General features: G+C 63.2%; 56 protein-coding genes (1 of these 56 only partly in view). 30 read left to right on the forward strand and 26 right to left on the reverse strand.

The window, feature by feature from the left end; genetic code table 11:
* Positions 1–571 precede the first annotated feature (571 nt).
* Both Q0X62_RS05055 and Q0X62_RS05060 read left to right on the forward strand, forming a co-directional pair.
* A complete protein-coding gene (locus Q0X62_RS05055; protein WP_297732377.1) occupies positions 572–1351 on the forward strand; it encodes an SDR family oxidoreductase in 780 nt (259 codons plus the stop codon).
* A gap of 196 nt (positions 1352–1547) precedes the next feature.
* A complete protein-coding gene (locus tag Q0X62_RS05060) occupies positions 1548–1865 on the forward strand; it encodes a hypothetical protein (protein ID WP_297732379.1) in 318 nt (105 codons plus the stop codon).
* A gap of 135 nt (positions 1866–2000) precedes the next feature.
* Here Q0X62_RS05060 and Q0X62_RS05065 read toward each other — a convergent pair whose 3' ends face one another.
* The 5 genes from Q0X62_RS05065 to Q0X62_RS05085 form a co-directional block, all read right to left on the reverse strand.
* Complete coding sequence (locus tag Q0X62_RS05065; RefSeq protein WP_297732381.1) at positions 2001–4733, reverse strand: pitrilysin family protein; 2733 nt, start codon at positions 4731–4733, stop codon at positions 2001–2003.
* An 88-nt stretch (positions 4734–4821) separates the two neighbouring features.
* Entirely contained in the window at positions 4822–5169 is a 348-nt protein-coding gene (locus tag Q0X62_RS05070; RefSeq protein WP_297732383.1) for a zinc ribbon domain-containing protein YjdM, read from the reverse strand.
* A gap of 86 nt (positions 5170–5255) precedes the next feature.
* Positions 5256–5789, reverse strand: a complete 534-nt coding sequence (locus Q0X62_RS05075; protein WP_297732385.1) for a hypothetical protein — start codon at positions 5787–5789, stop codon at positions 5256–5258.
* 106 nt (positions 5790–5895) lie between these two features.
* Positions 5896–6951, reverse strand: a complete 1056-nt coding sequence (locus Q0X62_RS05080) for an AraC family transcriptional regulator (RefSeq protein ID WP_297732387.1) — start codon at positions 6949–6951, stop codon at positions 5896–5898.
* A 4-nt stretch (positions 6952–6955) separates the two neighbouring features.
* Complete coding sequence (locus tag Q0X62_RS05085) at positions 6956–7273, reverse strand: hypothetical protein (protein WP_297732389.1); 318 nt, start codon at positions 7271–7273, stop codon at positions 6956–6958.
* A 180-nt stretch (positions 7274–7453) separates the two neighbouring features.
* Between Q0X62_RS05085 and Q0X62_RS05090 the strand changes: the two genes are divergently transcribed.
* From Q0X62_RS05090 to Q0X62_RS05100, 3 genes are read left to right on the forward strand one after another with little or no spacing between them, the layout of a single operon-like run.
* Positions 7454–8923, forward strand: coding sequence for an efflux RND transporter periplasmic adaptor subunit (locus tag Q0X62_RS05090; protein WP_297732391.1), 1470 nt, complete (start codon positions 7454–7456; stop codon positions 8921–8923).
* Entirely contained in the window at positions 8923–9603 is a 681-nt protein-coding gene (locus Q0X62_RS05095) for an ABC transporter ATP-binding protein (protein ID WP_297732393.1), read from the forward strand. Before Q0X62_RS05090 ends, Q0X62_RS05095 begins: the two co-directional genes overlap by 1 nt.
* Positions 9600–10835, forward strand: coding sequence for an ABC transporter permease (locus Q0X62_RS05100; protein WP_297732395.1), 1236 nt, complete (start codon positions 9600–9602; stop codon positions 10833–10835). Before Q0X62_RS05095 ends, Q0X62_RS05100 begins: the two co-directional genes overlap by 4 nt.
* Before the next feature lie 3 nt (positions 10836–10838).
* Here Q0X62_RS05100 and Q0X62_RS05105 read toward each other — a convergent pair whose 3' ends face one another.
* Complete coding sequence (locus Q0X62_RS05105; RefSeq protein WP_297732396.1) at positions 10839–14273, reverse strand: PAS domain-containing protein; 3435 nt, start codon at positions 14271–14273, stop codon at positions 10839–10841.
* Between the two features lie 239 nt (positions 14274–14512).
* Here Q0X62_RS05105 and Q0X62_RS05110 point away from each other — a divergent pair, with 239 nt between their 5' ends.
* The 3 genes from Q0X62_RS05110 (at position 14513) to Q0X62_RS05120 (ending at position 20049) form a co-directional block, all read left to right on the forward strand.
* Positions 14513–16372, forward strand: coding sequence for a dipeptide ABC transporter ATP-binding protein (locus Q0X62_RS05110; protein WP_297732399.1), 1860 nt, complete (start codon positions 14513–14515; stop codon positions 16370–16372).
* Between the two features lie 83 nt (positions 16373–16455).
* Positions 16456–19323 (forward strand): pitrilysin family protein, encoded by a 2868-nt coding sequence (locus Q0X62_RS05115; protein WP_297732401.1) that lies wholly within the window; start codon positions 16456–16458, stop codon positions 19321–19323.
* A gap of 21 nt (positions 19324–19344) precedes the next feature.
* A complete protein-coding gene (locus tag Q0X62_RS05120) occupies positions 19345–20049 on the forward strand; it encodes an FKBP-type peptidyl-prolyl cis-trans isomerase (RefSeq protein WP_297732402.1) in 705 nt (234 codons plus the stop codon).
* 45 nt (positions 20050–20094) lie between these two features.
* Here the strand turns inward: Q0X62_RS05120 and Q0X62_RS05125 are convergent, their stop codons facing one another.
* On the reverse strand, positions 20095–21651 hold the full coding sequence (locus tag Q0X62_RS05125; RefSeq protein ID WP_297732404.1) for a pilus assembly protein TadG-related protein: 1557 nt from the start codon (positions 21649–21651) through the stop codon (positions 20095–20097).
* 93 nt (positions 21652–21744) lie between these two features.
* Positions 21745–23247 (reverse strand): pilus assembly protein TadG-related protein, encoded by a 1503-nt coding sequence (locus tag Q0X62_RS05130; RefSeq protein WP_297732406.1) that lies wholly within the window; start codon positions 23245–23247, stop codon positions 21745–21747.
* 187 nt (positions 23248–23434) lie between these two features.
* Here Q0X62_RS05130 and argE point away from each other — a divergent pair, with 187 nt between their 5' ends.
* Both argE and Q0X62_RS05140 read left to right on the forward strand, forming a co-directional pair.
* Complete coding sequence (gene argE / locus Q0X62_RS05135) at positions 23435–24595, forward strand: acetylornithine deacetylase (RefSeq protein WP_297732408.1); 1161 nt, start codon at positions 23435–23437, stop codon at positions 24593–24595.
* A 20-nt stretch (positions 24596–24615) separates the two neighbouring features.
* Positions 24616–25020, forward strand: a complete 405-nt coding sequence (locus Q0X62_RS05140; RefSeq protein ID WP_297732410.1) for a hypothetical protein — start codon at positions 24616–24618, stop codon at positions 25018–25020.
* A gap of 80 nt (positions 25021–25100) precedes the next feature.
* Here Q0X62_RS05140 and Q0X62_RS05145 read toward each other — a convergent pair whose 3' ends face one another.
* Positions 25101–25259: a hypothetical protein gene (locus tag Q0X62_RS05145; protein WP_297732412.1), complete on the reverse strand. Its 159-nt coding sequence runs from the start codon at positions 25257–25259 to the stop codon at positions 25101–25103.
* Positions 25260–25393: 134 nt separating this feature from the next.
* Positions 25394–26602, reverse strand: coding sequence for an NAD-dependent epimerase/dehydratase family protein (locus Q0X62_RS05150; RefSeq protein WP_297732414.1), 1209 nt, complete (start codon positions 26600–26602; stop codon positions 25394–25396).
* Positions 26603–26990: 388 nt separating this feature from the next.
* Between Q0X62_RS05150 and gap the strand changes: the two genes are divergently transcribed.
* The 3 genes from gap to Q0X62_RS05165 all read left to right on the forward strand — a co-directional run bounded on the left by gap (position 26991) and on the right by Q0X62_RS05165 (position 30452).
* Positions 26991–28001, forward strand: coding sequence for a type I glyceraldehyde-3-phosphate dehydrogenase (gene gap, locus Q0X62_RS05155; RefSeq protein ID WP_297732416.1), 1011 nt, complete (start codon positions 26991–26993; stop codon positions 27999–28001).
* A gap of 24 nt (positions 28002–28025) precedes the next feature.
* Positions 28026–29237: a phosphoglycerate kinase gene (locus Q0X62_RS05160; RefSeq protein ID WP_297732418.1), complete on the forward strand. Its 1212-nt coding sequence runs from the start codon at positions 28026–28028 to the stop codon at positions 29235–29237.
* Between the two features lie 177 nt (positions 29238–29414).
* Positions 29415–30452, forward strand: coding sequence for a class I fructose-bisphosphate aldolase (locus tag Q0X62_RS05165; RefSeq protein WP_297732420.1), 1038 nt, complete (start codon positions 29415–29417; stop codon positions 30450–30452).
* Between the two features lie 80 nt (positions 30453–30532).
* On the opposite strand, the gene Q0X62_RS05170 is transcribed toward Q0X62_RS05165, so the two are convergent.
* Positions 30533–30997 carry a peptidase S1 gene (locus Q0X62_RS05170; RefSeq protein WP_297732422.1) on the reverse strand — a complete coding sequence of 155 codons (465 nt, stop codon included), beginning with the start codon at positions 30995–30997 and terminating at the stop codon, positions 30533–30535.
* 167 nt (positions 30998–31164) lie between these two features.
* On the opposite strand from Q0X62_RS05170, the gene thiE reads away from it, so the two are divergent.
* The 5 genes from thiE (at position 31165) to mddA (ending at position 35507) form a co-directional block, all read left to right on the forward strand.
* The gene (gene thiE, locus Q0X62_RS05175) at positions 31165–31776 is read left to right on the forward strand and encodes a thiamine phosphate synthase (protein WP_297732424.1); all 612 of its coding nucleotides are present in this window, start codon (positions 31165–31167) and stop codon (positions 31774–31776) included.
* Between the two features lie 103 nt (positions 31777–31879).
* Positions 31880–33067 (forward strand): SEL1-like repeat protein, encoded by a 1188-nt coding sequence (locus tag Q0X62_RS05180; protein ID WP_297732426.1) that lies wholly within the window; start codon positions 31880–31882, stop codon positions 33065–33067.
* A 117-nt stretch (positions 33068–33184) separates the two neighbouring features.
* The gene (gene efp / locus Q0X62_RS05185; RefSeq protein WP_297732428.1) at positions 33185–33751 is read left to right on the forward strand and encodes an elongation factor P; all 567 of its coding nucleotides are present in this window, start codon (positions 33185–33187) and stop codon (positions 33749–33751) included.
* A gap of 4 nt (positions 33752–33755) precedes the next feature.
* The gene (locus Q0X62_RS05190) at positions 33756–34553 is read left to right on the forward strand and encodes an inositol monophosphatase family protein (protein WP_297732430.1); all 798 of its coding nucleotides are present in this window, start codon (positions 33756–33758) and stop codon (positions 34551–34553) included.
* 195 nt (positions 34554–34748) lie between these two features.
* Entirely contained in the window at positions 34749–35507 is a 759-nt protein-coding gene (gene mddA / locus Q0X62_RS05195; protein WP_297732432.1) for a methanethiol S-methyltransferase, read from the forward strand.
* A 40-nt stretch (positions 35508–35547) separates the two neighbouring features.
* Here the strand turns inward: mddA and Q0X62_RS05200 are convergent, their stop codons facing one another.
* The gene (locus Q0X62_RS05200; protein WP_297732434.1) at positions 35548–36156 is read right to left on the reverse strand and encodes an FMN-dependent NADH-azoreductase; all 609 of its coding nucleotides are present in this window, start codon (positions 36154–36156) and stop codon (positions 35548–35550) included.
* Between the two features lie 248 nt (positions 36157–36404).
* Here Q0X62_RS05200 and Q0X62_RS05205 point away from each other — a divergent pair, with 248 nt between their 5' ends.
* Genes Q0X62_RS05205 through Q0X62_RS05215 form a run of 3 tightly spaced genes read left to right on the forward strand, consistent with a single transcriptional unit; the run spans position 36405 to position 38863 of the window.
* Positions 36405–37397: a hypothetical protein gene (locus Q0X62_RS05205; RefSeq protein ID WP_297732436.1), complete on the forward strand. Its 993-nt coding sequence runs from the start codon at positions 36405–36407 to the stop codon at positions 37395–37397.
* Positions 37398–37400: 3 nt separating this feature from the next.
* Positions 37401–38390, forward strand: coding sequence for a peptidoglycan -binding protein (locus tag Q0X62_RS05210; RefSeq protein ID WP_297732438.1), 990 nt, complete (start codon positions 37401–37403; stop codon positions 38388–38390).
* 14 nt (positions 38391–38404) lie between these two features.
* On the forward strand, positions 38405–38863 hold the full coding sequence (locus Q0X62_RS05215; protein ID WP_297732440.1) for a hypothetical protein: 459 nt from the start codon (positions 38405–38407) through the stop codon (positions 38861–38863).
* A gap of 219 nt (positions 38864–39082) precedes the next feature.
* Here the strand turns inward: Q0X62_RS05215 and Q0X62_RS05220 are convergent, their stop codons facing one another.
* Together Q0X62_RS05220 and Q0X62_RS05225 are read right to left on the reverse strand one after the other, a co-directional pair.
* Positions 39083–39391, reverse strand: a complete 309-nt coding sequence (locus tag Q0X62_RS05220) for a CcdB family protein (RefSeq protein WP_297732442.1) — start codon at positions 39389–39391, stop codon at positions 39083–39085.
* Entirely contained in the window at positions 39392–39664 is a 273-nt protein-coding gene (locus Q0X62_RS05225; protein ID WP_297732444.1) for a type II toxin-antitoxin system CcdA family antitoxin, read from the reverse strand.
* Between the two features lie 199 nt (positions 39665–39863).
* Here Q0X62_RS05225 and rpmE point away from each other — a divergent pair, with 199 nt between their 5' ends.
* A complete protein-coding gene (gene rpmE, locus Q0X62_RS05230; RefSeq protein WP_297732446.1) occupies positions 39864–40082 on the forward strand; it encodes a 50S ribosomal protein L31 in 219 nt (72 codons plus the stop codon).
* A gap of 86 nt (positions 40083–40168) precedes the next feature.
* Here the strand turns inward: rpmE and Q0X62_RS05235 are convergent, their stop codons facing one another.
* Together Q0X62_RS05235 and Q0X62_RS05240 are read right to left on the reverse strand one after the other, a co-directional pair.
* Positions 40169–40696 carry a DUF1465 family protein gene (locus Q0X62_RS05235; RefSeq protein WP_297732448.1) on the reverse strand — a complete coding sequence of 176 codons (528 nt, stop codon included), beginning with the start codon at positions 40694–40696 and terminating at the stop codon, positions 40169–40171.
* A gap of 79 nt (positions 40697–40775) precedes the next feature.
* Positions 40776–40973: a DUF1192 domain-containing protein gene (locus Q0X62_RS05240; RefSeq protein ID WP_297732449.1), complete on the reverse strand. Its 198-nt coding sequence runs from the start codon at positions 40971–40973 to the stop codon at positions 40776–40778.
* A gap of 61 nt (positions 40974–41034) precedes the next feature.
* Between Q0X62_RS05240 and Q0X62_RS05245 the strand changes: the two genes are divergently transcribed.
* Together Q0X62_RS05245 and Q0X62_RS05250 are read left to right on the forward strand one after the other, a co-directional pair.
* Positions 41035–42021, forward strand: a complete 987-nt coding sequence (locus Q0X62_RS05245) for an NAD(P)H-quinone oxidoreductase (protein ID WP_297732451.1) — start codon at positions 41035–41037, stop codon at positions 42019–42021.
* 168 nt (positions 42022–42189) lie between these two features.
* Entirely contained in the window at positions 42190–42858 is a 669-nt protein-coding gene (locus Q0X62_RS05250; RefSeq protein WP_297732453.1) for a cell cycle transcriptional regulator TrcR, read from the forward strand.
* Positions 42859–42937: 79 nt separating this feature from the next.
* On the opposite strand, the gene Q0X62_RS05255 is transcribed toward Q0X62_RS05250, so the two are convergent.
* The 3 genes from Q0X62_RS05255 to Q0X62_RS05265 all read right to left on the reverse strand — a co-directional run bounded on the left by Q0X62_RS05255 (position 42938) and on the right by Q0X62_RS05265 (position 44993).
* Entirely contained in the window at positions 42938–43744 is an 807-nt protein-coding gene (locus tag Q0X62_RS05255; protein WP_366946109.1) for an SDR family NAD(P)-dependent oxidoreductase, read from the reverse strand.
* Positions 43745–43846: 102 nt separating this feature from the next.
* A complete protein-coding gene (locus tag Q0X62_RS05260) occupies positions 43847–44713 on the reverse strand; it encodes a tetratricopeptide repeat protein (RefSeq protein ID WP_297732456.1) in 867 nt (288 codons plus the stop codon).
* 91 nt (positions 44714–44804) lie between these two features.
* Positions 44805–44993 (reverse strand): DUF465 domain-containing protein, encoded by a 189-nt coding sequence (locus Q0X62_RS05265; protein WP_297732458.1) that lies wholly within the window; start codon positions 44991–44993, stop codon positions 44805–44807.
* A gap of 87 nt (positions 44994–45080) precedes the next feature.
* Between Q0X62_RS05265 and Q0X62_RS05270 the strand changes: the two genes are divergently transcribed.
* Positions 45081–45668 carry a UbiX family flavin prenyltransferase gene (locus Q0X62_RS05270; RefSeq protein WP_297732460.1) on the forward strand — a complete coding sequence of 196 codons (588 nt, stop codon included), beginning with the start codon at positions 45081–45083 and terminating at the stop codon, positions 45666–45668.
* An 8-nt stretch (positions 45669–45676) separates the two neighbouring features.
* Here the strand turns inward: Q0X62_RS05270 and Q0X62_RS05275 are convergent, their stop codons facing one another.
* The 4 genes from Q0X62_RS05275 to Q0X62_RS05290 are packed head-to-tail and all read right to left on the reverse strand — an operon-like array spanning position 45677 to position 49429.
* On the reverse strand, positions 45677–47557 hold the full coding sequence (locus Q0X62_RS05275; protein ID WP_297732462.1) for a VWA domain-containing protein: 1881 nt from the start codon (positions 47555–47557) through the stop codon (positions 45677–45679).
* Between the two features lie 9 nt (positions 47558–47566).
* Positions 47567–48556 carry a hypothetical protein gene (locus tag Q0X62_RS05280; RefSeq protein ID WP_297732464.1) on the reverse strand — a complete coding sequence of 330 codons (990 nt, stop codon included), beginning with the start codon at positions 48554–48556 and terminating at the stop codon, positions 47567–47569.
* 1 nt (position 48557) lies between these two features.
* Positions 48558–48944 carry a hypothetical protein gene (locus Q0X62_RS05285; RefSeq protein ID WP_297732465.1) on the reverse strand — a complete coding sequence of 129 codons (387 nt, stop codon included), beginning with the start codon at positions 48942–48944 and terminating at the stop codon, positions 48558–48560.
* An 8-nt stretch (positions 48945–48952) separates the two neighbouring features.
* Complete coding sequence (locus Q0X62_RS05290; protein ID WP_297732468.1) at positions 48953–49429, reverse strand: hypothetical protein; 477 nt, start codon at positions 49427–49429, stop codon at positions 48953–48955.
* Positions 49430–49736: 307 nt separating this feature from the next.
* Here Q0X62_RS05290 and Q0X62_RS05295 point away from each other — a divergent pair, with 307 nt between their 5' ends.
* Positions 49737–49949, forward strand: a complete 213-nt coding sequence (locus tag Q0X62_RS05295) for a DUF465 domain-containing protein (RefSeq protein ID WP_297732470.1) — start codon at positions 49737–49739, stop codon at positions 49947–49949.
* A gap of 16 nt (positions 49950–49965) precedes the next feature.
* Here Q0X62_RS05295 and Q0X62_RS05300 read toward each other — a convergent pair whose 3' ends face one another.
* The gene (locus Q0X62_RS05300; protein WP_297732472.1) at positions 49966–50709 is read right to left on the reverse strand and encodes a GGDEF domain-containing protein; all 744 of its coding nucleotides are present in this window, start codon (positions 50707–50709) and stop codon (positions 49966–49968) included.
* A gap of 160 nt (positions 50710–50869) precedes the next feature.
* Here Q0X62_RS05300 and purE point away from each other — a divergent pair, with 160 nt between their 5' ends.
* Genes purE through Q0X62_RS05315 form a run of 3 tightly spaced genes read left to right on the forward strand, consistent with a single transcriptional unit; the run spans position 50870 to position 53295 of the window.
* On the forward strand, positions 50870–51391 hold the full coding sequence (gene purE, locus Q0X62_RS05305; protein ID WP_297732474.1) for a 5-(carboxyamino)imidazole ribonucleotide mutase: 522 nt from the start codon (positions 50870–50872) through the stop codon (positions 51389–51391).
* Between the two features lie 4 nt (positions 51392–51395).
* The gene (locus Q0X62_RS05310) at positions 51396–52475 is read left to right on the forward strand and encodes a 5-(carboxyamino)imidazole ribonucleotide synthase (RefSeq protein WP_297732476.1); all 1080 of its coding nucleotides are present in this window, start codon (positions 51396–51398) and stop codon (positions 52473–52475) included.
* 40 nt (positions 52476–52515) lie between these two features.
* On the forward strand, positions 52516–53295 hold the full coding sequence (locus Q0X62_RS05315) for a metallophosphoesterase (protein WP_297732478.1): 780 nt from the start codon (positions 52516–52518) through the stop codon (positions 53293–53295).
* Here Q0X62_RS05315 and Q0X62_RS05320 read toward each other — a convergent pair.
* Together Q0X62_RS05320 and Q0X62_RS05325 are read right to left on the reverse strand one after the other, a co-directional pair.
* Positions 53292–53936 (reverse strand): alternative oxidase, encoded by a 645-nt coding sequence (locus tag Q0X62_RS05320; protein ID WP_297732480.1) that lies wholly within the window; start codon positions 53934–53936, stop codon positions 53292–53294. The two genes, Q0X62_RS05315 and Q0X62_RS05320, sit on opposite strands and share 4 nt — an antisense overlap.
* Positions 53937–54094: 158 nt before the next feature.
* A complete protein-coding gene (locus Q0X62_RS05325; protein ID WP_297732481.1) occupies positions 54095–54838 on the reverse strand; it encodes a COQ9 family protein in 744 nt (247 codons plus the stop codon).
* A gap of 87 nt (positions 54839–54925) precedes the next feature.
* Between Q0X62_RS05325 and rpsU the strand changes: the two genes are divergently transcribed.
* Positions 54926–55059: the 5' portion of a 30S ribosomal protein S21 gene (gene rpsU / locus Q0X62_RS05330; RefSeq protein WP_075188542.1), read on the forward strand. The gene runs 103 nt beyond the window's last position; only the first 134 of its 237 coding nucleotides appear in the window; it begins with the start codon at positions 54926–54928; the stop codon falls past the right edge of the window.

The raw sequence follows: 55059 nt of genomic DNA on the forward strand, positions 1-55059 counted from the left end.
ACATCGCCGACATCCCGTCCGCGGAGTTTTCCCGGGCTGTCTCCACCCCGATTCCAACACGCCAGGTAGATGGGGTCGGTCGTTTAGTGCCCCGCGACCTGATCGCACGCCCTGCCGGAGCTTCGGATTGTCACATCCAAAGCGCGGACAGGCTCCGCTCGCTTCCGGGCACAAGTGACTGAGCTCGCGCCTCCCGTCCCGAAAACCGAAGCCATTATCGCTTGGGGTGGAGAGGGTGCGGATAAGTTTTCTTCAAAACCCGCCCCACACACCGTCATCCCGGCGCAGGCCGGGACCCAGTCTGCGACGCAAGCTGTTGCCAAGATTGGCAAAATCGCGCCTGCAAGACTGGGTCCTGACTTTCGTCAGGATGGCGGTGATTGTGGCGTAGGGCGGGGATACGCGCGGACAGTTTCGTGCCCGGTCGAAGGAAGGTGGACCGGTGCGCGTACCATCTGGCCCCTTTCATCGATGAATGCCGCTCATCCCATACCGAACCCTCGACAGTGGCGCGTATCCCCGCTACGCCTCTGGCCAGAAAATCAAGAGATACAAGCGGGAGGTCTCCGACATGTTTGACAATCTTTTCAGCCTTGAGGGCCGGGTGGCCCTGATTACCGGTGGGTCGCGCGGCATAGGCGAGATGATCGCCGAGGGTTATGTGCGTGCGGGTGCCAAGGTCTACATCACGGCGCGCAAGGCGCCGGAATGTCTGGCCACGGCCGAGCGCCTGTCCGAGTTCGGCACCTGTATCGCCCTGCCGGGTGACGCCTCCGGCGCGGATGGCGCCCAGGCGTTGGCGGCGAAATATCTCGAGCATGAGAGCAAACTCGATATTCTGGTCAATAATGCCGGGGCCGCCTGGGGGGCGCCGCTTGACGAGTTTCCCGAGAGCGGCTGGGACAAGGTCATGGACCTCAATGTCAAAACGCCTTTCTTCCTCATCCAGGCCCTGCATGACGCCCTCAAGGCGGCGGCCTCCCCGCAACAACCGGCCAAGGTGATCAATATCGCCTCCATCGACGGGCTCTCGGTCAACATGATGGAGACCTATTCCTACGCCGCGTCCAAGTCCGGCATCATCCATCTGACCAAGCGTCTGGGCATGGAGATGGCCAAGGAGAACATCAATGTCACCGCGATCGCGCCGGGCGCTTTCGCCTCCAGCATGAACAAGGTGGCGCGCGACCATGCCGACATGGTCTCGAAGGGCGTGCCATCCGGCCGGGTTGGCGAGCCGTCGGACATGGCCGGTGCCGCGATCTTCCTGGCCTCGCGGGCCGGGGATTATGTGGTTGGGTCCACCGTGGTTGTTGACGGCGGCGTGGCTCAGGCGCGCGGGGCGTTCTAGGCTGATCGAATTGAGTTTATGGGGGCGGGTCTCGCGTGGCGGGTCCGCCCTCTTTTGTCTATCCGCGCGCCTGCTCCCGGGCTGAAAATGCCGCTGAGGCTTTCTCCCGGCATGATCGCCTCTCCCCCGAACCGGGTATTCCCTTTTTGCGCCCAATCGGCTGAAATCTGCCCTGTCTTCAACAGGGGAGAGAGCGATGCAGTGGTTGCGGGCAGTCATGGTGGTGGCGTGTGTCAGTCTGGTTTCGGCCTGCAGCACGATTACCGGGGGACCTCTGGTGCGGCCGGGTGAGCCGACCGGGGCGATCGATATCGTCAACCAGTCGCGGCACACGCTGACCGCGGTGCTGATCTCGGATTGTTCGGCGATGAGCTATGGACTCAATCGCCTGCCCTCAGGCGTGACCATTCCGCCGGGTCGGTCCTATCGTTTCACCGTGTCGGCCGGGTGCTGGGATGTCGATGCCGGTCTGGCCTATGGCACGACCCTGCATGAAGCGCGCTTTCGCACCTAGGTCAGAGCCGGTCGTGTGACACGGCATAATATTCACGGCTGATCGCGATTACAGTTCGGCCCAAAGAAATCGGGCGCCGGAGAGATCTCCGGCGCCCGTCTTTCTGTCGGGATCAGGTGCGATCCGTCGTGTAGGCTATTGACCCATGAGGCGGACTTCCACCTCACCCATGTCCAGCTCGCGGATGCCGGCTTCGATCTCGGCGGCGTCGCCGATGATCAGCCAGACCAGCTGTTCCGGGTGCACGACTTCCTGGGCGGCAGCCCGGACTTCGTCGAGATCAAGCGCGCGATAGCGCTCGGTCAGGGTGGCCGGATAATTCCAGTCACGACCCAGATTATGGCTGGAGACGAGCGAGTTGCGGACGGACGAGGCCGTCTCGAACTGGCCCGGCAGCGAGCGGGTGTTGTTGTTCACCGAGCGCTCCAGCTCCTCCGGCGTGGCCGGATTGGTGGAGGTGAACTCGTTGAACTCGCGCAGCAGCTCGGCCAGGGAGTCCGAGGTCCGGTCGGTCTGGACCGGCGCATAGACCATCCAGGGCCGCTGTCCGCGGGCACCCCAGAGCAGGGTCTGGGCACCGTAGGACCAACCCTTGTCTTCGCGCAGATTCATGTTGACCCGGGCCGAGAAGGAACCGCCGATGGCGTCATTCATGGCCGCATAGACTTCCGGATTATCGACCGAGCCGGACGGGCCGATCAGGCCGGCCAGGATCAGCGATTGCGGCGAGTTCGGACGATCAACGATGATCACCCGGGCGCTGTCGGCATTGGACGCTTCGGCCAGATTCTTGGCCGGAAGCGGGGTCGACGGTGCGCGCCAGTTGCGGAAGGCCCGCTCCAGGATCGGCGTCACCTCGTCCAGCGTCGTATCGCCGACGATGAACAGGGTGGCATTGTCCGGACGCAACCAGGTGGCCTGGTGGGCCAGCAGGTCGTCCCGCGTGAAACCGGCAACGGCTTCCGGTGTACCCGAACCGGTGAAGGGCACCGAATAGGCATGGCCATCACCATACATTTCCGGCGGCAGCAGGCGCAGCGCGATCGAGATCGGGTTGGCCATTTCCTGCTGGATGCCATTCAGCGTCTGCGAGCGGACACGTTCAATGTCCTCGTCGCGGAAGCTCGGATCGGTGATGACCGTGGCCATCAGCTCCACCGAGGGGCGCAGATTGGTGCGCAAGGCCGAGAGGCTGACGGCGGCGGTGTCGAGACCGGCACCCGTGGACAGGTTGGCGCCCAGGCTTTCAGCCCGCGCGGCAATGTCCGTGGCGTCCATCCGGCCAGCGCCTTCATCCAGCATGTTCATGGTGAAGCTGGTCAGACCCAGCTGGCCACCCTCGACGCTGTCAGCGGCATAACCGCTGTCGAAGACCATCTGCATCTCGACCACCGGTACGGCGTCGCGGCGCACGAAGACGACATCGACACCATTGGACAATTCGGCGGTCTCCACCGTCGGCCAGACCAGTTCCGGCGTCGAGGCGACGACGGGCAGGGCCGAGCGGTCGGCATCGGTTTCGACGCTGGCATAATCACCAAAGGGCAGCACGGTGATTTCGTGCGAACCCGTGGTCAGCCACTCATTGGCCGTCTCGGTGATGCTGTCCGGTGTGGCGTTGTTGAGACGCTCCAGATGGGTGCGCCAGAAGGCCGGATCATTGGCATAAAGCGCGCCTTCGGCGAGCGTGACGGCCTTGCCACCAAAGCCACCGATTTGTTCCAGACCCCGCACGACACCGGCATTGATCCGGGTCTGGGCGGTTTCCACTTCCTCATCGGTCGGGCCTTCGGCCAGAAGCTCGGCAACGATCTCGTCGATGCGCGCCGAAGCGGCTTCGACATCCTCGCCCGGATTCAGGGTGACCTGGATATGGAACTGGCTGGCCAGCTGGTGCGCTTCGACATAGGCGAAGGCGCTGGTTGCGACCTGGCGTCCGAAGACAAAGTCCTGATAGAGGCGCGAGGTGCGGCCACCACCGAGAACGGTGGCGAAGAGCTGCAGGTCCGCGCGCTCGGCCGTGATGCGGCCCGGGACAACCCAGGTCCGGTAGATGCGTGATTGCGGCACGTCATCATAGAGCACCTCGGTGGTGTCGTAGCGGCGTTCCGGGATCCACTCATTGATCCGGTTCAGCGGCGGGCCGACCGGGGCGTCGCCGAAATAGCGCTCGACCAGCGGACGGGCTTCCTCGGCATTGATGTCGCCGGCCAGGACCAGGACAGCATTGGAGGCACCGTAATACTGGCGGAACCAGTCCTGCACATCTTCCAGCGAGGCGGCATCGAGGTCGTCCATCGAGCCGATCGTGGAGTGGGCATAGGGATGACCTTCCGGGAAGAGGGCGCGCAGCTGGGAGTATTCCACCATGCCGTAAGGCTGGTTGTCACCCTGGCGCTTTTCATTCTGGACCACGCCGCGCTGTTCATCGAGGCGCTCCTGGTCCACCGCGCCCAGAAGGTGGGTCATGCGGTCGGATTCCATCCACAATGCCATTTCCAGGGCCGGCGTCGGCACGGTCTGGAAATAATTGGTGCGGTCGAACCAGGTGGTGCCGTTCATGCCGGTCGCACCGACATCCTCGAACGGACCGAAATAGTCGTCATTATAGTTTTCGGACCCGTTGAACATCAGGTGTTCGAACAAGTGCGCGAAGCCGGTGCTGCCGACCGGCTCGGAGCCGGAGCCGACCCCGTACCAGATGCTGACCGCGACGATCGGGGCCTTGCGATCCTCGTGCACGACGACGGTCAGGCCGTTGTCGAGCTCGAAGCTTTCATAGGGAATGTCGACGTCCGGGACCTGGGCCGAAGCCAGCCCGGTCCAGGACAGGGCAACCGCAAGGGTCGCCGCAAGCATGCGTGGCATAAGTCTCTCCCACCTTACCAATTCATGTCGGGCCACATGTAGAGCCTGCGGCGGCGAGGTGAAGTAAATTTCCTGTAATGTAGAGCTGTCAGACCTTCTTCACGAACTCGGTCTTCAGCCCCATCTGACCCACGCCATCAATGCGGCAGTCAATGTCGTGATCGCCGTCGACAAGGCGGATATTCTTCACCTTGGTGCCGACTTTCACGACCTGGCTGGTCCCCTTGATCTTGAGGTCCTTGATCACGGTCACGGTGTCGCCATCGGCCAGTTCGGTACCATTGGCGTCGCGCCAGACCTTGCCGGTCTCGGCCGCCTCACCGGCGGCCGCTGCGTCGGCGGACCATTCATGCGCGCATTCCGGACAGACCAGCAGGGCGCCGTCTTCATAGGTCCATTGGCAGTCGCATTTCGGGCAGGGTGGCAGCTCGCTCATGGGTCGGGTCTTTCGGGTCGGACGGGCAAATGGAAGACTTCTTTAGACGCCTTCCATCCGCGCCCGTCCAGAACCCGGATGCAGGATCAGTCCGCGAATTGCGAGGCCATCTGGTCAAACCAGCCCTGATACATCGGCGCGACATGTCCGCCGTAGTAGAGGAGTTCCGGCGTGTCATGACGCAGGGCCATATGGGCCTGGGTGAAGGCGGTGGCCGGCGGCAAGTCGTGGCTCGGCGCGCCGTGGGCGGCTTCAAGCGCGGCACGCAGGCCATCGGCCTCGGCCGCTTCGGTCAGCACCCAGACAAAGGCCAGGGCATCATCGGCGAAGACGAATTCGGCCTCGCGCGGGGCGCCGGCATGGTCGAGGCCCGTGCAATCAGCCTGGACGTGGCTGGTCTGCGCCACCGGCATTTCTTCGAGCGGCAATTCGCGGATGGTCAGCGTGTCACAGGCCGCGTCCAGCATTGGACGGATCGTTGCGAGGCTTTCCCCGAAACGGGCTATGGACGGTGCGGCTTCGGGGCCGGTCTGGGCCGGGCTCGGCGCGGTCGCGCAGGCGGTCAGCGCGATGGCGGCGGCAGCGAGGGCGATGCTGTTCAGGGGAGCGTTGAAAGTCATGCTGGGGTCCTTCGGTTCAGCGAATTGGGACCCTGTGTCTGCCCGCCCGGATCAATCGGGTCGTCCCGGATCAGGATATGGGACGGACCGGACATGAATTGGGACCTCAGCCCGATCCGGCACGCCGGGTCTCCGCCCGGGCAAAGGCCCGGCTGGGTGTCTCCCCGCGCAGCTGGCGATAGAGTCGATTGAAGGCGGATTTGGAATTGAAACCGGCCTCGAAGGCGAGGGTGAGCAGCGTCTCGCTCGCCCGGTCCGGATCGGCCATCATGGCGTCAACCGCGTCCACGCGCAGCCCGTTCACATAGGCCGAGAAACTCTGCCCGCTGCCGGCATTGACGGCCCGGGAGACGTCGCGGCTTGTGCCGCCGGCTTCGCGCGCGATGTCGGCGAGGGAGAGACGCGGCTCGCGCCATAATTCCCGTTCGCGCACGATCCGGTCTATGCGCGCGAAATCGTCCAGCGCGTCGGCATTGTCAGGCTCGGACCGGGAGGCCGCACCCGCACGGCCCGCTTCCAGCCCTTTCGGCGACAAGGCACCGCGGGCGCGGACATGATCGCGTGTGCGCCAGGCCATGGCCGAGAGGAGGGCTGTCACCGCGACCAGCACGATCGCCAGACCGGCATCGTCGAGCGACGGCAGGCGTGCGGCGAAGGTTGAGCGGACGATGTCGAAGGCCGCGATCAGAACAAAGGCATAGAAGACATGACGCACCCAGCGCAGATGGACCCTGTCGTCATCGGCGCGGACCTGGCCGGTCAGGCGCTGGTGTTCCCGCAAGGCAAGGGCGATGGCGACCAGGTAGCCGACAAGAAGGGGCAGGCCGGCGAGCTGCGGCAGCGGATCGGGCGGGCGGAAGACGATGACCAGGAGCGCCGGTACGGCGTGCAGGAGATCACGCCAGCCCGGCCGGGCGTCACGATAGCAAAGCCCGCGCACGAAGAGCCACAGGCCCGGCCCGTAGAGCAGGCCAAAGGCGCTGGTGATGTCGGCGCTCTGTGGCAGGGCGGCATGACCGGTGACCAGATTGGCCAACATGTGGGCGGCAAAGACCAGACAAAGCAGGCCAAGGCTGGGCGAGACCCGGCGCAGCAACAGAAAGAGGGCGAGCAGGGTCGCATGATAGGCGGCGAGCAGTTGCACGCTGTCGATCAGGGTCATGCGGTCAGCCTCCGGCGCGAATGGCCTGAACGACGCCCAGCACAATCGCGACATTGAAACCGATGCCCAGCGTCGTCGCGACGCCGGTAATGGCCGCCACGCCCGAGAGCAAGAGCGCGCGCAGAGGCATCATCATCACGGCGTGTACCCGTTCCGGTCCGGCCCATCGGGGCCGCGTCAGCTTCTCGACCAGATCGGTGAACCCGCCGCGCCAGAGCAGGACCGTCAGCAGGACCCAGATCACACCCCAGACGACCGGTGCGAGGCGGATCGCGATGTCCATGCCGGGCAGATCGAGCAGGGCCTGCAATTCTTCAAACATTCCTGGCCCCTCTGGCATGCATAATCCTCATTAGCCTTTCCGGCGGTCGCGCGCTACATGCCGAACTGGATGATGCTTGCCTTCGGCCTAGATGCATGAAGGCTGCAGGTGTGGCGACGGATCGGAGCTTCCGGCTCGTGTCACAGAAGGAACAGGCTCGGGGGCCAATTGGCAGGCATGATGTCGACAAAACGGATCTGGATCGGTGCGGCCGGTCTTCTTGTGCTGGTTGCGGCCGGCTGGTGGTGGATGTCTCGCGGCGGTGACGCGGCCGGCGAAGTGGTCATCGAGACCGAAACAGTCGCAGAGGGCGAAGTGCGCCGGATCGTGTCGGCCTCCGGTGCCGTGCGGGCCCTGGTCACGGTCGAGGTCGGCTCCCAGCTGTCCGGTCAGATCGAAACGCTCTTTGTCGATTTCAACGACACGGTCGAGGCGGGGCAGATCATCGCCCAGCTCAATCCGGAAACCTATGAAACCCGCATTCGCGAGGCCGAGGCCAATCGTGCCACGGCGGCAGCCAATCTGTCGTTGCAGCGCGCCAATCGCCTGACCGCGGAGGCCAATGCCCGCTCGGCCCGGCAGGAATATGAGCGCATCCAGGCCTTGTTCGACCGGGGCATTTCGGCCCAGTCGGCCCTGGACAATGCCCTGACCGCGCATGAGGCCGCCCAGGCCAATCTGGCCGTGTCGGATGCCCAGATCCGCAATGCCCAGGCCGTGCTGGCCCAACGCGACGCGACCATGGAAGGCGTGCAGATCGATCTCGAACGCACAACCATTCGCGCGCCGATCAATGGTATCGTTGTCGACCGGGCGGTCGATGAAGGCCAGACGGTGGCGGCCAGCTTGTCAGCGCCGACCCTCTTCACCATCGCCCAGGATCTGGGACAGGTGCAGATCGACGCCCAGGTCGATGAAGCCGATATCGGCCAGATCGCAGAAGGTCAGCCGGTCGCCTTTACCGTCGATGCCTATCCCGGTCTTGAACTGACCGGCGTGGTCGACCAGATCCGCCTCGCACCGCAGACGCTGAACAATGTGGTGACTTATACGGTGGTCATCTCGGCCGCCAACCCGGGCCAACGGCTTCTACCCGGCATGACGGCGAATATGGACATCATTACCGGGGAACGTTCCGGCGTGCTGACCGTGCCGAATGCGGCGCTTCGCTTCCGTCCGTCTCCGGCGCTGGAAAGCCGGGCCCGACCGGTGGAAAGCGGCGGGGAAGGGGGGCGCGGCGGACCTGGCGGCGGGCGCCGGGGTGGCAACCCGATGGCGCAAATGGCTGAGCGCCTGGACTTGACGCCGGACCAGCAGGAACGCGCCGGAGCGATCTTCCGGCAGGTCTTCGGACGCATGGCGGCGGCTGCCCAGGCCGGCGAAACGCCGGACCGCGAAGCCGCCCAGGCGGAGATTGGCCGCGAGTTGCAGGGCATTTTCACGCCCGAACAGATGACCGCGTATCGCGAGATGCAGCGCGAAATGCGCGAAACCCGCTCGGTCACGATCTGGGTGCTTGAGGATGATGGCGCCCTCGTTGAGCGACGTGTCCGGGTGGGCATCAATGACACCCAGCAGACCGAGGTTGTAGGTGGTGAGCTCGAGGCCGGAGATGCCGTGATCACGCGCGCTCGCGAGGTGCGGGAATAATGTCGGCGCTGATCGAGTGTCGTGATCTGGTCAAGACCTATGAGATGGGGGATCAGGTCGTGCACGCGCTCAATGGCGTCTCGCTGGATATCGAGGCGGGCGAATATGTCGCCATCATGGGGACGTCCGGTTCGGGCAAGTCGACCCTGATGAATTTGCTCGGTGCCCTCGATCAGCCGACTTCGGGCGAGTTGCGCATTGCCGGTGAGGATGTGCGGGCGCTGGGGCCGGATGCGGTCTCGCGCTTTCGCAATCGCACGATCGGATTCGTCTTCCAGCAATTCAATCTCCTGCCGCGCACCAGCGCACTGGAAAATGCCGCCCTCCCGCTGATCTATTCCGGTCTGCCGCACGCCGAACGCGTCAAGCGGTCCATGGCGCGCCTGCAACAGGTCGGACTTGGGGAGCGCACCGATCATCATCCGGCTCAGCTCTCCGGCGGCCAGCAACAGCGCGTCGCCATCGCCCGGGCGCTGGTCAATGACCCGAAAATCCTGCTTGCCGACGAGCCGACCGGGGCGCTCGATACCAAGACCTCTGCCGACATCATGGCGATCTTCGACCAGCTCAACCGTGAAGGGATCACGGTAATCCTCGTGACCCATGAGCAGGAAGTTGCCGATCATGCCCGCCGCCAGATCGTGTTTCGCGATGGCGTGATTGTGGAGGACCGCTCATGAATGCCCTGGCATCCCTGCGCGTTGCGCTGACCGCGCTTCGCATCAACGCCTTGCGCAGCGCGCTGGCCATGCTCGGCGTCATTATCGGCGTCGCCTCGGTCATCGTCCTGGTGTCGATCAGTGAAGGCACCAAACAGGCGGTCGAGGCGCAGATCGCCAGTTTCGGCGCCAATCTTCTGATCATCCGGCCGGGCTCCTCGATGTTTGGCGGACGCCGCGGCGGTGCCGGCTCGGCCGATCCGATGACGGATGGTGATGTGGTCGCGATCCGGACGGAAATCGCCGGCCTCGCCGGCGTGTCCGGCGAAGTTTCGGCTAGCACCACGCTGGTCTTTGGCGGCATCAACTGGACCTCGCGGATCCAGGGCGTGAATCCCGACTATTTCTCGGCCCGCGGCTGGGTCATCGCCGAGGGGCGCGCCTTTTCCGGTGCCGAGGATGTGTCGGGACGGCGCTATGTCGTGGTCGGGCAGACCATCGTCCAGGAATTGTTCGACGGGGCCAGCCCGCTGGGTCAGGCCATCCGCATTGGAGGCCAGCCCTTCGAGGTGATCGGCACGCTCGAGCGCAAGGGCGAGACCTCCTGGGGGCAGGACCAGGATGATGTGGTTTTCGCGCCCCTGTCGACGGTCCGCCAGCGTTTCGGGGCCGGTATGAGCGCGACGGTGCGCGATGCAGTCTCGACCATTTATGCCGATATCGCACCGGGCGAATCCACCTCGCGAGTGATCGCTGATATCGAAGACCTGCTGCGTATCCGCCGTGAGATCCAGCCCGGCGCCGAGGATGATTTCGCCGTCGGTTCACTGGCCGAATTCATCCGCGCCCGCAATGAGACGGAAAGCCAGCTTGGTCTGCTCCTGGCGGTCGGGGCTGGGATCGTCCTGCTGGTCGGCGGGATCGGGATCATGAATATCATGCTGGTCTCGGTGACCGAGCGTACCCGCGAAATCGGGCTGCGCCTGGCCGTCGGGGCAAGGCGTGCGGATGTCCGCAACCAATTCCTGATCGAGAGCATCGTATTGTGCGTCATTGGTGGCCTTGCCGGGCTCGTGGTCGGGGTCGGGGGGACGCTTGTCTATGCTGAAGTCGGCCAGCTCGATATTGTTATCGACCCGGTTATCGTGGCCATCGCCATTGGCGCGTCTGCCTTTGTCGGAGTGTTTTTCGGGCTCTACCCCGCACACCGGGCCTCCCGTCTCAATCCGATCGATGCATTGCGCTTCGAGTAGGGTTCAAGCGTCCGTGCCGGGCTGACGGGGCGGGGTCCGGGGCAGGTCGAAAATGAATTGTGAGCCTTCACCCGGCTCGGATTCGACATGGATGGTCCCACCCAGGCGTTCGACGGCCTGGCGCACCACGGCCAGCCCGATCCCGGTACCCTCATAGGCTTCGCGCGTATGCAGGCGCTGGAAGGGCGCGAATATCTTTTCGGAAAACCGCATGTCGATGCCGATTCCGTTGTCGGCGATGGTGAAGGTCCAACCCGCCTCGGTGGTTTCCGCAGTGACCTTGACTTCCGGATCGGCCTCTCCGCGATACTTCACCGCATTGGAAATCAGATTCTGGAGAATCTGCGTCAGCAGGACCGGGTCGGACTGGATCACGGGCAGGTTTTCAGTCCGGATGACGGCCCGGTTCTCGGAAATCCGTGTCTCCAGCTGGTCGACAAGGTCGGCGACCAGTCCGTCAGTGTCCACTTCCTGCAGATTGAGCGGTTGGCTGGAGAGTTTGGAGTAGGCCAGTAGCTCCGTGATCAGCCTTTGCATTCGCTGCGCGGCATCGGCGAGGAAATCGAGGCTGCGGACCCCGTCTTCGTCCAATTTGTCGGAGTAGCGCCGCTTCACCAGCGAGGAGAAGGCTGCAACCTTGCGCAGGGGCTCCTGGAGGTCATGGGACGCGACGGTAGCAAAACGGTCCAACTCGCGATTGGTCCGTTCCAGCTGGGCATTGGTGGCGCGCAGCTCGGATATGTCGGTGAGAATGGCATAGCTGCGAGACGGATTGCCTTCGGAGTCGCGCTCGAGAAAGGAGGATAGCAGGACGTCAATCGCCTCGCCGTCCTTGCGCAGGAAGCGGTAGGGCGTGTGGGTGTTCTGGCCGAAGCGAAACAATTTTGGCAGCTCGACCTCGATCGCGCGCTTGCGCGATTCCGCATCCAGGAAATCGATCGACTTCCGCCCGATCACGTCCTGGCGCTTATAGCCCAGATGCGACAGCCAGAAGTCGCTGACTTCCACGATGTAACCGTCAGCATCGATTGTGTGCATCATGGCGGGCGTGGCCCGATAGATGCGCTCGAACCGCGCGCGCTCTTCAGACATCATGCTTTCAAGTCGACGTGTGGCGTCGATATTCCACAACACACCTGACGCCGCGAGGGCTCGGCCGTCTTCGTCACGCTCGACAATGCGTCCCGTCGAGCGGTGCCAGACATAATCCCCCTGCCAGTCGCGCAGTCGATACTGATCATCGGCCTGGACGCCTTGTGTGGTCAGGATGTGGGCCACAGCCGCGTCGACGCCGCTGATGTCGGACGGGTGAATCAGTTTGCGCCATTCGTCGAGATGGATGGTGCGGGCGTCATCCTGGCCGAAAAGCTCCGCGACGATCGTGCCGCGCAGATCGATGGTCCGCTGGGTCAGGTCAATGCGCCAGGTGCCAAGTGCGGCGGCCGTGACGGCCTGGAAAAGTTGTTGTTCGCGATCAGCCAGGGCTTCCTGGGTGGCCAGGCGTTCGCTGATATCGGCGATAAAGCCGGAGGCGACGGTCGGCACGCCCGCACTATCGCGTTCCGAGATGCGGCCACGATTGTGAATCCGGATCCAGCCATTCTTCTCGGATTGATACCGCAGGACAAGATCAATCGAGTCGCGCTTGCCGGCCTGGAGGTCACTAAAGGCCTGGCGCGCGACCTCGGCGTCATCGGGATGTATGCGGGAGGCCCAGTCATCATAGGTAATCCGCGCGTCGCCAGCGGGCAGCCCCATCATCTCTGCGACAATCGCACTGACTTCGCCAACGCGCGTCTTGAGATTGATCCGCCACGCGCCTTCTCCGGCCGCCATAAGGGCTTCCCGCAGGCGCCGGTCACTCTCGGCGAGGGCCCGTTCAAGGCGACGCTCCTCGGTGATGTTGCTGACTATGCCGGCGGCACGTTGGGCGGAGCCGTCCTCGGCCCATTCGACCACGCGTCCGCGCGATCTCAGCCAGACTTCCGAAATGTCCGGGCTGATGACCCGAAAGCGCCCCAGGCTTTGACTGGTCCCGGATTCCGGCTGATCGCGGGTCTGGAGAAGAAAGCTGGAAAAGCGCTCACGGGCTTTTGCGCGGCCATCTTCCGGGATGAGCGCATACCAGTCTTCCAGTGAAATTACGCTGCCATCCTCAACGCCGACCAAGCGGGCGAGCACGCCGGAGACATGCAGGCGGTCCAGCTTGATGTCGAGGCTCCAGGCCCCGTCATTGGCCCCTTCGAGGCCTTCGCGCATCAGCCGCTCGGTCTCGGCGAGCTTTAGCTCCAGCTGCTTTTTTTCGGTGATGTCCAGCAACATGCCGACAGCGATCGGTGGGGAGGTGTCGGGCTTGGTGCCGCCGCTCGATCGCAGCCAGATCCACTCTCCGGTGCGGGCGTCGAGCAGGCGGTATTCCACGTCCAGGGCGTTCGTGGCGCCGTTTGCCAGGTCCCGCAATTGCCGCGCGACTTCAGGCCGGTCAGCCTCGTGCGTCCGTTCCAGCCAGAGTGCGCCGTCGATTTCCTGTTCGTCTTCGGCCACGCCCAACATGGCGCGAATCGGACCGATCGGTGTGACTTTCAACGTGGCAGGGTTGACCTCCCAGACACCGCTGGAGCCGAATTCGATGGCATCGGCGAGTTGCCGCTCACGGGCGGCCAGCTTGTCTTCGAGCGCCTTGCGATCCGTATTGTCCGAGACCACGCCGGCGACCCGAAGGGCATACCCTTCCCGGGTAAATTCGGTGACCTTGCCGCGCATGTGCAGCCAGCGCCAAGCCTCGTCGGCGCGCCGCGCCTTGAAGACAATATCGAGGGGGCGGGTCGGATGGGTCCGCAGCGTTTCGAAGGCGTCGGTCAGCTTCTGGCGGTGGTCTTCATCGGTGATCTCAAGCCAGCGCTCCAGCGAGATGGTCGCGTCGGCGGAGGAAATGCCCAGGAATTCATTGATGAAACCGCGTGTGGAGCCGAGCCGTGTCACCAGGTTGAGGGAGAATGCGCCTTCATTGGCCGAGGCGAGGGCGGCGCGCAGCTGGATGTCGCTGGCTTCCAGCTTGGCCTTCAGCGACAATTCGGCCGTGACATCGCGGATAAAGAGAATGATGCCGGTTCCGTAGGCCCCGGAGCCGGCGGCGCGGGCAGCGACGGTTTCACCGTCGAAGACGCGGCTATTGCGGGTGCGGTAGCGGGCGGTGAAACGCCCCTCCGACAGGCCGTCGGGAATATTGAACCGCTCGTCTTCCAGCTGGTCATAGGCCCGTGCATCGGCGAAGACGATCTGGGCGCGCTTGCCTGCCAGATCCGCCTGGTCATAGCCGAGCAATTCCGCTGCGGCCGTATTGACCGAGGTAATGGCACCACCTGCATCCAGTACAAGGATGGCCAGCGGCGAGCTGGCGAACAGCGCACGTTGCATGTCGGCGGACCGGGTGGTCATCGCGTCCTTGCTCCCGCACTGCGTGTCATCAATCACCTCTCGACCGCTCGGTCATACCAGTTTGAGCCTGTCCGGCTTGGATTGAAAAGGATTTACAATGCGGAAACTTAGCATTTGATCAGCCGAGGGGTCACGCAAAGACATTGCACCACTCGGGCAGTTCGGAATGAGAACGAGGCTGGCCTTGCGCAATTGTGTCGATATGCTCCCCCGTCACCGAGTATTTGGGGAGTATTATTGTGCCCGACGCCCAGCAGAACACCTCCGGCGCATCGCCGATTCTCCAGGTTTCCGACCTGAATGTGGATTTCCGGACCCCGGACGGTGTGGTCCAGGCCGTCAAGGGCGTGTCGCTGGAAATCAAGGCGGGTGAGTGCCTGGCGGTTGTCGGCGAGTCGGGTTCGGGCAAGAGCCAGACTTTCCTCGCGGCGATGGGCCTGCTGGCCTCCAATGGCGAGGCGACCGGCTCGATCAAATACCGCGGCGGCGAGATTCTCGGCCTGTCCCCGAGCAAGCTGAACCGGGTGCGCGGGCGCTCGATGACCATGATTTTCCAGGACCCGCTGACCTCGCTGACGCCGCACATGACGGTCGGCGACCAGATGCAGGAAGTCCTGGGCATCCACATGAAAATGCGCGGCAAGGCTGCCGAGGCGCGGGTGCTGGAATGGCTCAACCGGGTGCGCATTCCCGAGGCCCAGCGCCGACTGGTGCAATATCCGCACGAATTGTCCGGTGGCATGCGTCAGCGTGTCATGATCGCGATGTCGATGCTGTGCGAGCCGGATCTGTTGATCTGCGACGAACCGACCACCGCGCTGGATGTGACCGTGCAGGCTGAAGTGCTCGACATCATGGACGAGCTGAAGCGCGAAACCGGCGCCGCCCTGGCGCTGATCACCCACGATATGGGCGTGGTGGCGCGGATGGCCGACCGGGCCCAGGTGATGAAGCATGGCGTCTATGTCGAAGGCGGCAAGATCGAGGACATCTTCGCCGACCCGCAACACGCCTATACCCGCATGCTGCTCGACGCGATGCCGCGCCTGGACCGGCCTGACCGTCCGGGCCACACGGCGCTGAAGCCGGTCGCCGGCGATGCTGATGCCGATCCGCTCCTCTCCGTGTCGGATGTGAAGGTCCAGTTTCCGATCCAGGTCTCGGGCGGTCTGCGGCCCACTTACAAGACGCTGCGCGCCGTCGACGGCATCAGCTTTGATCTCCAGCCGGGCGAGACGCTGGGCGTGGTCGGCGAGTCCGGCTGTGGCAAGTCGACACTTGCGCGCGCCGTCCTGCGTCTGGTGCCGGCCCAGGAAGGGGCCGTCTCCTGGATCGGTCGTGACCTGCTCGGCCTCAAGGCCAATGACCTGCGCAAGGCGCGCGAGGATTTCCAGATCGTCTTCCAGGACCCCCTGGCTTCGCTCGATCCGCGCATGACGATCGGGGCCTCGATCGAGGAACCGCTGCTCACTTTCCGCAAATCCATGCGGCGCAAGGAGCGCGAAGTCGTGGTCAAGGAGATGATGGAGAAGGTCGGTCTCGACCCGAACATGATCAACCGCTACCCGCACGAGCTGTCCGGTGGCCAGAACCAGCGCGTCGGCATCGCCCGCGCCATGATCCTGCGCCCCAAACTGGTCATTTGCGACGAAGCCGTCTCGGCGCTCGACGTGTCGATCCAGGCCCAGATCGTGGAACTCCTGATCAAGCTCCAGCAGGAGATGGACCTGTCCATGATCTTCATCTCGCACGACCTTTCCGTCGTGCGCGAGATCTCGCATCGGGTGATGGTGCTCTATCTCGGACGGGTCGTCGAAATGGCGGATCGCGACCAGATATACGAGGATGCCCGCCATCCCTACACCCAGGCCCTGATCTCGGCCGTGCCGGTGCCTGATCCTGTCGTCGAGAAGGCGCGCGTGCGGATCAAGCTCGATGGTGAATTGCCGTCGCCCATGGATACCCGCGCCCAATTGCGTTTCATGAAGTCCAAACTGGTCGACGACCCGGATGCGGAGCAATACCGACCGCAATTGATGCAGGTCGCCGAGGGGCATTGGGTCGCGGAGCACGATCCGTTCGACCAAGTGTCGGCCTGACCCGCAGTTTGCAGCGAATTCACTCGACAATGGCTCGGACACCACTAGCTTCCGACCCCTAGATCATGCCCGGGAGAGCAGGAATGGCAGAGAATTTCGGCAGGACACTGGGCGTTGCAAGCCTGGCCCTCATCCTGGGCCTTGCAGCGTGCCAGCCGGCTCAGGATAGTCAGACCGGCGAAACGGCCCTGCCGACCGATTATGCCTTCGTGCATGAAGTCACCGACCTGCCGCCCGATCCGGACATTCTCTACGGCCAGCTCGATAATGGCCTGCGTTATGCGGTCCGCGCCAACCAGACGCCGCCCAATGTCGCCTCGGTGCGGATGGTCTTCAATATGGGCTCGCTTGGCGAGGCCGAGGACCAGCGCGGCCTGGCGCACTTTATCGAGCACATGGCGTTTAACGGCACGACCGACGTGCCCGAGGGCGAGATGGTGCCGCTGCTCGAGCGCTATGGCCTCCAATTCGGCCCCGACACCAATGCCTTCACCGGCTATGAGACCGTCGGCTACCAGCTCGACTTGCCCGATGCCGGGCAGGAGGCGCTGGAGACGGCGCTCTTCCTGATGCGTCAGACTGCCAGCGAAATGCTGCTCGACGCCGAGGCGATTGACCGAGAACGTGGGGTCGTCCTGTCCGAGGAACGTGTCCGCAACACGCCGATCCGGCGCTGGAACAATGCGCTCTGGCGCTTTCGCCTGCCCGACACCCTGATCCCGGAACGCGATGCCATCGGCACGACCGAGGTGCTGGAGAACGCTCCGCGCGAGCGCTTTGTCGATTACTACGAGAATTTCTACACGCCCGAGCGCGGCATGGTGGTCGTGGTCGGGGATATTGACCCGGACACAGTCGCCGCGCAGATCGAGGCCAGCTTTGCCGACTGGCAGGGTATTGATGATCCGCGCCCGGATCCGGACATTGGTTCTGTTTCGACGGACCGCCCGCTGTCGGCCGGCTATTTCTACGACCCTGAGCTCTACACCATCATCACCGTCGATGCCGTGCGTCCGCACGCGCCGGCACTTGATAGTTCGCAGACCCGGTTCGAGAACAATCTCGCCAATATCGGCGATGCCATCCTCAGCCGCCGATTCGCTACATTGACCAGTTCTGGGACCTCGCCGCTGATCCAGGCGGCGGCCAATCACGGCACGGATTTCAGCCTGGCGGACCGCGCCTCTGTATTGGCTATTGCCCGGCCCGATCGCTGGGAAGAGGCGGTTGCGGCAGTCGAGCAGGAATTGCGTCGGGCCCTGGAGCATGGTTTCACCCAGGCAGAGCTGGACGAACAGGTCGCCAATCTTCACACCGCGCTGCGCGATGCAGCGGAACAATCGGGCACACGGCAGAGCTCGACCCTGTCCGACCAGATCTGGTCCAACTGGCGCTCTGACCAGGTCCTCACCACCTCGCAATCCATGCTCGAGCGATTTGAGGAAACCTTGCCCCAAGTCACGCCGGAAGCCGTCAGTGAGGCTTTCCGGGCCCAGTGGGAGGGCGTTGAGCCATTGCTCTTCCTCGCCAGCTCCGAACAGATGGACGATGCTCAGACGCGGTTGATCGACGCTTGGGACACCAGCGCTGAAACACCTGTCGAGCCGCCGGAAGACCGGGGTGATCTCGCTTTCGCCTATACCGATTTCGGTCCGGCCGGTGCGATTGCTTCCCGGGAAGAAATCGAGGACCTCGGTCTGGTGCGGCTGCAGTTCGAGAATGGTGTGGCCGTGACCTTCAAGCCAACCGATTTCGAAGATGGCACTGTTCGCGTGCGCCTTGATTTCGGTCGTGGTGAACTGGAACCACGAGCCATGCCGGCGGTTGATATCATTGCCGGTTCTGTCTTTACCGCGTCCGGACTGGGCGAGCATTCCGCGGATGAGCTGGGCCGGGTCCTTGCCGGACGCAATATCGGCAACAGTTTCAATGTCGGCGATGACAGCTTCAGCTTCAACGCGGCGACAACGCCAGGCGATCTGCGGATCCAGATGGATTTGCTTACGGCATTCCTGACCGATCCCGGCTGGCGTCAGGAAGGGATGGATCAATTCCGCGCGGTTATCCCGGAAATCCGCCGCAACTCCTACGCGACGCCGGGCGGCGTCATGTCGGCCGAAGTGTCGCGCCTGATCCGCTCCGGTGATGAGCGCTACGGCCTGCCCGACCCGGAACAGGTCGCGGGCGTTGATATGGACGCGATCCGGGACTTCCTGACCCCGGCGCTCGATAATGCCCCGATCGAGGTCACCATTGTCGGGGATGTCAGCGAAGCCGCGCTCATCGAGGCGCTCGCTCCGACCCTCGGTGCCCTGCCGGCCCGGGCCGCGAGCTGGCCCGATTATGACGAGGCCCGAACCATTGTTTTCCCGGATGCGGTCGAAGAGCCGGTCGTGCTGCGCCACAACGGTCCGGCCAACCAGGCACGCGCCAATGTCTACTGGCCGACCTTTGATGACAGTGATGCCGGACGCACACGGGCCATGGCCCTGCTCAATGCGGTCTTCGACCTCAAGCTGACCGAGCGCCTTCGCGAGCGCGACGGCCTGACTTATTCGGCGTCCAACGCGGCTGCCGAGTCGGATGTCTATCCCGATTACGGCTATCTCTATGTGGGTGCGGATGTCCGGGTAGAAACAGTCGATCAGACTTATGACGCGATCAATGAGCTGGCGGCCGATCTCGTGTCGGGGGCGATCAGCGAGGACGAAGTCCTGCGAGCGCGCCAGCCCCTGCTCGAGCAGATCGAGAATGCGATGGAGAATAATGGCGCCTGGATGAGCTGGTTGTCCCAGTCCTGGGGTAATCCGGATCGGCTCGACCGAATCCGTTCGCTGCGCAGTGATTATGAGAGCGTCACTCGCGACGAGTTGGTCGAGCTGGCTGCGGCCTACCTCTCGCCCGAGCGGACCTGGCGTGTCACCATCCTGCCACGCGATGCCGAACAATAATCAGCCTACAGGACTGACCTGATGACCCGATTTGCCTTTGCCGCAAGCTGCTGCGCCCTGGCGCTGGCCGCCTGTTCCGAGCCGACCGGCTCGACCACCGATGAGACCCGGAATTCGACCATGACACCTGCCTCAACCAGTGCGGAGGCGATTGCCTCCGGCGATGTCGCTGCCTTGCGTGAGCGCCTCGCGATGGCGGAACGGGTTGTTCCCAATCTGGATGCGCTGATCGCCCGCCAAGTGATTGTGGATGAAGCACGCGCGTGCACGCCCCGTGACAGTGATACGATCCCGCTGCGTGATCTGCCCGCTGATCCGACCGACCCGGCCGCGAATGGTGCGCTGGCGGATGAGTATCTCCGCGACATCGTGACCGAGCCGTGCGTCTTCCGGCTGCCGTCCGGCCTGATCTTCCGGATCCGCACGGCGGTGGAGGAGGGCGAGAGCCCGATGCGCGGCGACATGGTGACGGTGAACTATCGGGGCCAATTGCTCGATGGCGAGGAGTTTGACAGTTCCTGGACGCGCGGCGAGCCGGCCACCTTTCCGTCCGATCGCCTGATCGCGGGCTGGGTTGAAGCCTTGCCGCTCATGCGGGTCGGCGAACGCTGGGAACTCTTCATCCATCCGGACCTGGCCTACGGCATGCGCGGCACGCCGGGCGGGCCGATCGGCCCCAACATGGCGCTGGTCTTCGAGCTTGAATTGCTCGGCCTGCCGGGTTGATGCCGACTCAGTCTGAATTTGAATGAACCGACCTGCGCCTGTCGCCTAGCGCGACAGGCGCAGGTTTGTCAGGTCACCGGCAATCATCTCGAACGCGTCTTCCAGCGCTTCGGCTGATGGCGAGTCGAAATACAGGCTCGGATGGCTGGCGCAACCGCGCATCAGATCGCGGGTTGAGCTGGAATTGACCTGGAAGGTGATCGTGTAGACACGGATGCCTTGCGCCTTGGCATAGTCACAGGCGGCCTCGGTTCGCTCGTCAAGCTCTCTGGATAGCACATTGCCGCTGGACGAGCGTCGCCCCAGCCGACCGTCGGCGACATAGCCATAGGCTTCGTAGTCCGACATCTGATTGGTATTGCGACCGCTCATGACATTGTCGCCATCAGTCAGGATGACCATTGCCTTGATGTATTCGTCATCCGACCAGGGTGCGCCTTCGGTGAAGGGTGCGCCCGGTGACAGGGTGCGAATGCCCCAGCCGATACCATTGGGGATGTTGGTCGTGCCGTTGGCGTCCATGTCATCGATCGCGTTGAGCACGGTGCGTTCATTTGTGGTGAGGGGCGTGATCGGAGTCGTTGTGCAAGAGCGATTCGGTCCCCCGCGGGACGGGCGCCCGTTATCATATTTGTCGAGCGCCACCATGCGCTCATCGACGCCGCCATTGGTTCCATCATTCAGATAGGAATTGGAGTATCGGCCGATATCCGGTTCGTCCGGCGCGAAATAGGGCACGAAAAGCGTTTCCGGATCGCCGCGGCTCGGTGTCGTGTCGTCGATATCCATCGGGATGGGACGCGCTTCCACGCAGCCATCCCACGACGTATTGCGCAGCTGGTCGAACAAGTCCCAGTGATTGACGATGATCTCTTCGGTCTCGCAGCGGCGACGCCAGCCCCAGCCGGTGCAGGTTTCGATCTCGACCGGATTGCCGCCGGCCCATTCCGCGTGGATCGGCGATTCCGCATTCGGGTCGAGCCACCAGGCGCGCTCATACTGGGTCCCGACATTCACCGTCGCGGCGAAGGGAACAAGCCCGATCTTGACGTCAGTCGGATCATCGGCGGCATCGAAGAGAATCTCGGTTAAAAGTTCGGCACTGTCGCGCAGGTCGCGGATCTTGGAGCCACCCATCGAGCCGGTATTGTCGAGCACCATCACCAGTTCCAGGCGCTGGCGGGCCCGCTGGACCTCGCTCTCCCAATGGACTGTGATGTAGTCGATTCCGGCCATGCCCAGCATGGTCGTCTGGACGCGGGCCTCGCCGGTCACCGTGACCGTGTCGGACTCGTCGTCGATGTTCACATTGACGTTCTGCACTACGCCCAGTTCGCGGCCGGGATAGTTCGCGGCGATGAAATCATTGGCGATGCTGGTGGCATCCTCGTTCGACAGCGAGGTGTTCACGCCGACCGCGAGGGCCGCTGCATCCAGCGCCTGGGCGAGGCGCGAGCGGGCATTCATCGACTGGCTGAGGTCCACTGCGCCGCCGGACAGAAGCGCCACGGGCACCAGCGACAGGGCGAAAATCGTCGCCACATTGCCACGGGATTCGCGGCAAAAGCGGGCAACCAGATTTTTCAGGGCTGTGAAAGCCATGGCGGTGATCCAGTACAGATTTCACTAAAATCCTACCGGTTCGGGATTAAGGGGGCGTTATAAGCCACGGTTATCGGGGGATTAACGGGTGCCCTACCTCGAGAGACGCAGATTGGTGAGGTCGCCGGCGATCATCTCGAAGGCCGAACGCAGCGCCGCATCGGACGGGCTGTCATAATACAGCGTCGGATGGGTCGCACAGTCGCGCATCATGTCCCGCGTCGTGCTCGACGAGACCTGGAAGGTGATCGTATAGACCCGGATACCGAGCGATTTGGCATACTCACAGGCGGCGGCGGTCCGAGCATTGAGTGCATTCCGGATTGTGTAGTCCGAAGTGGAGGTCACGCCCAGACGACCGTCACGCACATAGCCATAGCCGGAATAGTCCGAATAATTCGGGTTGTTGCGACCATTGAGATAATTCTCGCCATCGGTCAGCACGACCATCGCCTTGATCGTGTCGTCCTCCTCGAAGCCGACCCCTTCGGTAAAGGGCATGCCTGGTGACAGGACGCGCACGCCCCAGCTGACCCCGATCGGGATATTGGTGGTGCCGCTGGCGATCATGTCCTCGATCGCATTATCAATCGTGCGTCGGTGATTGGTCAGCGGCGTGATCGGTCGTGCGGTGCAGCCCCATTGCGGTCCGCGACTGTTCGAATTGATCCAGGCATGGGTGTATTTCGGCGTGTTGCGCATGCGCGCCCGCTCGTCATACCCCCCCATTCCGTCATTGAGATAGGAGTTCGCATAGCCGGCATTATTGGCGTAGTTCGACTCGTCCGGCGCGAAATAGGGCACAAAGAGCGTGTCCGGATCGGATGGATCGGGTGTCGTATCCTCGATATCATGGGGGATGGCGCGCGCCTCGACACAGCCGGTCCAGTTGCGGTTGCGGATCGTGTCATAGAGATCCCAGCGATTGGCGACCGGGTCGAAATTCTCCGCGTGGAGGGGCGATCGCGCATCCGGGTCGAGCCACCAGTCGCGGGCATGGCCGGTGCCGACATTCACGGTCGCCGAGAAGGGGACCAGGCCGATCTTGAGCCGGTCGGCATCGGCGCCGTCAAACAGGATATCGGTCAGCAGAAGGCCCGCATCCCGCAGGCTGGCAATCTTCGAGCCACCCATCGAGCCGGTATTGTCGAGCACCATGACCAGTTCGAGCGAAGAGCGGGCGCGCTGGACCTCGCTCTCCCAGTGAACGGTGATGTGCTCGATCCCGACAAGTCCGAGAATGATGGTCTCGACCCGGCTTTCCGCCCGCACGGTTACGCGGTCATTGGTCTCATCAAGATTGACCGTGACATTCTGGATCGCCCCGAGCTCATCGGCAGGATAATTGGCATTGATGAAGTCTTCCGCGAGACCGGCCGCATCCGCTTCACTGATCGAGATTCGCACACCGACAGCCAAGGCTGCTGCATCCAGCGCGCTTGAAAGGCGGGTGCGGGCATTCAGGGCCTGGTTGACGTCGACGGCGCCTCCGGCCAGCACGCAAATCGGTACCAGCAGGAGCGAAAACAGCATGGCGACATTGCCGCGCTGGTCCGCGCCCCATCTTTGCAGCCATATCAAGCCGAACCGCCACATCTTGCGATCCCGTTGCCATTGAACCAACAGCCACTATGACGGACAGGGACGCATGCGCGGAGCGAAGCTTCGATTCGCTGTAAAAAGACCGATAACAAAATCTGCCAAATCCAAATCTGATTGTCGCGGTGTCGGCCGATCCGGCAAATGCGTTGACGTCCGCGCAGGGCATTGGCAGACCGGCACTATGACCCATCTCGACACCGCCATTGCCGAATTGCGCGACCTTGTCGCTTTCGACACCACCTCACGCAATACCAACCTGCCGCTGATCGACCATGTGGAGGCCAAGCTCCTCGCCCTCGGCGCGGTCTGTGAGCGCATTCCCAATGACGATGGGACAAAGGCCAATCTCCATGCCCGCTTCGGACCGGCGGTGGATGGCGGCGTGGTCCTGTCGGGCCATACCGATGTCGTGCCGGTCGACTGCCAGCCCTGGACGTCGGACCCCTGGGTGCTGACCGACAAGGGCGACGGCCTCCTGTATGGGCGCGGAACCTGCGACATGAAGGGCTTCTCGGCCTGCATCCTGGCGCTGGCGCCGGACATCGCCGACGCGGATTTGAAGCGACCAGTCCACATCGCGCTCTCCTTCGACGAAGAGGTCGGCTGTCTCGGTGCGCCAGCCCTGATCGACCGGATCATGAAAGGCCCGGTCAAGCCGGCCATGGTTGTGGTCGGTGAGCCCACCGACATGCAGGTCGTGACCGCGCACAAGGGCCTGTTCTCGCTGACCGTGAAAGTGCGCGGCCGCGAGGCCCATTCCTCGCTGGTTCGCGATGGCGCCTGTGCGATCACCCACACCGTGCCGCTGATGCAGTATCTGGTGGAGGCGGCGAAACAGATGGAAGCGGCGGCACCGGCCGACAGCCCGTTCAATCCGCCGCATGGCACGCTGACCATTGGCGAGATCAAGGGCGGGACAGCGTTGAACATCCTGGCGCTGGATTGCGAGTTCGGTTCCCTGATGCGCCCCTGTCCCTGGGACGATCCGCACGCCATTGCCGATGGCTTGCGCGCGCGGGCGGCCGAGATCGAGGCGGAGATGCGCAAGGCCGCGCCGGAAGCTGCGATCGAGATCAAGGTTCGCTCGGACGTGCCCGCCTTCGCGCCGGAAAATGATGGCGCCGCCGAACGCCTCGCCCGCCAGCTCACCGGCGACAATTCCACGCGCGTGGTCAGCTACGGGACCGAGGCCGGCCAGTTCCAGGCGGCCGGGCTGAGCGTGGTGGTCTGCGGACCCGGCTCGATCAGCCAGGCCCATCAGCCGGACGAGTTTGTGGCCATTGACCAGCTGGCCAGCTGTTGTGAATTTCTTGAGAAAATGGTGCGGAAACTGGAGACCTGACATCGTGGCCAGGGGCAGGCATGACTTACCATTATGCGTATGATGCGGAGATCAAGGCGTTCCGGATCCGCTTCGCGGGTCGGGTCGACATGGAAGAGATTCTCCGGTCCGACCGGGAAATCATCCACGAGCCGGAATGGGCGGCTTCGCGCCGTATCCTGACGCATCTCGACTTTGACGCCGATCTGAGCGCCCTGACACTGCAGCAATATCTCAAGGTCGCCATGCCCTATATGGATGCGACCCGGGAAATCCGCGGCAAGGGGACGCGTGAAGCCTGGGTGATCCCGGCGCGCTGGAACTCGCCCATCATCCAGGTCTGGGAGCAATTGCCCCACAAGGATGAACACCATGCCTTCGCGGTATTCGATACCGAAGTCGAGGCTCTGGACTGGCTGCTTCGGCCAGGGCGGGACGGCGGGTAGCGGCCGAGACGAAAAAGGGCGCCGCGGGAGGCGCCCTTTGACAGTGGTCGCTGGTAGCCAGGTGGTCCCGGCAATTCCGGTCAGGTATTGGTGAAGCGCACAAAATAGAACAGGCAGCCGACCGCGTATACCGCCATCGCCGCCTGCAGCGATATGAGCAGGAGCGGGTCGCCACCGAGCATCCCCGAGACGCTTATTGCGGCAAGCAGGATCGCTGGTGGAATGACCATCAGGGCCATCGATCTCGCGCCAGTGACTCGCAGATCCGCGCCACACCCGGCGCAGCGAGGCTTGCCTTTCTCGCTCGCGTCAATAGTGGAACCCAGCCAGCTCAGTGACTTTCCACATCGGGTGCAAGCACGAGACATTCAGCCTACTCCGCGGCCGTCTCTGCCGGTGCGGCGGTCGCCGCGTCTTCCCGGCCCTTGCCCCAATAGGAGATGCAGGGAATTTTCGAGCGGTCGCAGCGATCGGCGTATTTGCGCGCGATATCCGTGACTTCTTCCATCAGCCCGTCAGCCAGCGTGGTCGGCTTGAGGCCGAGCTGGAGGAAGGTGTTATTCTCGACATGGAGGTCGTTTTCGTCCGCCTCATTGCGCGGATTGGGAACGAGCTGCATCTCGGCGCCGGCCAGATCGGCAATCATTTTCGCCAGGTCGCGGACGCGGTGGGTCTCGGTCATCTGGTTGAGGATATGGACCTTGTCACCCGGCTTGGGCGGGTTCTCGACCGCCAGCTGGATGCAGCGCACCGTGTCCTGGATATGAATGAAGGCGCGTGTCTGGCCGCCCGTTCCGTGCACGGTCATCGGGTAGTTCACGGCCGCCTGCATCAGGAAGCGATTGAGCACGGTGCCGTAATCGCCGTCATAGTCGAAGCGGTTGATCAGGCGTTCATCGCGCTTGGTCTCTTCGGTCTGCGTGCCCCAGACAATACCCTGGTGGAGATCGGTGATCTTCACCTTGTCGTTCTTGTTGTAGAAATGGAAGAAGAGCTGATCCTGGGTCTTGGTCATGTGGTAGATCGAGCCCGGATTGGCCGGGTACAGGATCTCCTGATCCTTCAGGCCCTCATCCGTTTCGATCTTCACCTTGAGATATCCCTCGGGGATCTTCATCCCGGCCGTGCCATAGCCATAAACGCCCATCGTGCCGAGATGGACGAGGTGGATGTCGCGGCCGCTTTCGACGATCGCGGCCAGAACGTCATTCGTGGCGTTGAGATTATTGTCGACCGTATAGCGCTTGTGGCGCGCCGACTTCATCGAGTAGGGCGCGGCGCGCTGTTCGGCAAAATGGATGATGGTATCGGGCTGCTCGGCCTCGATGAGGTCGACCAATTCCTGATAGTCCTTGCCGATATTCATGTCGACGAAGGCGATGTCGCGGCCCGACACCTCTTTCCACGCGGCCAGGCGTTCCGACATCGGACGGATCGGGGTCAGGCTCTCGACCTCGAGTTCGACATCGATCTTGCGGCGCGAGAGGTTGTCGACGATGACAATGTCATGGCCGAGATTGGAGAGGTGAAGCGCGGTCGGCCATCCACAGAAGCCGTCTCCGCCCAATACGATCACTTTCATGCTACGTCTGCCCCTGACGTTAAATCCCTAGGCTTTTTGTTCTCGCAGCGGGGCGCGGGCATGGCAAGGGGTGGCCTGCTGTGTGGGCTGCACCGGTAACTGGCCGGACAGGCTCCGGACGGGTTTCGTGCTGGCTCGGGAGGTCCCGTGCAGACGGTAACGTTATCATTAACCAAGTGTGCACAAATGTCGACTTTCAGGCACGAAGCTTGCGGGTGCTTCGGGCTAGGCGGGAATATTGGTCGCAGGCTCCGGGATTGTAAAAAAAATCCGCCTTCGGGCGCTTTCCCGCACCGCATCGGTGGACGGCGGCCCGAAAGCTCGCTAAATCCGCGCCAACTTCTTCCGGACGCCCCGGTCCGGTTGATCAGACTTAGGAGAGAAGAGTATGGCCCTTCGGGTTGCGATTACCGGTTTTGGTCGTATCGGCCGTCTGGCGCTGCGTGCGGTTCTCGAGAACAAGCGCTGGGACGAAGTCGAGATCGTGGCGATCAATGACAGCTCCACCCCCGAAACCAATGCTCATCTCCTGACCTATGACAGCGTGCACGGCCGCTATCCGGGCGAGATCAAGGTCGGTGATGACTGGATCGATGCCGGTTTCGGCAAGATCCAGAAAGTCTCCAACCGCAATCCGGCCGAACTGCCCTGGGGTGATATGGGCGTCGATATTGTCATGGAATGCACCGGCGCCTTCAACTCGAAAGAGGCCTCGATGGCCCATATCGAGGCGGGCGCCAAACGCGTCCTGTGCTCGGCCCCGGCCAAGAATGCCGACAAGACCATCGTCTATGGCGTCAATCACGACCAGCTGACCGCCAACGATATCATCGTCTCCAATGCCTCGTGCACGACCAATGGCCTGGCCCCGGTCGCCAAGGTGCTCAATGACGCGGTCGGCATCGAGCGCGGTCACATGACCACGATCCACGCCTATACCGGCGACCAGCCGACGCTGGACCGCAATCACAAGGATCTGCACCGCGCCCGCGCCGCTGGCATGTCCATGGTCCCGACCTCGACCGGTGCCGCCAAGGCCGTCGGCCTGGTCCTGCCGGAACTGGTCGGCAAGCTCGACGGCGCCGCCGTCCGCGTTCCGACCCCGAATGTCTCGCTGATCGACCTCGTTTTCACCCCGGGCCGCGCCACCACGGCGGAAGAGCTGGCCGAGGCGGTCAAGGCCGCCGCTGACGGTCCGATGAAGGGCGTGCTCGGTTACGACACCCTGCCGCTGGTCTCGATCGACTATAATCACGACAGCCGTTCCTCAATCGTCGCCCTCGACAAGATCAAGGTTATCGACGAGCGCCTGGCCCGGGTCATGACCTGGTATGACAATGAATGGGGCTTCGCCTGCCGCATGGTCGACACCACCGTCGCCATGGGCAAATTCCTGTAAAACCCGCAGCCAGAGGGCTTCGCCATGACCACGATCCGCCGCATCCAGGATGCTGACGTCCAGGGCAAGCGCGTGCTTGTCCGCGTTGATTTCAACGTGCCGATGAAAGACGGGCAGGTCAGCGACGCGACGCGTCTGGAATCGGCCCTCCCGACCATTGACCATCTTGTCGAGCGCGGCGCGAAAGTCATCCTGATGGCCCATTTCGGCCGACCCAAGGGGCAGCGCCGCGCCGAGATGTCACTTGAGCCGGTCTGCCAGCCTCTGGCCGATCTGATGGGTGTCGAGCTCAGCTTCGTCGATGACGTCGCGGGCGAGGATGCGGTTGCGGCCGTGGCCGGCATGGCTGATGGCGATGTCCTGTTGTTGCAGAATACGCGTTTCGAGGCCGGCGAGGAAAAGAATGAGGCCGGCTTTGCCAAGGCCCTGGCCGCGCTTGGCGACATCTATGTCAATGATGCCTTCTCCGCGGCACACCGTGCCCATGCCTCGACCGAAGGCGTGACCCATCACCTGCCGTCTTATGCCGGTCTGGCCCTGCAGCGCGAGATCGATCACCTGGTCGCGGCGCTGGAAAGCCCGAAACGCCCGGTCATCGCCCTGGTCGGCGGGGCCAAAGTTTCGACCAAGCTCGACCTGTTGCAAAACCTGGTGAAGAAGGTCGACACGCTCTTTGTCGGCGGCGGCATGGCCAACACGCTTCTGCATGCGCAAGGCGTCAAGGTCGGGGCCAGCCTGTGCGAGACCGATCTCGTCGACACGGCGCGCGCCATCCTGGCGGCGGCCGAGGAAAGCGGCTGCAAGCTGATGCTGCCGAGCGATGTCGTGCTGGCCAAGGAGTTCAAGCCCAACCCCGAAACCCGTCTGGCTGCCGTGACCGATGTGGCGGCGGACGAGATGATCCTCGATTGCGGACCGGCCACAGTCGTGGCCCTCGGCCAGGCGATCGACAAGGCGAACACATTGATCTGGAACGGCCCGCTCGGCGCCTTCGAAACACCGCCCTTCGACACGGCAACCGTTGAGGTTGCCCGTTCGGCCGCGCGTGCTGCGGTGGAGGGCGAGCTGATCGCGGTGGCGGGTGGCGGTGATACCGTTGCGGCGATGAACCAGGCGGGCGTCGCCGACGATTTCACCTTCATCTCGACCGCGGGTGGCGCTTTCCTGGAATGGATGGAAGGCAAGACCCTGCCGGGAGTGGCGGCGGTCATGGGGGAGTCCGAACTGGTCGCGTGATATGACGGGATGACACGTCACAGGACGAATGGTATCGGTAACATAAATCGCCGGGCAGCGCGCGAAAATCCGCGCGCGTCCGGTGGGAATTCAAATCGCTCCGGGGTAAAAGGGCGAGAGTCGGAACGGGCAGGCGGGCGCCTGCCGCAACATGCTTGAACAGCTGGGGGTATCCTGATGGATCTCGATCAACTCAACGAAATCGCCTGCGCCATGGTGGCCCCGGGCAAGGGTATTCTGGCCGCTGATGAATCGACCGGCACGATCGGCAAGCGATTTGCCTCGATCGGCCTCGACAACACGCCGGACAATCGCCGCGACTGGCGCGACATGCTCTTCCGTACCGAGCCGGCCATGAGCAAGCACATCTCCGGCGTCATCCTCTATGATGAGACCATACGCCAGAGCGCCAAGGACGGCACAGCGCTGACCAAGCTGATCACCGATGCCGGCTCGATCCCGGGCATCAAGGTCGATATGGGTGCCAAGCCGCTCGCCGGTGCCGAAGGTGAAACCATCACTGAAGGCCTCGACGGCCTGCGTGACCGCCTCGCTGATTATTACGAGCTGGGCGCCCGCTTCGCCAAATGGCGCGCCGTGGTCAATATCGGCGACAAGGGCGATGAGAGTGTGCCGAGCCAGTATTGCATCAATACCAATATGCACGCTTTGGCCCGCTATGCGGCCCTGTGCCAGGAAGCCAATATCGTCCCGATCGTCGAGCCGGAAGTCATCATGGATGGCGATCACTCGATCGAGCGCTGCTATGAAGTCACCGAGTTCGCACTGAAGACGCTCTATCGCGAGCTGTTCGACCAGGGCGTTGTGCTGGAAGGCACGATCCTGAAGCCGAACATGGTCATTTCCGGCACCACCAATGACGACCGCGCCAGCCGCGAGGAGGTCGCTGACATGACTGTTCAGTGCCTGGCCAATTGCGTACCGGCGGCTGTGCCGGGCATCGCCTTCCTGTCGGGTGGCCAGAGTGATGAGGAAGCCACCGAGCATCTTTCCATCATGAACGAGGCCTATGACCTGCCCTGGCCGATGACCTTCTCCTATGGTCGCGCCCTTCAGGCCGCTCCGCTGAAAGCCTGGGCCGGAAAGGCGTCGAACTACGATGCCGCCCAAGCTGCCTTCAATCACCGCGCCAAGATGAACGGCCTCGCCTCGCTGGGCGAATACAAGCCTGAGATGGAAAAAGAGACGGCTTAGGGCGTCTCTTTCTCGCGCGAACAACAAAAAACCCCCGGCCAGCTGGCCGGGGGTTTTCTCATTCCGGATATCCGGTTGGCTTAGCCGCCGAGCTCGGAGATGTGGAGCCGCGAGGAGGCCAGGTCGGAATTATTGCCGTAGGTGCCGATCCAGATGTCATACTGGCCGGACATCGGGCTGCCCCAGGCCAGAGACGGGTTCAGGCCATTGGTGTCGTCATTGCAATACCAGGAGCCGTCCGGTGCATTGACTACGAGCGTCGTGTCGGCACTGGAATAGGCGCTGATATAGAGCGGCAGCGAGCCAGCATTGAAGTTCAGGCGGAAGTCCGGCGCGTTGGCGATCATGCCGCGGCAGGACGGGGACAGGTTGGACGCCTGGATGGAACCACCGGCGGTGATCGAGGTGGTGTACGGGTCCGGCTGGAAGCCCGAATTCAGGTTCACGGTGCCGAAGGTCGGTTGCAGCGACCAGTCCTGGGCGGCAGCAACGCCAGCGAAGGAAGCAGCGGCGATCCCGGCGGCGAGAATGGCTTTGATAGACATGGTATTTCCCCTTTTCACAGACAGACGAGCAATACATTTGCCCCCGTTGAGCGACACCCTTGTATAAACTGGATGAAAGGAAGATGAATGACCCGATTGGGTGATGTTCATCTAGATTTTCCGCCGCGCCATTGTCCTTCCCGGGCAGGCCTGTCAAAAGACGCCGGATGAGCCAGCTTTACCTGATTACCCCGCCGCGTATCGATGATGATTTCCTCGCCAGCCTGGAAATGGCGCTCGATGCGGGACCGGTCTCTGCCCTGCAGATCCGCCTGAAGGATCATGACGAGACGGAAATCCGCCGTCTCGCGCCGCCCCTGATCAAGGCGGCCCAGGAGCGCGGCGTCGCGGCGATCCTCAATGACAGTCCCGAGCTGGCCGACGCACTGGGTTGTGACGGGGTTCATATCGGCCAGTCCGATGGCCGTGTGAAGGACGCCCGGGCCATCATGGGCAAGGACCGCACGGTCGGGGTGACCTGCCATGCCAGCCGCCATCTGGCGATGGTCGCCGGAGAGGCTGGCGCGGATTATGTCGCCTTTGGTGCCTTTTTCCCGACGCAGACCAAGGCGACCGAGCATGTCGCGACCCCCGACATCCTGGCCTGGTGGGTCGAGATCTTCGAACTGCCCTGCGTCGCCATAGGCGGGATCACGGTCGATAATGCCGCCCCGCTGATCGCGGCGGGCGCCGATTTTCTGGCCGTGTCCTCAGGCGTCTGGGCGCATCCGGACGGGCCGGCGGCCGCGGTGAAGGCCTTTGGAGCGCTGACGGAGTGACGGCTGAGCGCCGAACGGTCGGCGCCGCGGATTACATTTCACCCAGCTGAGGTCTCCCGGCCTTGACGATGCCGCATTCCCGGCGTTCTAGAAGGGCATGCTTGTGCGTTTCACACTCCCACTCATCATCGTGCTGGCCGCAACCGGTCTGGTCTTGCCATCCGCCGCCGCGCTTGTTCGACAGGACGCGGCACCGCTTGAGGATGAGGTGGCCCCCGATATCGTCGCGCCCACCTTCCCGCAGGAATTGATCCTGCTGCCGGAAGAGGTCCAGAGCGCCGCCCAGGATGGCATGGCGGCGGACACGGCCGAATTACCGACAGGGCTGAGTGGTGCCGATGCGGCCTGGTATCGCGCCCAGGTCGCCTATGTCGGTGAAGATTGGGCGTCGGCCCGCAATTATGCCGAGACCGCCGCGGCTGGAGGGATTGTCGATGCCGCCCTGCTGGCCGGCATCATGGCGCGCAATGGCGAAGGCGGTCCGGTCGACCTGTCGACCGCGGCGCGCTGGTTTAACCGCGCCGCGGATCGCGATGATCCTGTGGCCCTTTACAATCTCGGTCTCCTGGCCGCGCTCGGGGACGCCTCGCTGGAGCTCGGGCGCGCTGAGCCCTGGTTCGAGCGTGCGGCCCGCGCCGGGCATATCCCGGCCATGGTGGCCCATGCCATCGCGCTGAGGAATTCGCCGGTACCGCAGGATGCCATCACGGCGCGGGAATGGGCGGGACGAGCGGCCCAGCAAGGCTCGGCCGAGGGCATGTACCAGCTGGCTCAATTGCTCGATGCCGGGCAGGGCGGTGAACGCGATGCGGCCGGTGCCCGGGTCTGGTATGAGCGCGCGGCCGACCAGAATCTGGCCGAGGCGGCCTTCCAGGTCGGCATGATGTGGGCTGATGGCGAAGGCGGTGAGCAGGACGATGCCACCGCCCGCAACTGGCTGCGCATCGCGGCCGAGAGCGGCTATGCGCCGGCCCAGGGCCAATACGGCTTGATGATGTATCAGGGCCGCGGCGGCGAGGCCGATATCGAACTGGCCGCCTATTGGTTTTCGCGCGGGGCCCGTGGCGGCGATGCTGAAAGCCAATTTCTCTATGCTTTCGCATTGGCCCGCGGCGAAGGCGTGCCCCAAGATTTCGAGCTGGCCTATCGCTGGGCCCTGCTGGCATCGGTCGACCATTTGGGTGCGCCGGTTCATGACCGCGATCGCGATCGGCTCGAAGCCGGTCTCGAAGGTGTCCTGCCGCCGGAGGTCCGGCAACGGATCCGGGCCGAATACGAGGCGCTGCGCTGAGCCGAAAGTGCCGCGCCGCTTGCCGATCCGGGTCCTCACTGATAGGAGAGCGCCACCCTGCCGCGCGTGCGCGTCGGCGCGAGAGATGACCCGCCTCCGGGCGGCAACAGGTGACGTATGAAAATCAATGGAAACGAAATCCGCCCCGGCAATGTGCTGATGCACCAGGACACGCTGTGGGTCGCGGTCAAGACGGACCACGTCAAGCCGGGCAAGGGCGGCGCCTTTGCGCAGGTCGAGCTGAAAAACCTGCTCGACGGGCGCAAGCTGAACGAGCGTTTCCGCGCCGCTGACAAGGTCGAGAAAGTGCGCCTGGAACAGAAGGATCACACCTTCCTCTTCGCCAGCGACGACATGCTTACCTTCATGGATGCCGAAAGTTATGAGCAAATCGAGCTGCAGGCTGATTTCGTCGGCGAAGAGCGCGCGGCCTATCTGACCGATGGCATGAATGTGGTGGTCGAATTCCACGAGGAGCGTCCGATCGGCATTTCCCTGCCACAGCACGTGACCCTGGAAATCGCCGACACCGAGCCTGTGGTCAAAGGCCAGACCGCGGCCAATTCCTACAAGCCGGCCATCCTGTCCAATGGTGTGCGCTCTTCCGTTCCGCCCTTCGTTGGCGTTGGCGAAAAGATCATCGTTGCCACCGAAGACGGCTCCTATGTGAAGCGGGCGGACTGACACCATGGGTACGCTTTCCCCGCTCCTCACGGTCATGACCGATGTTGCCGCCCGCGCCGGCCGCTCGCTCACGCGCGATTTCCGCGACATCGAGCATTTGCAGGTCTCGCGCAAGGGGCCGGCGGACTTCGTCTCCGTCGCGGATCACAAGGCCGAGGACATCATCTTTGACCGTCTGAGCCAGGCTCGTCCGGGCTATGGCTTTTTGATGGAAGAGCGCGGGATTGTCGAAGGCAGTGACAAGTCGCACCGCTGGATCGTCGACCCGCTCGACGGCACACTGAACTTCCTCCACGGCATGCCGCATTTTGCGGTATCCATCGCGCTCGAGCGCGAGGGTGAGCTGGTTGCCGGCGTGATCTACAATCCGGCCACCGACGAAATGTTCCATGCCGAAAAGGGCCGTGGCGCCTGGCTCGCCGATCGCCGTCTGCGCGTGGCCGAGCGCAAGCATTTCGATGAAGCCGTGATCTCCACCGGCACGCCTTTTATCGGCCGACCGGGCCAGGCGCGCTTCCTGAAGGAATTGCACCAGATCATGCCGCATTGCGCCGGCATTCGCCGCATGGGCTCTGCTGCCCTCGACCTCGCCTGGGTCGCGGCCGGCCGTTATGACGGATTCTGGGAACGTAATCTGAAATCCTGGGACATCGCAGCCGGCATCATCCTGGTCCGCGAAGCCGGCGGTTTCGTCGCCGAGGCCGATGGCGCCGGCGATGTGCTGGAAACCGGCAATATCGCCGCCGGCAATGAGCCCATTCTGGCTGAAATCACAACGCGTCTGAAGAAGGCCGCGGGCTAGCCAATTGGGGGACAGGTAGAATTAACGCGTGGCGCGGACGGTGAGGCCGGCTGATGCCAAGGCGCGCTAATTCTAACTGTCCCCTTTTCCAGTCATAATATCGCGCGCCAGTCGGGGCATCTTTCCTGAGTGATATGGCCTAGCCTGCAATCATGACGTGCCGTTTCGGTCGTCAGCAAGGCAGGGGGGCTCGCCATGGGCCGGGCTATCGGGTTTGTATTCGGCATTGCCGTCTACGCATTCTTCTTCATTGTATTCCTCTACTCCATTGGTTTCGTCGGCAATTTTCTCGTGCCGAAAACCATCGATTCCGGTGCGGCCGGGTCGCTCGTGATGGCCGTTATCGTCAATCTGGTGCTGTTGAGCCTGTTCGCCGTCCAGCACAGCGTCATGGCGCGTCCGGCGTTCAAGGCGGCGTGGACCCGACTTGTGCCGGCCTATCTGGAGCGCACCCTCTACGTGCTGCTCTCCTCGATCGCACTGGCGGTGATCTATGCCTTCTGGCGGACGATCCCGGGCGTGGTCTGGTCCGTGCCGGAGGGGCCGGCGACCTATGCGGTGCAGGCCCTGTTCTGGTCCGGTTGGCTGATCGTGCTGATCTCGACCTTTTTGATCAGTCATTTCGACCTGTTCGGGCTGAGCCAGATCTACGCCAATCTGCGCCGCCGCCCCTTCAAGGGCGCGTCTTTCCGCAAGCATCTCTTCTACCGTCTGGTCCGGCATCCGATGATGTCGGGGTTCATGATCGCCTTCTGGGCCGCACCGGTCATGACGCTGGGGCATCTCCTCTTCGCGGTCGTCACCACTGCCTACATGGTCATTGCGGTCTATCGCTTCGAGGAGAAGGATTTGATCGCCGAGATTGGTGATGACTATCTGGAGTATCGCAAAGAGGCAGGCGCTTTCTTGCCCAGGCTGGGTCGAAAGCCTTCCGTGGTGCAGCCAGTGGAGTAGGCGCCGCGCGCCGGCCTGAGCTGGGCCGGCGCAAGGTTCTCTATGCCGCCAGACGCTCGATCGCGTCACCTGCTGCAGCCAGCTTCTCGTCGGCGCCCTGGCCGAGCTGGTCGGCGGCGATGAGCTCGACGTCGGTTATGCCGATGAAGCCCAGCACGTGCTTGAGATAGGGCGAGGCGAAATCGATCGCGCTGCCGACACCCGTCCCGCCTGAGGCGAGCAGGATGATGGCGCGCTTGCCCTCGAGCAGGCCGACCGGACCATTCTCGGTATACTTGAAGGTGACCTTGGCGCGGGCGACCATGTCGATCCAGGCCTTGAGCGCGGCGGGAATGCCGAAATTATAGACCGGAGTGGCGATGACCAGCGTGTCGGCGGCCTGCAGCTCGGCGATCAGCGCGTCGGACCGGGCCAGGGCGGCTTTCTGGTCGTCGCTGCGAGCGTCTGCAGCGGTGAAATTGGCGCCAATCCAGGTCTCATCGATGAAGGCCGGAGGATTGTCGGCCAGATCTCGCCGGGTGATCGAGGCGTCCGGATTTTTCGAGGTCAGGCGGTCCATCAGGTTGTCGGCCAACTGGCGCGTCACCGATCCCTCATGGCGCATGCTGGCATCAATGCGAAGAATGTTGCGGGGCGTATTCTGGGTCATGGCGAACTCCACTATCGGGCGGCGGGCCTGTGGCCCTGAAAAGCGATGGGCGGAAGATGGCTATGATGTCGCTCCGGAGTAACCAGCTTGTTGGCGACTTATTGTTTCCAAAATGGATGAAGAGAGACGCGCACTAACCCCTATCGGTGGGGATTGGCGCGATTAGTTCGCACCTGCCCTTTGACCTCGCCTCCAAATTGTCCCAATCGGAGGGGTAGGAAAGACGGCGGCTTTAACAAGGGGTCAGCATGCCCGTTCTCAATTCCGATCAGGATATCTCCCAGGCACCCAGCGTCCGGTTCACAGGGCCGTGGCGCTATATCATCTGGATGGCCGTCTTCACGGCCGGTGTGGCGGCTCTGGGCCTGTTCCTGTTCGAACCACTGGACGCTGCCTTCCGGGCCAATCCGGCGATCAATGGTCTCATCCTGGGCGTGCTGGTCATCGGCGTGCTCTACACCTTTGCCCAGGCGCTGGGGATCGGTCCGGCCGCGCGCTGGCTGGTCCGTTTCCGCTCGGCTGAGGACCCGGCCAGCCTGCCCAAGCCGCCCGCCCTGATCGCGCCCATGGCCTCGATGATCTCCCAGGCCGATGGCCGGGTTTCACTGTCGGCTGGTTCGGTACGCACTGTGCTCGACTCCGTCGCGGCGCGGATGTCGGAAGCGGGCGCCTTCACCCGCTATTTCGGACGCCTTCTGATTTTCCTCGGCTTGCTCGGCACATTCTGGGGTCTGCTGGAAGTTGTCGGCGCCGTCGGGGAGGCCGTTCGTGCCGTCACCGAGAGCTCGACCGGCGGCGAAGCTGATGTGATGCGGCTGATGTCGGCCATCGAGGACCCGATCCAGGGCATGGGCACGGCCTTTGCCTCCTCCCTCTTCGGTCTCGCCGGCTCGCTGGTCATCGGTTTCCTCGACCTGCAGGCCAGCCGCGCCCAGAACCGCTTCTACAACGAGATCGAGGAATGGCTGTCCTCCATCTCGCGCCTGGCCGCGGCCGGTCCGAACACCGGCGATGATGGCGAGGTTTCGACCGCCTATGTCGGCGCCCTCCTTCAGCAGACCGCCGAGACGCTGGACCGGCTCTCGCACACGCTGGAGCGCAATTCGCGGCAGATGGACACCACGCTGCAGCGCTTTGCCGAGGACAGCCGGGCCAGCCAGGAAGAGGCCATGCGCGCCTTGCGCGACGAAATCCGGGTTTTGATCCGGGCCCTGCAATCGCGGGAGCGGGGAGGGGAATAGGCCATGGCCTCGCCGCGTTTCGCGCGTTTCCAGGAAGCCGATAATGGCGATCACTGGCCGGGCTTTGTCGATGCCCTGGCCACGCTCTTGCTGGTCATCGTCTTCCTGCTGTCGATATTTGTCGCCGGCCAGTTCGCCCTGTCGCGTGCGCTCACCGGGCGCGACGAGCAGCTCGCCGCGCTCAATGCCCAGCTCGCCCAGCTGGCCGATGAGCTCGCCCTGACCCAGGAAGAAAACGCCGAGCTTGAGCTGCGCGTGTCCGGCCTCGAAAGCGAACGCGACGCGCTGAGCGATGCGCTCGCCATGGCCGGCACCCAGACCGCCGCCCTACAGGCCGAGCTGGATGCCGAGCGCGAATTGTCCGAGGAGAGCCAGCGCGCCCTGATGATGCTCAATCTGCAGATCCAGGCCCTGCGCGACCAGATCGCCACGCTCAATGCCGCCCTGGATGCCGCGGAGCAGCGCGCCGAGGAGGCCGAGGCCCAGGTCATCAATCTGGGCGAACGCCTCAACGCGGCCCTCGCAGAGCGCGCCGCCGAGCTGGCCGTCTACCGCTCCGACTTCTTCGGCCGACTGCGCGCCATTCTCGGAAACCGTACCGGCGTACGCATTGTCGGCGATCGTTTCGTCTTCGAAACGGACGTGCTTTTCCCGTCCGGCTCGGCCGCCCTGTCCAATGAGGGCCGCGAAAGCCTGCGCCCGATCGCTGATGCGATCATCCAGCTGACCGATGAAATCCCGGACGATCTGGAATGGGTGATCCGCATTGACGGCCACACAGACCCGGTCCCGATCCGCACCACCTATCCCTCCAACTGGCACCTCTCCGCAGCGCGGGCGATTTCGGTGGTGAACTGGATGGAGCAATTGGGTGTCCCGTCGGATCGCCTGGTGGCGGCTGGCTTCGGTGAGCATTATCCGATCGTGGAGGGCCGCAGCGCGGAGGCGAATGCGCGGAACCGGCGTATCGAGCTGAAGCTGACGGCGAGGTAGGGGTGCACCCAATATTGTATTATATTGTTCTTTCGGTCTTTGGTTCCGCTATTTATACCGATCAATTTCCGGATATAAATTATGTGAAGCTCCTTTTGGAGGCTTCTATGTTCTATTTTGTTTATGCATATCCGGCGGCTTTTGTTGTATATAAATATAGTCAGAGTATCAATGTTAAGTTGATATCCTTTTTTCTGTCATTTGGTGTTTTGGTAAGCGTGGCGGCGCGGGCTTTTGTATCTCTTGAAGAGCGTGACGATCTAATCTTGCTTGATGGTGTGGGTGGCCTATTGGGGGTTGCTAGCCTGTTCTCGCTTTTGGCATTGGCAGCAGACCGTCTCCGCAGTTCGCACTTTGACGGTTGGGGGGAGATTGGTCGTAGAGGCCCCATCTTAGTTTTCCTGTATGTTCTCGCCGGCTCGATCACCTATCATAGTCTCTACCAAGAGCGCCCCGAACGGGCCGGAGTTTAGGTCGGCCCTAGGCACTTTCTCCATCGCTCAGACCTGCTCATAAATCACTTGTCAGCCAGCGGGCCGTATTCGGTTCTTGAGGTCAAGGGCGGCGTAGCCGCCGCTTCGCGGTTAAACCCTTGAGCTGAAGAACCAGATACGGCTTTCTCTCGGCAAGGGATGCATGGCCAAGAGTGCGCCGGCGCGTAGCTATTCAAAAGCTGGACCAGCCGCCCGCTCTCAATACCCCTGAAAGAGAAAGTCCATCGCCGCCGTGATTGTGTCGCGGTGTTCGGCTTCGATATTGGTGACGGGCGTCCCGAGCAGGCGTGTGGGGACCATGGCGATGTCGGTGGTCACCAGGACGAAGTCTCGCCCCTCGATGTCGAGAACGGGCATCAGCCGGTCGATAGTCTCTTGCCGCCCGTCCTCTACCGGTACCAGCGGGATGCCGACCCGACTCTCCAGTTCGCCGAGCAGGCTGGACTGGACATCGACCAGCCAGGACGCTGGACGGCCGGTGGGACGATAGACGTCGAACCGCGCCATCTATTTCCCGCCCGGCTCATCCGGTTGCGCCCACCACGGCGTGCCAAGGAGGGGCCCCTCCCGGGCAATCCGCTCATTATGCGCCTTGATCGCGTCGCGGTTCTCTTTCAGCCAGCGGCGCCCCTTTTCCTCGCGGATGGCAGCCTCGATGCCCGCCTCGGCGGCGCGGGAGGTGTTCAGGCCCAAGGCCTTGGCTTCGGCCATCACGTCTTCGCGGACGGTGAGATTGGTGCGCTTGCGGCGTTCGGCTTGCGGATATCGCGGTTCGGACATGGTCAGGCTCCGGTGTATGTATGATTATACACACACTTATTGCCATCTCAAATCCCAAACGGTGGCCCGCCATGTCAGACTCCATGCCCCGCTTGCCATGGCTGGTATCTTCAGCTACTAGCCCCGCTCCTGAGTTTATATGAGCTGCGTGCGGGGCAACGTAATCCCGTTGCGCGGCGGACAAGAGAAAGCCGGACCGATGAAAAAGGATACCCATCCCGATTATCACATCGTGAATGTTGTGATGACCGACGGAACCACCTTCCAGACCAAGTCCACCTGGGGCAAGGAAGGCGATACGATCAATCTCGACATCGATCCGACGTCGCACCCGGCCTGGACCGGCGGCAATCAGCACCTGCTGGACCGCGGCGGCCGCGTTTCGCGCTTCAAGGACAAGTTCAAGGGCTTCGCGTAAGCTTCAGAACGTCCTTCGCGACAAAAGAAAAGGCCCGCTCCGAATGGAGCGGGCCTTTTTCCGTTCTGCCGTCGGCGCTGCGTGTCCTAGCGCTGGCCGAAGGCGCCGCGCAGCATCGCCATCTGGTCGGCGACCGGATTGGCGTCCGGCTCGATCACGCCGTCGACATAGAGATTGTCGTCAATCCGCTTGAGACGATCATAGAGCGAGCGTGAGCGGCGCACGAGGTCGCCCAGCACGGCCGGCGGGGTCTCGCCTTCCGGCCAGAGATTTTCGCTTGGGCGGTCCGCGGACAGGCGATACTTGCCGTCGGTCGCGAGCTCGGCCGACATTTCACCCTCGGCGACCGCGCGCTGTGCCAGCAGCCAGGAGGCGGCCTGCATCAGGCGAGTGGTGAGTTTCATGCTCTCGGTCGCATAGGACAGGGCGCCGGCGCGGTCGAGCGCCTTGGAGTCGTCCCGACCCGGTCCGTCCAGATAGCTGGCCGTCTCTTCAACCAGATCCATGCCCTCGCGGAAGAGTTTCTGGAACATCTCCGAAGCGGCAAAGTCCTGGGCCCGGGCAGCAGGGGCGCCGCCGGCGGGAAAGAGGGTCGGTGTGTGACTATCGGTCATTGCGCGTCCAATCAGGCGTCGATCACGGATTACGAGCGAATCGTAGCAAGGCTCGGGCCAGTCTGACCAAAGAGTTTGATCAAAGCTTAAACACGGCGTCCGCTGCGTTCAGTCCGGCCTTCTTTTCTTCAGTGATAACGTCGATGCGGCGGATTTCCGCTTCCAGCAGGCTGCGCCGATCGGCCAGATCATCCAGCGAAAGTGCGCTCAGATCCTCGCCCGGGATGATGCCCTGCTTGGCGCGCTGGCTTGCGATGCTTTCCTCATCATGGAACATGGGGCGGCCTCCACATCTGGTTCTCAGGCATGGAGGGTAGCGCGAGAGAAGGCAAAATCCCATGACCGAATCGGCCCCGAACCGCATCGTGATCGCCAAGGAGCCCGGCGGGCCTGATGTGTTGGCCGTGGTGGAGCGGCCTGTGCCGACACCCGGACCGGGTGAAATCCGCATCCGCAATGTCGCCCGCGGTATCAATCGTCCCGATCAGATCGAGCGGCTGGGATTTTATCCCGCACCGCCCGGCGCACCGGAAGGTTTGGGCCTGGAAGTCGCCGGTCATGTCGACGCGCTGGGTGAAGGTGTGGAGGGTTTCGCGATCGGCGATCCGGTCTGCGCCCTGGTTGCGGGCGGTGGCTATGCGGACTGGTCAGTGGCGCCGGCCGGGTCGGTCCTGCCAGTTCCGGACGGGGTCAGCGTGGCGGATGCTGCCGGGTTGCCCGAGACCGTCTTCACCGTCTGGACGAATGTATTCGAGATCGGCGCCTTATCGCAGGGCGAAACATTCCTGGTTCATGGCGGGACAAGCGGGATCGGCTCGACCGCGATCCAGATGGCCAAGGCGGCGGGCGCCCGCGTCATCGCCACAGCCGGTACGGCGGACAAGGTCGCCCTTTGTGAGCGATTGGGTGCGGATATCGCCATCAACTACCGCGAGGCGGACTATGAAACCGTGGTCAATGAGGCCGGTGGCGTCGATGTCATCCTCGACATGGTTGGCGGGACTTATGTCCAGAAGAATATCAATTGCGCCCGGATGGGCGCACGGATCGTCTCCATCGCCTTTCTCACCGGCAGCCGGGTCGAGCTTGATCTGATGCGCGTCATGTTGAAGCGGCTCACCCTGACCGGCTCGACCCTGCGCGCGCGCCCGATCGAGGAGAAGGCCCGACTGGCCGCCGCCGTCCATGAAACCGTCTGGCCCTGGATTGCCCATGGCAAGCTGGCACCGGTCATCGACAGTCGCTTTGCCCTCGACGATGTCCGTGCGGCCCACGCGCGTCTGGATTCCGGCGCGCATGCTGGAAAAATTCTTCTCACGGACTGAATTGTGCGCAGGGGCCCGCTTTCCACGGCCCGGCGTCTGCGTTATAAAAGACACAAATCGCTGGATGGTGCAGACCTTGCCACCAGCGTCGGAAGCCCAAGCCCGGCCGCCGCGTCGGGCTTTTTTTGTTTTTCTGCCCTGTTTGCCATTCCCCTGGGAGCTGAGACCATGACCGAGATCCTGATGCCGAAAGCCACGGCTGTCTGGCTCGTCGACAATACCTCGCTGACCTTCGATCAGATCGCCGATTTCTGCGGCCTGCATCCGCTGGAAGTGAAGGGCATCGCCGATGGTGACGTCGCCGTTGGCGTGCGTGGCGCCGATCCGATTTCCAATGGTCAGCTGACCCGCGAAGAGATCGAGAAAGCCGAAAATACCGACACCTATCGGATGACCGTCGTGAAGCCGAAATATTCCGAGCTCCACCAGCCGGCCAAGCGTCGGGGGCCGCGCTATACGCCGCTTTCGCGTCGCCAGAATCGTCCGGACGCGATCGCCTGGCTCGTCCGCAATCACCCGGAACTGGCCGATGCCCAGATCTCCAAGCTGATCGGCACCACCAAGACGACGATCCAGGCCGTGCGCGAGCGCAGCCACTGGAACTCGTCCAACATCAAGCCGACCGATCCGGTGTCGCTGGGTCTTTGCACCCAGATTGACCTGGACGAGCAGGTCAAGAAAGCGTCCTCGCGTCGCCGCAAGCTCGAGGAAGAAAATCCGGAGCTGCTGACCGACACGCTCAAGGCCCAGGAAGACCTGCATCAGGCCGAAGACAAACCGGTCCAGGAGGCCGAGATCGATTTGGAAACCCTGTTTGGTGGCAACAAGTCAGAATAGCCGGCTTCACACCCGACACGAAAAAGGCCTGGAACCGATCGGTTCCAGGCCTTTTTTGTTCGCGGGAGGGGCGCCCGGATCAGCCCTTGGGCACGGTGTAATTCATCGCCAGGCGACCGCCATCGGCATAGATCGTCGTGCCGGTGATGTAGCTGGCATCCTTGGAGGCGAGGAATGAGGCGACCGAGGCGACCTCGTCGGGGTCGCCGATCCGCTGCAGCGGGGTGCGCGACATGATCTTGTCCATTGCCTCGGGATTGTCATTCACCGCCTTGAGCACATCAGTGTTGATACTGCCCGGTCCGATCGCATTGACGCGAATGCCGTATTTCGCCAGCGAGAGCGCCATCGATTTCGTCATCTGATTGATCGCACCCTTGGTCGCGCAATAGGCGAGCTGGTCGGGGATCGCCATGACGCCGTTGACCGAGGACATGTTGATGATGGCATAGCGGCGGCGCACATCTTCGGCGCGCTCGCCATCTTCCTCGATCTGGTCGACCATCTGGCGGGCCGCTTCCCGGGCCACCAGGAAGGCGCCGCGCAGATTGACGCCCATCACCTTGTCAAAGTCCGCTTCGGAGAGATCAAGGATATCGCCGCTCGCGACAATGCCGGCATTATTTACCAGCACATCGAGCCGGTTGAAGGTGGAGCGGGTCTCCGACAGGAGATTATTGACCGAAAGCCGGTCCGCGACATTGCAGGATACGAAAAGCGCCTTGCCCTTGTCCGCTCCGAGCTCGTCAGCCAGGGCCTGGCCGGCATGGGTGTCGATATCGGCAATGACCACATGACAGCCATCTTCAGAGAGGCGCCGGGCGCAGGCCTTGCCGATGCCATTGGCCCCTCCGGTTACGATTGCGACGCGATCACCCATGCTCATTCCTCATTGCCGCCGCGCCTGCGCGCGACCACCAGACGCTGACCTTGCACAGGCCGGGGCGGCTGGCAATCCATCGGCGAAGCTGCGGCTTTCAACCCGGGCTCAGGGATTGTGGGTGCGCTCATAGTCTTCGGTAATCTCCGGATCGTCCGGCGACAGCTGCCAGGCGCGGCGATAGAGGGGCAGGGCCTCATCCATCCGACCCAGGGCTTCCAGTGCCGCGGCATGGGAATGGACGATGGCGCCGACATCCGGCTCGGCCGCCACGGCCTGCTCGCACAGCGGTAGGGCCGTAGCGGCGCGGTCATCCTGAATCAGCGTCCAGCACAACATGTTCAATGCGTTCCCATCGGCCGGGTCCAGCTCGACAGCCCGACGCGCATCGTCGACGGCCGGACCGGTCATGCCGACATCAAGGAAGGCGCCAGCCCGGTTGATCCAGGCGCCGATCCAGTCCGGTTCGAGGCGAACGACGTGATCAAATGCGACAACGGCTTCCGCGTCACGGTCGAGGGCCTGATAGACGACACCCAGTGAAATCTGGGTGAGCGTGTCATCCGGAGCGGCGCGCGCTGCCAATGTCAGGTCAGAGAGTGCGCCATCATACTGGCCCAGCTCCGAGCGCGCGATGCCTCGATTGCGGTAGAGGGTCGGCTCGACCATGCGCCCGCCGCGTGTTTCGACAATGGCGAAAGCGAAATTATAGGCTTCCAGGGCAGCCTGGTAGTCTTGCTGTGCCAGCAATGCCGCGCCGAGGGCGGCATACACGGCGATCTCCTGATTCATCTCCAGCTCGGCCGCGTCGAGGCATTCGCGCAGAAGACGGGCGGCTTCCTCATGATCGCCCAGATCCAGCGCGGCACTTCCGGCCGAGCAGGATGGCGTCTCGATCCCGGTCTGGGCCTGTGCCGGCGCCAGGCTGACGGGCAGTATGAGGGCGAGGGCGGCCAGGGCGGCGGGAAAACGCATCAACGACTCCGTGATATCCAGATTTTCAGTGTAACGCGCAAAAAGGGCGGCCCGAAAGCCGCCCCACAGATAATTGCTCTGTTGTAATCCGCTAACCCGTGAGGGGCTCGTGCGCGGATAGTCGCAGACTTTCTATCTGCTCCTTGAGCTTGAGCTTTTGTTTCTTGAGCCGCGCCAGTTCCAGGGAATCCGCCGACGGGTGCTTCTTGACCTCGTCGATTTGTGTATCCAGACGCGTGTGTTTAGCGTCGAGCTCACGGATGCGGGCTTCGATGGGCATGGAGACGTCTCCCTCTTGTGAAGTGGAACCTCGATTGAAGCAGGTTCCCGCATTATGTCTACTCACGAAACGTTTCGAGGTTAGAAGATGGTGAAGCCGGATCGGATGATTGTCGGGGTGTCGGGCGCCTCCGGCATCATCTATGGCATACGGGCGATGGAGGCGCTGAAGGCGCTGGGCATTGAGACCCATCTGGTCGCCTCGAAGGCCGCCGAGATGACGCTGGGGTATGAAACCGAGTTTTCGATCAGGGACTTCCGGGCCAAGGCCGATCATGTCTACAAGATGCCGGATGTCGGTGCGCCGATCGCCTCTGGCTCGTTCGCGACCCGCGGCATGCTGATCGCGCCATGCTCGGTGAAGACCATGTCCGAGATCGCCACGGGCGTAACATCGAGTCTCCTGACCCGCGCGGCCGACGTTGTTCTCAAGGAGCGGCGACGCCTTGTCTTGATGGTACGCGAGACGCCCTTCCACCTTGGACATCTGCGTACAATGGAAGCGCTGACGGAAATGGGAGCCGTGATTTGTCCACCGCTGCCCGCCTTCTACGCGAAGCCGACCTGCATTGATGACCTGGTCGATCAATCGGTTGGCCGGGCGCTCGATCTGTTCGGTCTTGACTGGGACGGCACAAGGCGCTGGGGCGAGGACCTGGAGGGTGGACGGCGCTAGCGGGCCGACTATTCCAGCGTCAGGCGAGTGACATCACCGGCCATGACATCAACCCCGGTCTCGCCGCCATTGCCCCATCGGATGACATAGTGGCCAGCGGCCAGCGTCAATAGCTCGCCGGAGCGGGCTGTGGCAATGGCTTCACCGCTGACCGGATCGACCACTTCATAAGGGCCGGTTACGGCGCGGGTCAGCGCCGCGATCAGCTCGGCCTCGTCCGCGGCGCCGAAATAGTCGCCGCCGCCACTGGCGGCCCAGGCCCGGAATTCGGCTTCCAACGCGTCATCATCGATAGCGAAGCCGACGATATTGACGCGAATGTCCCAGCCCCGATCACGCAGGCCCTGGATCGCCGCGGCCGCATCGCCGGAACAGGTCTCCTCGCCGTCGGTCAGCACGATCAGTATGCGTTTGCCGGCCGCGCCGGCGAGGTCACTGGCCGTCAACTCGATTGACCGACCGAGCGGCGTGCGGGCGAGGTTCATGGCGTTGATGCCAGCGATCACGCCGCTCGCGGTCGCCGGGTCAAGCGGCGCGAGCGGGATTTCCAGGTCGGTGCGGCAGCTGTCGGGTTCGCGATGGCCGAACACCCTCAGGGCAAAGCCCGTCCCCTCGGGGATCGCGTCATTGACCAGTCCGGTCAGCGTGTTGCGCGCAATGGCGATGCGACGCTCTGTGCCGACTCGTTGGAGCATCGACCCGGACGCATCGAGGATCACGCCGACTGCATCCTCGGGTCCGAGCGCGGCGCGCCCGTACTCGACCAGCAATTGCCCTGGCTCCGCCGGTGGCGGCAACACGGAGATCGCCCGCCGCGCCATCTCCCGGCCACCCCGGGTGAGGTAGATGAGCGTGTAGTCGCCCGGCTCGGCCGGTGCGCCGATCACCACATTGGGGGTATTGGGATCGATATAGCGAAAGCTCGCCAGCGCGCCGCTGGCATCGCGCATATCGATACGGTCGCCCTGATTTCCCGTTCCCGACCAGATTGCGGTGAACTGTTCGTAAGCCCGGGTTTGATCCGGTGCGCCGAGATCGATATGGGCCGCGACCACTTCAATGGGCGTGCGACCGATGACGCGCCCGCCGGAGACATAGACGATGTCATAGGATCCCAAAGTTTCGGAAGCGGTCAGAATGGCATTGTCATCCGCGCCTGCATTGCCGACATAGGTATAGCTGGCCCCGGCCAGGGGCTCGCCATCGCGCGCGGCAAAAGTGATGCGGTCCTGACTGTTCTCCGGTCCGACCCAGCCAACCCGGACGGGGCCGCCCTGGAAGACCTCCGTCGGCGCGGACAGGGTCGCCTCGATGCCGCCGACTTCGATCGGCGTGCGCGCGAGGATGGTTGAGCCGCTCACATAGACAAGGTCATAGCTGCCCGCGTCTGCCGGCGCGCGCATGGAGGCCGGGCCGCCGCGCAGATTGCCGACATAGGCATAGCTGGTTCCGCGTATCGGTTCGCCATCCCGTGCCGCAAAGGTCAGGCGGTCGCTGCGGCTCACCGGCCCGGTCCAGTCGACGCTGACCGCCTCGCCGGCGCTCACCGCGGCCGGAGCGGAGATGGAGGCATCAGGAAGTGTCACGCTTAACGGCTGGCTGGCCCGGATCTCGCCGCCCGACACATAAACCAGCACATAGGAGCCCGGCGCTTCCGGTACCATGATCATTTGTGGATTGCCTTGCAGGTAAGCGTAAGAGAGACGTCGTCCCTCACCGCTGGCCGGGCGTATTTCAAGCATGTCGCCGCGCGCCTCCGAGGCCGTCCAGTTCACCTCGATATCCTGCCGGATATGCGCGTTGCCCGGCGCTTCGATCTGCCAGGTTTGGGCCAGTGCCGGGTTCAACGAGAGCAGAAAAAGGAAACTCAGACAGGTCAGGACGCGCATGACGGGCTCCTAGGGTTCGACCAAGGTGTAGTGGTGGTGGCTGCGAAATCCGGCGCCGGCCCAATACAGGCTGTAGGCCGATTTCTCGATCCGTTCGATGGTGATGACATCGCCAGGCCCTGCAGGCAGGCCGGGGTCGCCGACATATCGGGGCAGCGCGTCGCGAGGGCCCACAGCCCAGGCTTCGATCTGGTTGAAATAGCCGGGTGAGAGATCACTGCCGGGCGGGCCGTCATCCATGCCGTGTATCGAGGTCCAGGTGCCGGCGCGGCAGATTGCGATACCGTGCTGGCCGTCGGCCTCGCGCACGATCGGCACCGCGAAGTCATGGGCATCGTCGGCGTCGAAATCACCGTTCAGCATGCGCGGCAGGACCCAGGCTTCCGGGCGATAGGCGAGTTCCAGTCCGCAGGTGCGGATCAACTCCATCTCCTCGTTGATATAGACCGGGTCGGTCGCATAGGCCTCCCGGGCCTGCTCATTCTCGCTCTTGGGCGTCATGATGCAGGCATTGAAGCGCAGATAGACCATGCGGGCACGCTCGCCCGGATCCAGATCGGCGAGGCCCAAGTCCTCAATGGAGAGCCAGCCAAGCCCGGCACTGCCAATTCTGTCAGCCGATGGATCGCCCAGCACAAAGCGGCGCTGGCGCTGGGGTGCGTTGATATCGCCCTCATTGGGCCCGGTATTGGCGGCATTGCGGAAATGCCAGCCATAGAGCTGGCGCGTATTCGTATCGCCATGCTGCGGTGGATTGCCGAGGGCGAGGTTGGTGCCGTGGGGGTCCAGAATGTCGATGTCCCACCCATGCAGGGCCGGGCTCAGCACAAAGGTCAATCCATGACCCAGATCGGCCGCGAACTGCCGGGCGCCCGCCACCTCGCCGCTGACCGCGAAAGCGTGGTGCTCGACCGAGGCCGAGCAGTCATCCGCCCGGGCGGGGCGCGACAGCATGACAGCCAGGCAGATGGCGAGCAGAAGGGTGGCGGACTGGCGCATGTCAGGCTCTGTCACCTTCGCCTGTCAGTGCCTGCCCGGTCGGCTCGGGGCGGGTTTGCGGCTGGTTGCTCGTGTCCGGCACGTCCTCATTCGCGTTCAGGACGGCTTGGCTGACAAAAACAGCCAGTCCGGCGATGGCGAGACTGCCCGCCAATGCGCAAGCCAGCAGCGCTTTCATGGGCAGGCGCACGGCGGCGATGATCGAGACCAGGAGGCCGAGAAGCCCGGCGAGCAGGCCGTAGCCCATTGCTTCGGCCGCCGCGGCCAGGCCCTGGCCTTCCGGCACGAGATATTGTCCGCCAAGCCAGGTTCCGGCCGCAAAAAAGATCAGCACCGTTGCGACAATGACGGGCAGGCTCAGTGCGATCCGGGCGAGAGGGCGCGACATCGGGCGTACTAGTTCAAGGCCGTGACGGACACCGTCGTGGTCGCCCCGTTCGGGATGAGATTGACGGATGTGGTGCGGCCCGCCTTTTCGAACTGCAGCATTTGCCCCGGCCCGCTCGGGCCGTTGGCCGCCTCGGTCCAGCCGAGCGCCGCCATCTCACTTGCATAGTATTCGGCCACTTCCTCCACCGAGCCATCTGCGAGGGCGGCGAGCGAAAAGCCCATATTGGGTATGGCATTGGCGCCATAGATGTTGAGGCCGGGATAATGGGCGATGTCATCGGGGAAGCCATCGGGCAAGTCCAGATTGGCTCCGGCCTGTGACCGGATCCCGCCGATATCCTGCTCCATGACCACTTGGGGCTCGGCGCTATCCGGTTCGGGCGGGCTCGCAGGGCTCCCGGTCCCGGTGGTCTCGCCGCCGCAGGCCGCAAGCGGCAATGCTGTGAAGGCCAGGGTCAAAGCGGCTTTCATCCATCGTGTCATGGCAGGCATCCCCGATCTCTGTCTCTGCCGACCGCGCGACGGCGGCGCGCCGGTTGAAGGACAGGCTACACGTCTTGGTCGAAATCGGTAGTGTTTTTAAGAAACCTGTTTCGCGCGGGAGCTCGCCCGACCGCCATGGAGGCGCGATTATTCGCACGTGCAGCGCTATCGGCAATTTATTTGACCGGCGAATGCCGGTATCATATGCGCTTCGCCAAACGGGCTCGGGTGGGCCGCCAGTCTTGGCGACAGGCCTGACGTCCAGGCGGCTTAGACCAGAAAAAGATCAGAAAGAGACGGCTGAGGAATGGATGGAGAAGCCCTGGACCAGCAGGCCCTGACCGAGCGGGTCGAACGCCTGCGGGAGCAGCATGAATCCCTCAATCACGAAGTCGATGCCCTGGCGGAGAATGGGGTGGTCGACCAGCTCAAATTCGCCCGGTTGAAAAAGGAAAAACTGCGGATCAAGGACCAGATTTCGCAGCTCGAGGACCAGATTACGCCCGATATCATCGCCTGACATCTGCGCGTTCGGGTCAGGCCTGTTTGCGGTCGCGGTCCTGCTCGGATTTCTGTGCCTGCTTGCAGGCATACATGGCCGCATCTGCTTTTGCCATGATGTCTTCTGCCTTGTGCCCGGCCTGCAGGGGCTGACAGCCCCAGGCGGTACCGACTGTCAGTTTGCGCCCGGCATAGTCGAACGGGGTGGTCGCAACACGCTCGGCAAGCTCACGCGCCTTGCACTCTGCGCCATCGGCGCCGGTCAGCGTCAGCACAACGGCAAACTCGTCTCCGCCGAGGCGGCCAACCGCGTCGGTTTCGCGCACATGGGCGGTCAGCAGATTGGCGACATGATGCAGGGCCGCATCGCCGGCCGCATGCCCATACTCGTCATTGATCGTCTTGAATCCATTGAGATCGAAATAGACCAGCGCCGACGGAGCATTGTGGCGTTCCGCGAGGGCGAGCGCGCGGCTGACTTCGCGGAGGAAAGCGCGGCGGTTCAGAACCGGCAGCATGACGTCATGATCGGCCAGCGATTCGAGCTCACGCACGCGGCCACGCAGGCGCTCGGTTTCCTTGCGGAGCTGGTCGACCTCGCCCATCAGCGAAAGCAGGGCGCGCTGGACATTGGGGGTCAGTTCGGCTTCCGGAACACCCATGATCGAGGCTGCATCCGATGGCGCCGGACTCGCGCTTGCCGTCCCGGGTTTGCGGGCTGTTTCGGTCTTTCCGGGGCGCGAAACATTCCCGGCAGGGCTGGTCGGTCCGATGCGCATGGCTCGATCCTATTCGAATCTGTTCGCAGCTAGGCTCGCCAACTGTGGTTAAGAAACGGTCAAGCGCGAGGCGACCGCCTCCCTGCCTTGCCGGATCTTCTTGACCTTCACGCGCGCAGAGCTATGGTCGCGCGCTTCCTTTTCACGCGCAGGAAGCGTCATGAGCGAAGCTTCGCCATCCTCAACTGACCCCTACAGATCTGCCGCCGACGTCGCGATCATCATGGGTTCGCGCTCGGATTGGCCGACGATGAAGAAGGCGGCCGCCATCCTCGACGAGCTGGAGATCAGCTTCGAGGCCCAGGTCGTTTCCGCACACCGCACGCCGGACCGGCTTGTCAGCTTTTCCAAGACCGCGCGCGAGCGGGGCATCAAGGTCGTGATCGCGGGCGCCGGTGGGGCGGCGCATTTGCCGGGCATGGTGGCATCCATGACCTCGCTGCCGGTTCTGGGTGTTCCAGTGAAGTCCAAGGCACTGAGCGGACAGGACAGCTTGTTGTCGATCGTCCAGATGCCCGGCGGCGTGCCGGTCGGCACGCTGGCCATTGGTGATGCCGGGGCGAAAAATGCCGGTCTTCTGGCCGCCTCCATCCTCTCCTTGATGGATGCCGGTGTGGCCGAACGGCTCGATGCCTGGCGTCAGGCCCAGACCGACAGTGTTCCGGTGACGGTCGAGGACTGATGCGATGAGCGATGCGCCGCTGGCTCCGGGCAGTGTGATCGGGATACTTGGCGGCGGCCAGCTGGGCCGCATGCTGGCCACGGCCGGTGCGGCCCTGGGCTTTGACGTCCACATCTATGATCCCGAACCCGACTGCCCGGCCAGCCGTGTCGCGGCGCGCAGCTATTGCGCACCCTGGGACGATGCCGGGGCGGTTGCAAACTTCGCCAATCGCTGCGCCGCGATCACCTATGAATTCGAGAATGTGCCGGTCGAGACCGTCGCCATTGCCGCGGCCGCCGCACCGCTGCGCCCCGGCGCGAAATCCCTCGAACTGACCCAGGACCGCTTCATCGAAAAGCATTTCATCAATCAGCAGGGCGTGAAGACCGTGCCCTTCGCCCAGGTCGATGATGTCGACAGCCTGGAAGCGGCCATCGAAAATATCGGCTTGCCCGCCGTCCTGAAGACGCGGCGCTTCGGCTATGACGGCAAGGGCCAGGCCTGGATCCGTGACGCTGAAGATGCGCGCGCGGCCTGGGAGATGATTGGCGGCCAGCCGGCCATTCTTGAGGGCGCGGCCGCCTTCAGGCGCGAATTGTCGGTTGTGGCAGCCCGCTCTGTGCGTGGCGAGGTCCTCGCCTTCCCCCTGTCCGAGAATGTCCATGGCGACGGCATTCTGAAGACGACCACTGCGCCGGCGCACGGGGTGGACAGTGCGACCCAGGACCGGGCCCTGGCGATTGCCCGGGCGCTGGGCAATGGCCTGGAGCATGTCGGTGTGTTTGCGGTCGAGTTGTTCGATCTCGGCGAGGGCGAGCTGATCGTCAACGAGATTGCCCCGCGCGTTCACAATACCGGACACTGGACGATGGATGGCTGTGGCTGCGACCAGTTTGAACAGCACATGCGTGCGGTGGCCGGCTGGCCGCTGGGCGATCCGGCGGCGCATTCGGCCTGCGTGATGAGCAATCTGATCGGCCATGATGCCGAAGCCTGGGCCGATCTGGCCGCCGACCCGCAGGCTCGCCTCCACCTCTACGGCAAGCGCGAGACTCGCGATGGTCGCAAAATGGGCCATGTAAACCGGCTCTCCCCGCTCTGATCGCGCTTCCAATGGTCGCTTGACCCCTTATGTTAAGGGCATGAACCGAACGCCTCCCGATCCGCGCGCCTATATTGATGACCGCGGCCCGTTCGACCTGATCGGCGATATCCACGGCTGTTTCGACGAGCTTGCAGCCCTGCTACAAACCCTCGGCTATGACCGGCGTGATGTGCACGACTGGCACCATCCGGAAGGGCGGCGTCCGGTTTTTCTTGGCGATCTTGTCGACCGTGGTCCGGACAGTCCCGGTGTGCTTCGCACGGTGCAGGCAACGGTCACGGCTGGGCGCGGCTATTGCGTGGTCGGCAATCATGACGACAAGTTCCGGCGCTGGCTGGCCGGGCGCGATGTGAAGATCTCGCACGGTATTCGCGAGACCATCGATCAGATGCAGGCCGAGCCGGACCCCTTCCACCGTGAACTGGCTCATTTCATCGACACGCTGCCGCATCATCTTATCCTCGATGAGGGGCGGCTCATTGTGGCTCATGCCGGGGTCCAGGCGGACATGCATGGCGAAGACAGCTCCCGCGTTCGCGCCTTTGCCATGTATGGCGAAGTGACCGGCGAGCGTGATGAGCACGGTCTGCCGATCCGGCGCGACTGGGCCCGCAGTTATTCGGGCGATCCGACCGTGGTCCATGGCCATGTCGCGGAACCGGAAATCCGCGAGCGTAATAATGTCGTGTGCATCGACACGGGCTGTGTCTTCGGCGGTCATCTGACGGCCATGCGCTGGCCCGAGCGCGATTATGTCCAGGTGCCTGCCCTTGAGGCCTGGTTCCACTCGCCGCGCTGGGCCGTCGACGACAACTAGGCCGTCTGTTCGCGCGGCTTGCGGGCGAGCTGGTCGGCATAGTCGTGATTGACGTCGCGATGGCCGGCCTCGTCGGCCCGCACCGCGACCACGACATCACGCAGGCGCGCATCGGCAGGCAGGTCCCAGTAATCGATCGCGAGCTGCGGGGCCGGCACATTCTCGTGCTTTCCCGCATCAATGCCCTCGAGATATTGCGTGTAGCTGATCACCGCCTCCTCCTCGAAATAACCGACGACGCGGTGCGCCGTGCGCGGGGCGAAGAGGTAGAGGAAGAAATAGCAATTATAGAAGATCGCCTGGACGACCATGATCACGATGCGCTCGAACAGGGTCGGCTTGGCGATCTCGATGAAGGTCATCAGATGCATGCGCTCGTTTTCCGCCTCATCCAGCAGGGTGCGGATCCAGCCCTCATCATCGCGGATGCGGCGCAGCGCCTTGAGGTGCTGCAGCAGGCCGCCCACCATGCCGGGCACGGCCGCAACAGTTTCCAGCACCACGGCCCGGTGGCCATAGCGCTTGGCAAAGAAGGTGTCGGCAAAGAAGCGCAGGCATTTCACGAAGCCCAGGGCGATATGGTCACCCAGGCCTTCCGGCTTTCTGTGCTGGTCGAGAATGATGTGGTCCGTCGTCGGCATGTCGGTCTCCCGTGTGGGACGGTGCATGCCGGTCAGGGTGCGCCCATGGCGGGCAGGGCGGAAGGTGGCACGGCGCCGCGCGTCGATAAATCTCGCAACCGGGATGTGGGTATTGGCGCGGCGGATTTAAACCTGCAGTCGTCGTGACCCGGCTGCGACTAAACCCGCGGCCCCGGACCGTGGCGCAGCTTTCCCAGCAGGCCGGCCAGATCGGGCAGGTCAGCGGTCAGCTTGGCGATATTGGCCTTGGTCTTCTCGAAATCCATCACATTCTGGATGCGGCGATCAAGGAAGGCCTGAGCCTCGGTCTTTTCCATATCGGCCTCATTGAGCCAGGTCGACAGGGTCGAGCCATAGACGCCAGCCAGGATGGTCCGCTTGGAATAGAAGTTCACATCGGTCGAGGTGTCGCCGATGGCGCGCCAGATCGTGTCCGCGGTGGCCCACAGGAGCTGCGGCGCTTCGCTGGCGGCATCGGGCAGCATCAGGCGTGCCCGCGCCCGCCGGGCGGCTTCCTCGTGCGGACCGATGGCTTCGAGCCGCGCCATGACGCCGAATCGGACGCGCTCGCGAATTTTCATGGACTTGATGTCGGCGCCTCTCACGGCGGTCACAACGGCCTGGTCGAGCTGTCTTGACCAGCGCACGACCAGGTCGAGCGCGCCACGCGGGCAGGCCAGCAGGGCCTGGCCTTTGTCGATGCCGGCATCGCTGCACGCCTGGGTGAAACTGTCATCGGTCCAGCCATCGAAGGCCGCCAACGGTAGAATCGACTCTAAAAGCGCGTCGCGTGTGCTATCCTTCACGGAGCGGGGCAGGGTTTCGGCTTCCATCATGTCGATCTGTCTAGACCAGTGCGGTGACTTCGTCACCTCGCCCGTGTGTGCTGACAGTGTGGACACGTGGTCGCAGCTCTGCTAGTAGCCCCGCCTCTGGCGAACTAGCGACGTGAGGAATGGCCCTCGCGTCCAACCTATGGAGAGAGAGCCATCGTACAGATCGTTGTGCGCGACAATAACGTGGAGCAAGCGCTCCGCGCGCTGAAAAAGAAGATGCAGCGGGAAGGTACTTTCCGCGAAATGAAGCGTCGTAATCATTACGAGAAGCCCTCGGAGAAAAAGGC

The organism is uncultured Maricaulis sp., from assembly GCF_947259345.1.
Lineage (GTDB): Bacteria > Pseudomonadota > Alphaproteobacteria > Caulobacterales > Maricaulaceae > Maricaulis.

Bases quoted from the DNA above. Each gene is read 5' to 3' on its own strand.
- Q0X62_RS05320 (WP_297732480.1), bottom strand. From the start codon at position 53,936: ATGCCGACGACGGACCACATCATTCTCGACCAGCACAGAAAGCCGGAA.
- Q0X62_RS05070 (WP_297732383.1), bottom strand. From the start codon at position 5,169: ATGAGCGAGCTGCCACCCTGCCCGAAATGCGACTGCCAATGGACCTAT.
- Q0X62_RS05220 (WP_297732442.1), bottom strand. From the start codon at position 39,391: ATGGCGCGGTTCGACGTCTATCGTCCCACCGGCCGTCCAGCGTCCTGG.
- Q0X62_RS05130 (WP_297732406.1), bottom strand. From the start codon at position 23,247: ATGTGGCGGTTCGGCTTGATATGGCTGCAAAGATGGGGCGCGGACCAG.
- Q0X62_RS05165 (WP_297732420.1), top strand. From the start codon at position 29,415: ATGGATCTCGATCAACTCAACGAAATCGCCTGCGCCATGGTGGCCCCG.
- mddA (WP_297732432.1), top strand. From the start codon at position 34,749: ATGGGCCGGGCTATCGGGTTTGTATTCGGCATTGCCGTCTACGCATTC.
- Q0X62_RS05275 (WP_297732462.1), bottom strand. From the start codon at position 47,557: ATGCGCGTCCTGACCTGTCTGAGTTTCCTTTTTCTGCTCTCGTTGAAC.
- Q0X62_RS05295 (WP_297732470.1), top strand. From the start codon at position 49,737: ATGGATGGAGAAGCCCTGGACCAGCAGGCCCTGACCGAGCGGGTCGAA.
- gap (WP_297732416.1), top strand. From the start codon at position 26,991: ATGGCCCTTCGGGTTGCGATTACCGGTTTTGGTCGTATCGGCCGTCTG.
- Q0X62_RS05205 (WP_297732436.1), top strand. From the start codon at position 36,405: ATGCCCGTTCTCAATTCCGATCAGGATATCTCCCAGGCACCCAGCGTC.
- Q0X62_RS05300 (WP_297732472.1), bottom strand. From the start codon at position 50,709: ATGCGCATCGGACCGACCAGCCCTGCCGGGAATGTTTCGCGCCCCGGA.
- thiE (WP_297732424.1), top strand. From the start codon at position 31,165: ATGAGCCAGCTTTACCTGATTACCCCGCCGCGTATCGATGATGATTTC.
- Q0X62_RS05280 (WP_297732464.1), bottom strand. From the start codon at position 48,556: ATGCGCCAGTCCGCCACCCTTCTGCTCGCCATCTGCCTGGCTGTCATG.
- Q0X62_RS05270 (WP_297732460.1), top strand. From the start codon at position 45,081: ATGGTGAAGCCGGATCGGATGATTGTCGGGGTGTCGGGCGCCTCCGGC.
- Q0X62_RS05065 (WP_297732381.1), bottom strand. From the start codon at position 4,733: ATGCCACGCATGCTTGCGGCGACCCTTGCGGTTGCCCTGTCCTGGACC.
- Q0X62_RS05250 (WP_297732453.1), top strand. From the start codon at position 42,190: ATGACCGAGATCCTGATGCCGAAAGCCACGGCTGTCTGGCTCGTCGAC.
- Q0X62_RS05245 (WP_297732451.1), top strand. From the start codon at position 41,035: ATGACCGAATCGGCCCCGAACCGCATCGTGATCGCCAAGGAGCCCGGC.
- Q0X62_RS05105 (WP_297732396.1), bottom strand. From the start codon at position 14,273: ATGACCACCCGGTCCGCCGACATGCAACGTGCGCTGTTCGCCAGCTCG.
- Q0X62_RS05140 (WP_297732410.1), top strand. From the start codon at position 24,616: ATGACTTACCATTATGCGTATGATGCGGAGATCAAGGCGTTCCGGATC.
- Q0X62_RS05200 (WP_297732434.1), bottom strand. From the start codon at position 36,156: ATGACCCAGAATACGCCCCGCAACATTCTTCGCATTGATGCCAGCATG.
- Q0X62_RS05080 (WP_297732387.1), bottom strand. From the start codon at position 6,951: ATGACCCTGATCGACAGCGTGCAACTGCTCGCCGCCTATCATGCGACC.
- Q0X62_RS05310 (WP_297732476.1), top strand. From the start codon at position 51,396: ATGAGCGATGCGCCGCTGGCTCCGGGCAGTGTGATCGGGATACTTGGC.
- argE (WP_297732408.1), top strand. From the start codon at position 23,435: ATGACCCATCTCGACACCGCCATTGCCGAATTGCGCGACCTTGTCGCT.
- Q0X62_RS05260 (WP_297732456.1), bottom strand. From the start codon at position 44,713: ATGCGTTTTCCCGCCGCCCTGGCCGCCCTCGCCCTCATACTGCCCGTC.
- Q0X62_RS05060 (WP_297732379.1), top strand. From the start codon at position 1,548: ATGCAGTGGTTGCGGGCAGTCATGGTGGTGGCGTGTGTCAGTCTGGTT.
- Q0X62_RS05055 (WP_297732377.1), top strand. From the start codon at position 572: ATGTTTGACAATCTTTTCAGCCTTGAGGGCCGGGTGGCCCTGATTACC.
- Q0X62_RS05285 (WP_297732465.1), bottom strand. From the start codon at position 48,944: ATGTCGCGCCCTCTCGCCCGGATCGCACTGAGCCTGCCCGTCATTGTC.
- Q0X62_RS05085 (WP_297732389.1), bottom strand. From the start codon at position 7,273: ATGTTTGAAGAATTGCAGGCCCTGCTCGATCTGCCCGGCATGGACATC.
- Q0X62_RS05170 (WP_297732422.1), bottom strand. From the start codon at position 30,997: ATGTCTATCAAAGCCATTCTCGCCGCCGGGATCGCCGCTGCTTCCTTC.
- rpmE (WP_297732446.1), top strand. From the start codon at position 39,864: ATGAAAAAGGATACCCATCCCGATTATCACATCGTGAATGTTGTGATG.
- Q0X62_RS05240 (WP_297732449.1), bottom strand. From the start codon at position 40,973: ATGTTCCATGATGAGGAAAGCATCGCAAGCCAGCGCGCCAAGCAGGGC.
- Q0X62_RS05145 (WP_297732412.1), bottom strand. From the start codon at position 25,259: ATGGCCCTGATGGTCATTCCACCAGCGATCCTGCTTGCCGCAATAAGC.
- Q0X62_RS05210 (WP_297732438.1), top strand. From the start codon at position 37,401: ATGGCCTCGCCGCGTTTCGCGCGTTTCCAGGAAGCCGATAATGGCGAT.
- Q0X62_RS05225 (WP_297732444.1), bottom strand. From the start codon at position 39,664: ATGTCCGAACCGCGATATCCGCAAGCCGAACGCCGCAAGCGCACCAAT.
- efp (WP_297732428.1), top strand. From the start codon at position 33,185: ATGAAAATCAATGGAAACGAAATCCGCCCCGGCAATGTGCTGATGCAC.
- Q0X62_RS05075 (WP_297732385.1), bottom strand. From the start codon at position 5,789: ATGACTTTCAACGCTCCCCTGAACAGCATCGCCCTCGCTGCCGCCGCC.
- Q0X62_RS05120 (WP_297732402.1), top strand. From the start codon at position 19,345: ATGACCCGATTTGCCTTTGCCGCAAGCTGCTGCGCCCTGGCGCTGGCC.
- Q0X62_RS05090 (WP_297732391.1), top strand. From the start codon at position 7,454: ATGTCGACAAAACGGATCTGGATCGGTGCGGCCGGTCTTCTTGTGCTG.
- Q0X62_RS05290 (WP_297732468.1), bottom strand. From the start codon at position 49,429: ATGACACGATGGATGAAAGCCGCTTTGACCCTGGCCTTCACAGCATTG.
- purE (WP_297732474.1), top strand. From the start codon at position 50,870: ATGAGCGAAGCTTCGCCATCCTCAACTGACCCCTACAGATCTGCCGCC.
- Q0X62_RS05100 (WP_297732395.1), top strand. From the start codon at position 9,600: ATGAATGCCCTGGCATCCCTGCGCGTTGCGCTGACCGCGCTTCGCATC.
- Q0X62_RS05235 (WP_297732448.1), bottom strand. From the start codon at position 40,696: ATGACCGATAGTCACACACCGACCCTCTTTCCCGCCGGCGGCGCCCCT.
- Q0X62_RS05265 (WP_297732458.1), bottom strand. From the start codon at position 44,993: ATGCCCATCGAAGCCCGCATCCGTGAGCTCGACGCTAAACACACGCGT.
- Q0X62_RS05095 (WP_297732393.1), top strand. From the start codon at position 8,923: ATGTCGGCGCTGATCGAGTGTCGTGATCTGGTCAAGACCTATGAGATG.
- Q0X62_RS05160 (WP_297732418.1), top strand. From the start codon at position 28,026: ATGACCACGATCCGCCGCATCCAGGATGCTGACGTCCAGGGCAAGCGC.
- Q0X62_RS05315 (WP_297732478.1), top strand. From the start codon at position 52,516: ATGAACCGAACGCCTCCCGATCCGCGCGCCTATATTGATGACCGCGGC.
- Q0X62_RS05255 (WP_366946109.1), bottom strand. From the start codon at position 43,744: ATGAGCATGGGTGATCGCGTCGCAATCGTAACCGGAGGGGCCAATGGC.
- Q0X62_RS05115 (WP_297732401.1), top strand. From the start codon at position 16,456: ATGGCAGAGAATTTCGGCAGGACACTGGGCGTTGCAAGCCTGGCCCTC.
- Q0X62_RS05125 (WP_297732404.1), bottom strand. From the start codon at position 21,651: ATGGCTTTCACAGCCCTGAAAAATCTGGTTGCCCGCTTTTGCCGCGAA.
- Q0X62_RS05190 (WP_297732430.1), top strand. From the start codon at position 33,756: ATGGGTACGCTTTCCCCGCTCCTCACGGTCATGACCGATGTTGCCGCC.
- Q0X62_RS05150 (WP_297732414.1), bottom strand. From the start codon at position 26,602: ATGAAAGTGATCGTATTGGGCGGAGACGGCTTCTGTGGATGGCCGACC.